Origin of the sequence: Echinicola shivajiensis (assembly GCF_018642165.1) — a bacterium.
In the GTDB taxonomy this organism is placed as follows: Bacteria; Bacteroidota; Bacteroidia; order Cytophagales; family Cyclobacteriaceae; genus Echinicola; species Echinicola shivajiensis.
The window spans coordinates 115,343-173,013 of record NZ_JAHHZM010000003.1 but is presented as its reverse complement, the minus strand read 5'-3'; the positions used below and the strand labels follow the sequence as shown (position 1 = coordinate 173,013).

31 protein-coding genes (2 of these 31 running past the window's edge) are annotated in these 57,671 nt (G+C 40.9%); 7 read left to right on the top strand and 24 right to left on the bottom strand.

The window, feature by feature from the left end; genetic code table 11:
- The 10 genes from KMW37_RS07515 to KMW37_RS07470 form a co-directional block, all read right to left on the bottom strand.
- Positions 1-1,067, bottom strand: partial view of a RagB/SusD family nutrient uptake outer membrane protein gene (locus KMW37_RS07515; RefSeq protein ID WP_215224001.1) — the 5' portion only. The gene continues 391 nt to the left of window position 1, outside the view; 1,067 of the gene's 1,458 nt are visible here — the first part of the coding sequence; the start codon lies at positions 1,065-1,067; the stop codon falls past the left edge of the window.
- 12 nt (positions 1,068-1,079) lie between these two features.
- Positions 1,080-4,466 carry a SusC/RagA family TonB-linked outer membrane protein gene (locus tag KMW37_RS07510; RefSeq protein WP_215224000.1) on the bottom strand — a complete coding sequence of 1,129 codons (3,387 nt, stop codon included), beginning with the start codon at positions 4,464-4,466 and terminating at the stop codon, positions 1,080-1,082.
- Positions 4,467-4,625: 159 nt separating this feature from the next.
- Positions 4,626-5,684: a FecR family protein gene (locus KMW37_RS07505; RefSeq protein ID WP_215223999.1), complete on the bottom strand. Its 1,059-nt coding sequence runs from the start codon at positions 5,682-5,684 to the stop codon at positions 4,626-4,628.
- Positions 5,685-5,693: 9 nt separating this feature from the next.
- Positions 5,694-6,314 (bottom strand): RNA polymerase sigma factor, encoded by a 621-nt coding sequence (locus KMW37_RS07500; RefSeq protein WP_215223998.1) that lies wholly within the window; start codon positions 6,312-6,314, stop codon positions 5,694-5,696.
- A 318-nt stretch (positions 6,315-6,632) separates the two neighbouring features.
- Entirely contained in the window at positions 6,633-7,946 is a 1,314-nt protein-coding gene (locus KMW37_RS07495; RefSeq protein WP_215223997.1) for a Gfo/Idh/MocA family protein, read from the bottom strand.
- 213 nt (positions 7,947-8,159) lie between these two features.
- Entirely contained in the window at positions 8,160-10,460 is a 2,301-nt protein-coding gene (locus tag KMW37_RS07490) for an FdhF/YdeP family oxidoreductase (RefSeq protein WP_215223996.1), read from the bottom strand.
- Positions 10,461-10,693: 233 nt separating this feature from the next.
- On the bottom strand, positions 10,694-13,096 hold the full coding sequence (locus KMW37_RS07485) for a glycoside hydrolase family 2 TIM barrel-domain containing protein (RefSeq protein ID WP_215223995.1): 2,403 nt from the start codon (positions 13,094-13,096) through the stop codon (positions 10,694-10,696).
- A 14-nt stretch (positions 13,097-13,110) separates the two neighbouring features.
- Positions 13,111-14,682, bottom strand: a complete 1,572-nt coding sequence (locus KMW37_RS07480; RefSeq protein WP_246581388.1) for a glycoside hydrolase — start codon at positions 14,680-14,682, stop codon at positions 13,111-13,113.
- A 62-nt stretch (positions 14,683-14,744) separates the two neighbouring features.
- On the bottom strand, positions 14,745-16,445 hold the full coding sequence (locus tag KMW37_RS07475; RefSeq protein WP_215223994.1) for a RagB/SusD family nutrient uptake outer membrane protein: 1,701 nt from the start codon (positions 16,443-16,445) through the stop codon (positions 14,745-14,747).
- Between the two features lie 11 nt (positions 16,446-16,456).
- On the bottom strand, positions 16,457-19,552 hold the full coding sequence (locus tag KMW37_RS07470) for a SusC/RagA family TonB-linked outer membrane protein (RefSeq protein WP_246581387.1): 3,096 nt from the start codon (positions 19,550-19,552) through the stop codon (positions 16,457-16,459).
- Positions 19,553-19,703: 151 nt separating this feature from the next.
- On the opposite strand from KMW37_RS07470, the gene KMW37_RS07465 reads away from it, so the two are divergent.
- Entirely contained in the window at positions 19,704-23,837 is a 4,134-nt protein-coding gene (locus KMW37_RS07465) for a hybrid sensor histidine kinase/response regulator transcription factor (RefSeq protein WP_215223993.1), read from the top strand.
- 29 nt (positions 23,838-23,866) lie between these two features.
- On the opposite strand, the gene KMW37_RS07460 is transcribed toward KMW37_RS07465, so the two are convergent.
- The 11 genes from KMW37_RS07460 to KMW37_RS07410 all read right to left on the bottom strand — a co-directional run bounded on the left by KMW37_RS07460 (position 23,867) and on the right by KMW37_RS07410 (position 43,011).
- Positions 23,867-25,429, bottom strand: coding sequence for a glycoside hydrolase (locus KMW37_RS07460; protein WP_246581386.1), 1,563 nt, complete (start codon positions 25,427-25,429; stop codon positions 23,867-23,869).
- A gap of 183 nt (positions 25,430-25,612) precedes the next feature.
- Positions 25,613-26,965 carry a TolC family protein gene (locus tag KMW37_RS07455; RefSeq protein ID WP_215223992.1) on the bottom strand — a complete coding sequence of 451 codons (1,353 nt, stop codon included), beginning with the start codon at positions 26,963-26,965 and terminating at the stop codon, positions 25,613-25,615.
- Positions 26,962-27,642, bottom strand: a complete 681-nt coding sequence (locus KMW37_RS07450; RefSeq protein ID WP_215224190.1) for an ABC transporter ATP-binding protein — start codon at positions 27,640-27,642, stop codon at positions 26,962-26,964. Before KMW37_RS07450 ends, KMW37_RS07455 begins: the two co-directional genes overlap by 4 nt.
- 216 nt (positions 27,643-27,858) lie before the next feature.
- The gene (locus KMW37_RS07445; protein WP_215223991.1) at positions 27,859-30,222 is read right to left on the bottom strand and encodes an ABC transporter permease; all 2,364 of its coding nucleotides are present in this window, start codon (positions 30,220-30,222) and stop codon (positions 27,859-27,861) included.
- 146 nt (positions 30,223-30,368) lie between these two features.
- Entirely contained in the window at positions 30,369-32,726 is a 2,358-nt protein-coding gene (locus KMW37_RS07440; protein ID WP_215223990.1) for an ABC transporter permease, read from the bottom strand.
- 213 nt (positions 32,727-32,939) lie between these two features.
- Positions 32,940-35,363 carry an ABC transporter permease gene (locus KMW37_RS07435; protein ID WP_215223989.1) on the bottom strand — a complete coding sequence of 808 codons (2,424 nt, stop codon included), beginning with the start codon at positions 35,361-35,363 and terminating at the stop codon, positions 32,940-32,942.
- 130 nt (positions 35,364-35,493) lie between these two features.
- The gene (locus tag KMW37_RS07430) at positions 35,494-37,842 is read right to left on the bottom strand and encodes an ABC transporter permease (protein WP_215223988.1); all 2,349 of its coding nucleotides are present in this window, start codon (positions 37,840-37,842) and stop codon (positions 35,494-35,496) included.
- Between the two features lie 180 nt (positions 37,843-38,022).
- Entirely contained in the window at positions 38,023-40,386 is a 2,364-nt protein-coding gene (locus tag KMW37_RS07425; protein WP_215223987.1) for an ABC transporter permease, read from the bottom strand.
- A gap of 104 nt (positions 40,387-40,490) precedes the next feature.
- Positions 40,491-41,189, bottom strand: coding sequence for an ABC transporter ATP-binding protein (locus KMW37_RS07420; RefSeq protein WP_215223986.1), 699 nt, complete (start codon positions 41,187-41,189; stop codon positions 40,491-40,493).
- Positions 41,190-41,253: 64 nt separating this feature from the next.
- Positions 41,254-41,610, bottom strand: coding sequence for a four helix bundle protein (locus KMW37_RS07415; protein ID WP_215223985.1), 357 nt, complete (start codon positions 41,608-41,610; stop codon positions 41,254-41,256).
- A gap of 150 nt (positions 41,611-41,760) precedes the next feature.
- Positions 41,761-43,011 (bottom strand): efflux RND transporter periplasmic adaptor subunit, encoded by a 1,251-nt coding sequence (locus KMW37_RS07410; protein ID WP_215223984.1) that lies wholly within the window; start codon positions 43,009-43,011, stop codon positions 41,761-41,763.
- A gap of 329 nt (positions 43,012-43,340) precedes the next feature.
- Here KMW37_RS07410 and KMW37_RS07405 point away from each other — a divergent pair, with 329 nt between their 5' ends.
- Positions 43,341-44,729 carry a sigma-54-dependent transcriptional regulator gene (locus tag KMW37_RS07405; protein WP_215223983.1) on the top strand — a complete coding sequence of 463 codons (1,389 nt, stop codon included), beginning with the start codon at positions 43,341-43,343 and terminating at the stop codon, positions 44,727-44,729.
- Positions 44,719-46,074: a sensor histidine kinase gene (locus KMW37_RS07400; protein ID WP_215223982.1), complete on the top strand. Its 1,356-nt coding sequence runs from the start codon at positions 44,719-44,721 to the stop codon at positions 46,072-46,074. Before KMW37_RS07405 ends, KMW37_RS07400 begins: the two co-directional genes overlap by 11 nt.
- Positions 46,075-46,157: 83 nt before the next feature.
- On the opposite strand, the gene KMW37_RS07395 is transcribed toward KMW37_RS07400, so the two are convergent.
- The 3 genes from KMW37_RS07395 to KMW37_RS07385 are packed head-to-tail and all read right to left on the bottom strand — an operon-like array spanning position 46,158 to position 50,584.
- A complete protein-coding gene (locus KMW37_RS07395; protein ID WP_215223981.1) occupies positions 46,158-47,561 on the bottom strand; it encodes a TolC family protein in 1,404 nt (467 codons plus the stop codon).
- An 8-nt stretch (positions 47,562-47,569) separates the two neighbouring features.
- A complete protein-coding gene (locus KMW37_RS07390) occupies positions 47,570-48,946 on the bottom strand; it encodes an HlyD family secretion protein (protein WP_215223980.1) in 1,377 nt (458 codons plus the stop codon).
- Between the two features lie 6 nt (positions 48,947-48,952).
- Positions 48,953-50,584, bottom strand: a complete 1,632-nt coding sequence (locus tag KMW37_RS07385) for a peptidase domain-containing ABC transporter (protein ID WP_215223979.1) — start codon at positions 50,582-50,584, stop codon at positions 48,953-48,955.
- A gap of 637 nt (positions 50,585-51,221) precedes the next feature.
- Between KMW37_RS07385 and KMW37_RS07380 the strand changes: the two genes are divergently transcribed.
- The 4 genes from KMW37_RS07380 to KMW37_RS07365 form a co-directional block, all read left to right on the top strand.
- On the top strand, positions 51,222-54,443 hold the full coding sequence (locus KMW37_RS07380) for a SusC/RagA family TonB-linked outer membrane protein (RefSeq protein ID WP_215223978.1): 3,222 nt from the start codon (positions 51,222-51,224) through the stop codon (positions 54,441-54,443).
- Positions 54,444-54,454: 11 nt separating this feature from the next.
- On the top strand, positions 54,455-56,410 hold the full coding sequence (locus tag KMW37_RS07375) for a RagB/SusD family nutrient uptake outer membrane protein (RefSeq protein WP_215223977.1): 1,956 nt from the start codon (positions 54,455-54,457) through the stop codon (positions 56,408-56,410).
- Between the two features lie 21 nt (positions 56,411-56,431).
- Complete coding sequence (locus tag KMW37_RS07370; protein ID WP_215223976.1) at positions 56,432-57,187, top strand: DUF3823 domain-containing protein; 756 nt, start codon at positions 56,432-56,434, stop codon at positions 57,185-57,187.
- Between the two features lie 212 nt (positions 57,188-57,399).
- Positions 57,400-57,671, top strand: the start of a protein-coding gene (locus tag KMW37_RS07365; protein WP_215223975.1) for a GH92 family glycosyl hydrolase. Its footprint extends 2,857 nt past the window's final position; 272 of the gene's 3,129 nt are visible here — the first part of the coding sequence; it begins with the start codon at positions 57,400-57,402; its stop codon lies beyond the right edge, outside the window.

The following is a 57,671-nucleotide window of genomic DNA, read 5'->3' as shown; positions in this document are numbered from 1 at the left end:
TTTGGATCTGGCCAATATTTAAATGAACGGGTATTATTATTCCCTAAAAGGGATACCATTTCACCCTTGGCATTAATATATTCTGATATTATTAAATTTTTCCTTTGATCTCCTTCTTCAAATGAATCATAAAACCCATCCAACAAGCGGTCTTGTCTTGCCCAGTTTCTCCAACTATTTAGGAAAGTCAAACCAGTCCTAGGATCCTGTGCAAAATTAATCGGAAAAGCCCCATTCATATGCTCATTCCCAGGCCCATTGGGTATCGCGGCATTCACGAAAATAAATTCATTATTATTCTCATTATGCACCTTGAAAAGCTCTTCAAAACTAGGGTACAAGCTATAATTCCCCATACCTATAAGTTCATCGGCTACCTCTACACATTCCTGCCACTTTTTAGTATTTAGCAAGAACTTACACAAAACCGCTCTTGCACTTCCTTTTGTGGCCCGTCCATAGCTTTCTTCCTGCCCTGGAGCTGGCAAACCATCAATACACGCCTCTAATTCTGAAATAATAAACTGCTCTAACTCATCTGAACTGGCCCTAGAAAGGGCAAGCTCATCAGTAGTACTGGTCCTCAGAGGAACGGTACCAAACCAGTTATAGAGTCGGAAATAGCTGATGGCTCTGATAAACATCGCATCAGCAGCTAAAAGGTCTTTGTCTCCCTGAGGAATCTCGGCATTACCAATATTCTCCAACACAATATTAGCATTTCGAATAGCTGTATATTGCGATGACCACATATTCATAAAGATATCTACAGATGGATCCCATGTGTAATTGATAAATAGAGAAGCTGTTCTATTTGCTCCTCCTCCGGTTTCCCATTCGATGTCCGTACTCCATTCTTCTGCGTGCAAAATAACATTTCCCCTGTTTCCAATTATCGCTTGATCTGCATAAGCTGAAAACAATACAGATTTGATTCCTTGCTCAGTTGTAAGGAAATTACCGGGTGCCATTTGAGAGAATATTTCCTCCTCCAAATGGTCAGAACATGAACCGAGGGTCATACAAACTGAAGCCAAGATAATGCTAAGTATTTTCATAGCTTTCATGTCCCTTTCTGTTTAAAACCCAAGTTTTACACCTAACAAAAACGTAGTAGCTGTAGGATAAGCATTATAATCAATCCTAATATTGGCATTGCCGTTTGGATTGACAGCAGGATCCACCCCATCATAATTGGTGATAGTCCATAGGTTCGTTCCCGTTACATACACCTGCGCAGAACGGAAAGTATTGCTCTGCAACATTGGGATGTTATAATTAAGGGTCACGGTATTCAAGCGCAAATAAGATGCATCCTGTACAGTGTAGGAATTAACTTCTTTCTGTCCCTGTGCCGTTGGATTGACAAAGGAAGGGTATACAGTGGAAGGATTTTCTGGCGTCCATCTGTTGAGATATGGTTCTGCAAACTTGTTTCTTCTAAAATTGATCGGGAAATAAGTGTCGACCAAGTTATTGTTCAACATGCTGATACCATGCACCCCTTCAAAGAAAACATATAAGCTGAAGCCTTTGTATTCAAAGGTATTAGCAATGGAATAGTTGAAATCTGGAAAAGAGTTGCCCAACACTTCTCTATCGTCTGCATTGACAGTCTGGTCTCCATTGAAATCTCTGAATTTCAAATCTCCAGGGGCTACATTATCGGTAGTTTGGTCAAAGTCATCACCTTCTTGCCAAACACCATCAACTTGGTAACCATAGAATGAATACATCGGTAAACCTTCCTTGATAATCCAAATTTGGTTAGCAAAACCCGCGCTTCCTCCAATAATCTGGTCTACACCGCCAAGGCTGGTCACCTCATTTTTCACAGTTGCCATGTTAAGGGTAGTGGTCCAAGAAAACTCTCCGTCAAAGTTCACTGAAGTAATCGCTGCTTCAATACCTGAATTTTTCACACTCCCAATATTGGTGATCCTATTGGTATATCCTGTAGAAGTAGGAATTGGTAGATAAAGGAGCATGTCAAAGGTGTTTTTCCTGAAATAATCCAAGCTACCAAAAATCCGGTCCCTAAAGAGGCCAAAGTCCAAACCAATATCCCACTGCTCGGTAGTTTCCCACTTCAAGTCAGAGTTGGGAATACGCGCTGGCTGGGTGGTGGATACTTTTTGATCATTGAAAACGGCATCTGGTCCTGGAACGAAAGTACTAATGGAAAGGTAATTGCCAATTTCCTGGTTTCCTGTCTGTCCCCAGCTGGCCCTGAATTTCAAAGTGCTCAGGGTTTCCAAATCCTGCATAAAAGCTTCTTCATTTACCTTCCAAGCAAAAGCTCCTGAGGGGAAATAACCAAATTTATTATTCTCACCAAATCTGGATGAGCCATCTATACGTAGTGTTCCTGTAAACAAATACTTATCCATCAAGGTATAATTGACCCTACCTAGATAAGAAAGCAAGCGGTTGGTTGCCCGGAAGCTATTGATATTGAACTGGGTAGGATCACCTAGGCCTATATTATCGGTTCCTGTCGCATCAGAAGGAAAACTTTTGCCATGGCTGGTGGTATTGGCACTGGCAAATTTCTGCGTGGTCACCCCTGCTACTGCGGTGAAGTGGTGATCATTGAAAGTCTTGTCATAAGTAGTCGTTAACTCCATCAAATAATTGGATTGACGCTCTTGTAAAATCGTAGCTATCCCGCCATTGGCCAAACCGTCTTTTGTCGAACGGTCTATATAAACATCTCTTCGCTGATTGGTCACATCTGTACCCAAATTCAATTTAACAGACCACTCCGGAAGGATTTTATAGTCGGCATAAGCCACCGCCATATTTCTATACCGTTCGATCATGGCATTTTTCCCATAGGCTATGGCCAGAGGATTATCAATAGAGATAAAAGGAGAGATTCTGTAGCGCCCATCATCCCCGTATATACTTAATGTAGGATCAAAGTTATAAGCCGCATACAAGGCTCCATTGTTTTCATTCACACCAAAAGATTGGGCAGGAACTTGATCGTTTTCACTGAATGAGGCATTTAAATTCATCCCCAAGGTCAAGCGGTCTGAAAATTTGGTCTCCAAGTTCAAGCGCGCACTGTAGCGTTCAAAGGCAGAACTTTTGACCACACCTTCCTGGTTAAAATAGTTCAATGCAGCAAAATAATTCGTCTTTTCATTCCCACCAGAGAAGGATAGATTTTGATTGGTTACTGGAGCATTTGAACGAAAAAGTTCATCTTGCCAGTCCGTTCCACCATCTTCTATTACATCGACCATTTGATCCGCTATTCCTCCTCCATCAGCAATGATATCATTCATGACCATTTGGTATTGTTCTGCGTTCAGTACATCCAGTCTTCTCGCCACACTTTGCACCCCTACATAGCCATCATAATTGATTCTCATTTGCCCTGACTTACCTTTCTTGGTGGTCACCATGATCACCCCATTGGCGCCACGGGCACCGTAGATGGCGGTAGCCGAAGCATCTTTCAGGATTTCAATGGACTCAATATCGTTAGGGTTGATCGCGGCCAAAGGATTGGTAGGCGTACGAACACTTGGATAATTGCTACCTCCGCCAGTTGTCATGGCGCTATTATCAATGGGCAAACCATCAATAACATAAAGCGGGCCTGTTCCTGCATTTACGGAGCTGGCACCACGTATGCTGATAGAAATCCCCCCACCAGGTTCGGAACTGTTTTGCACCACATTCACTCCCGCGGCCTTTCCTTTTAGCAATTGGTCCACTGAGGTATTGACACCTTGATTCTGTTCATCAGATCTTAAGGAGACCACAGATCCAGTCAAATCACTTTTCTTTACGGTACCATATCCTACCACCACGACTTCTTCCAAGGCTTGCGTGTCCTCTTTCATTACAACGTCTATGATGGATTGATTGCCTACTTCTCTTCTTTGGCTCACAAAACCAATGAATGAGAAAATCAGCACATCGCCTTCTTCCACCACAATTTGGTATTTGCCATCCAAATCTGTCACTGTGCCTTGCCCGGTACTTTCCACTTTTACAGTGACACCAGGCATATCGCTTCCTGTTTCATCTACTACCTTCCCCGAAACTTTGATTTCTTCTGCTTCGGCTATAGCTACAGCTGTGTTTTGGGAATTGGCATTTACATGAATATTATCATTAATCTGGGTAAAGCTCAGGCCTGTCTGACGTGATAAGGTTACCAGCAAATCATAAACTGTTCCTGAGTGGGAAATAGTCCCCAATCGGGAAGAGGTGTCGATATGATTGGCGTCGAAAGTAAATCTAAAGTCTGTTTTTTGCTCTATATCGTTGAAAACCGCCCGGAGGCTCTTGTTTTGAACCTGCAATTCCACACGGACATCTTCAATGGTTTTCCGTTGTGCATTGCTGGTGTTGGCCAACAATACCGAACAGAATATCAGCTGTATAAGAAAGCCATATAAAACTCTCATGGACATCATTATTAGTTGTCTCAGTATTTTTTTTTCCATAGTTTTAAAGTGTTTAAGTAATAACTGCTTAAGCATCCTGTCTGAACCGACCAAAGCATAGGACAGGAAGAGTAAGGACAGATGGAATTCTCCCCAGAATTCTATCTGTTTCTTTGTTAACTTGAGTTGTTTTTCATCATGGCTAAAGGTTATTTAGGGTTAATTTTTAATTAATTTCACTTTCTTTCCGCTGATTTTATAGTTGATATTCAAAGTTCGTTTTATACCTTCCAAAACATTTTCCAGGGACTCATTATGGTATTCTCCTGAATAGGCCCAGTTGTCCTTGATCCCTTCATTAACTTCGACCTCTACACCGTACCAATCACTGATCCTTTGGACGACCTCCGTTTTGTTACTGTTTTTGAAAACCAATATCTTATCCTTCCACCCTGTAATTTCCAAGGCATCAAAAGGAATGATTGAAAGCTTGCCCTCAGGATTGATCTCGAGCATTTCAGAGGGATGAAGAATCACCTGATTACCAGTCCTATCTTTCACTTTCACCTTACCAGTAAGCAAGGCCACTGATAAACTACCATCTTCATTTTTTTTAACATTAAAGGTAGTTCCCATCACTTCCACATTGGTACTTCCTAAATCCACAATAAAAGGTCTTCCATCCTTTTCAATATCAAAAAATGCTTCCCCTTCCAGTTTTACCATCCTTAGGCTGTCAGAGAATTTTTCCAAAAAACTTAGCTTACTGTTGGCATTCAGCTTGACAATGGAACCATCCCCCATTTTAATGGTGGACTTCACTCCTGCTGGGTTTTCACGAACCTCCCATTTCGCCGGAACAGGTTCAGTTTCTTCGTCCGTCCAATAAATATCAATGATCACCCAAGCACAAAAAATCAATAATATGGCTGCTGCTACTTTTTGAAAACCGAAAAGAGTTTTCCATATTGACTTAGGACTCTGTACTTTCTTTGGTACTGTATTATCTATTCTAGGTTCCGACTTCAGTATATTTTCAAATATGTCCAAGTAGGATTTATCGGATAAGTTTGGCTTATTATCATAGGTCAAAGAGCGAATAATAGTAACTGCCTGCATTACCATTTCACTTTTATCTCCATTTTCAGCGATCCACTTGTCCCAAAAATGATTATTTTCTCCAATTGGATTCTTTACCCAGGAAATAAAATATTCATCTCCTAGAAAGTCCTCCAAATCATAATCTTTATATTTCAATATATTTCTTTCCTTATCCATGGTATGACATTAAAATGGATTAATGACTTCTTTCAAGCTAGCAAGTGCCCTGTATACGAGTTTCCTTGCCGATTTCACCTCACTAAAGCCCATAACTTCAGCTATTTCACTGTAACTCATTTCCTCCTCATATAAGAGAATCAGGGCCTGTCGCTGTCTTACAGTAAGCTTATCCAATGCTAGATTGACCATCTTTTTTTTCCGCTCTTGGGATTCCGATTCAATCAGTATGGTTTCTGGTGAAAGACTAATGCTGAAGGCCTTTTTATATTGTAAATGGTCCATATCAACGAGGATCCCCCTCTCCTTGAGTCTTTTGATAATTTCACTTTGAATGCATCTGAATAAATAGGACTTAATACTCTTTACATCTGACAGACTGCTCCTTTTTCTTCTTAGGTAGATAAAAACATTTTGGATGCAATCTTCTACCAAATGGGAATCGCCACAAAACTGATATCCAAAAGCATAAAGATCAGAGGCGTAATTTTTATAGATATAATTAAAAGTAGATTCATTTCCCTTACAAAAGGACTTCCAAATAAGGTCATCTGGCATTTTTTGGAAGTCCTTTTCAGTAAACTTCCTTTGGGAAGAATCGGTTATTTCGGGTGATTTGATGGGTTCCATATCAAAATTTATTTTGGCAATCCTGCCAACATACAGCATAAAGAGATAGAAATTAAGAAAAATAACCCCATCAAATCGAAAAAAACATCACACCAATCAAAACTTTTTCATACTACACATTTTGCAAACGTTATCTTTAACAAATCCATAAAAAACCATTGCAAATTCTACCATAATAACAGCTAACAAAATCATACTTCTATAGCTCATTAGAAAAAAACATGCTATTCCTGCCTTTCCAAAAAATGCTTGGACAAAAAAACAGCCTTGACAAATGACAAGGCTGTTTACAATCCTAACGACTATCCAATAATTTTATCACCCCATTTTTCTATACTTATAACCCATCATTTTGTTAGCTTCCTTATCTCCTATAAACTTCTCTTTCTTAGGGTCCCAGTCCAGGTCTTTATTCAAACGGTAAGCGATATTCGCAATATTACCGATGGTTGCAGAGCGGTGACCAATTTCCACATCACAATGTGGTTGCTTTCTTGACTTCATTGATTCCAAGAAGTTTTTGTAATGATCTCCATCTGGATTAGCCAAACGGATATCATCGACCTTCAATTCGATATCCTTAAGAGAAACATTGGATGGATCCATATAGCTCCGACTGACATCAAGGCTTCCCTCAGTACCAATAAATCTTACTCCGAAACCACGCCCAAAATCCTGATGAATCATTTCAATACCATTTTCATAGTACATTTTGAGACCAGTCTGAGGATTGGACACTCCGGAAGGAGCAATAAACTTAACCGGTCCTGTACGATCCATGCCCAAGCCCCATTGAGCTATATCAAACATATGCGCACCCCAATCAGTCAATATCCCTCCGCCGGTCTCATCAAAAAGTCTCCAATCAGGATAAGTTTCATTAACAGCTGGAGCTATGGTATGGTGATAACCTAAAATTGGAGCAGGGCCACACCATTGGTCCCAATCTACCTCTGAAGGCAAGGCCTCCTTCGGTAAATCGTATGGTCTGGAAGGAGCTCCTACTTGTACCAAAACTTGCTTGACCTCTCCAATATATCCATTTCTCACCAACTCACAGCCCTTGACAAATCCATCCCAAGAACGCTGCATACTACCTGTCTGCACAACTCTTTTCGTTTTTCTGGAAGTGTCCACCATTTTAATACCCTCATCTATTTTTAGGGTAAGCGGCTTTTCACAATATACATCCTTCCCCGCCTTCATGGCATCAACAGCATTTAATGCATGCCAATGATCTGGGGTAGCTATAATCACACCGTCTATGTTTTTATCTTCAAGCAATTCTTTATAATTGCTGTAAGTAATTACATCCTGAGGTTTCACTTTTACATCATGCTTGGCATAGGCTTCAGCAACAAAGCCTTTGAACCATTCTCTCTTGGTACTCCATACATCAGCACCAGCAATAATTCTGGCGCCTTTCTGACCTGAAAATGCATTGCTAAGAATTCCCCCTTGCTTACCAAGGCCTATTACGCCAAGGTTGACCATATCACTGGGGGCTGTGTAGCCTGCTCCAAGTACATGGCGTGGCACTATGGCTATTCCTCCTAATGCCAGTAAGGATGATTTCAAAAAATCTCTTCTGTCGGACTTTTTTAGTCCCTTGGATGATTTATTGTCATTCATTTCAATAGGGTTATTGTTAATTATTCTACACTTTTTATCAAATTGAAAAATAATATAAGGCTAAAATTAAAATTTTAAGTACAAACCTACATAAAAGGCAAAATTTCTTGATAGAAAGGATAATATTTTCAGGAAGCACACCCTGCCTATCTCTCTTGCTATTTCTACACGCTAAAAGCAGCAAAAATGCTTGCTGAACAATAATGATAGCATCTAGCTATTCTTTACAATGTCCACCTCAATAGATTTGCTTATAGGAGTCTGACTTTTATCTGCATAATGATTATTAGGAACCAAAATATTGGTTTCTGGAAAATAAGCTGCCAGGTTTCCCTTTGGGATGTTATAAGGAGCTATCAAAAAGTTTCTGGCGATTCTTTCTACACCATCATAATTACTTACCAAATTGACCACGTCCATCTTTTTCAATCCCAATTCCTCGGCATCCATTGGATTAATAAACAAAACCCTTCTTTCATTGAAAACACCTCTGTAGCGATCATCCAATCCATAAATGGTCGTATTAAATTGATCATGTGAACGGATGGTCATCAATAAAAACCGGGCAGAAGTCAATTTGTGATTGGGAAGTTGACAAACACTAAACTGGGCCTTTCCATTTGGAAGCATGGAAAAATCACCCATTCTGGCATTGTTCGGCAAATCAAACCCAGCACCTTTTGATCGCTCGGAATATTGATCAAAGCCCTCAAACACCTGAGAAATTCTGGTCCGGATCAAATCATAATCCATTCCAAGGGCTTTCCAGTCAACTGGTGTATTTGATTTAAAATAAGCTTCAGCAATTTGGGAAACGATCTCTGGCTCACTCTTGAGCTTAGCTGAATGAGGTTCCAAATTCCCCATTGATCGATGCACCCTACCCATGCTGTTCTCTACTGTCACATATCTTTTTTGACCATTTTCCAAATCCAATTCCGTCCTTCCAAGAGTGGGCAAAATCAAGGCAGTTTTGCCAGGTACCACATGAGTCCTATTGAGTTTTGTACTTATGGAAACGGTCAGTTCACAATTTTGCAGGGCTTTTGCGGTGTATAAAGTATCCGAAGCTGCAGAGAGGAAATTTCCCCCCAAGGCTATAAAGACCTTGGCTTTGCCCTCATGCATGGCCTTGATCGACTTCACCACATCCAAACCTTCCTTTTCTGGTGGATTGAAACCAAAAACCCTTTGGAAACCATCATTAAGCTTTTTGGACACATGATGGGTTATCCCAACGGTCCTGTCTCCTTGAACATTACTATGCCCTCTTACAGGACAAGTACCAGTGCCTTTTTTACCAATGCTTCCCTTGATCAATAATAGGTTCACGCAGGCTTTGATATTATCCACTCCATTTTTGTGTTGGGTAAGTCCCATTGCCCAACATATCACCAACTTTTTCCGCTCCACCAAAAGCTGAACAGCTTTTTCTACTTCTGCCTCAGGAACCCCACACAATGCTAAAAGCTCATCTTCACTGTACTTTTCAATATCTTGCTTTAATTCTTCAAAACCAGAAGTATTTTTATGAATAAATTCATGATCAATTATCCCTCCTACCTTTTCATCCCTTTCAATCAGTTTCTTCATCAATAGATTGAGCAAGGCTACATCCTGATTAATTTTCACCTGAAGGAATAGGTTCGTAATGGCCGTTCCTCCACCCAAAACACCTGAGATTTCCTGTGGGTTTTTAAAGCGGACTAAACCAGCTTCCTCCAATGGATTTATCGCAATGATTTTTCCGCCATTCCCCTTACATTTCTCCAATGCTGAAAGCATTCTTGGGTGATTAGTCCCGGGGTTTTGCCCTATGACCATGACCAGTTCTGCCTCATAGATATCCTCCAATGTCGCAGAACCTTTGCCTATGCCTAAAGTTTCTGTCAGAGCTACTCCACTGGACTCATGGCACATATTGGAGCAATCAGGCATATTATTGGTTCCAAAAGCCCTAGCAAACAGCCCATATAAAAAAGCAGCTTCATTACTAGATCTCCCAGAGGTATAAAAAACTGCCTCATTGGGATCGTCCAAAGAATGTAAATGCTTTGCAATCAATTCAAATGCCACTTCCCAGGATATAGGTTCATAATGCTGACTACCTGCCCTAAGGACCATTGGTTCCGTAAGGCGACCACTTTTCCCTATCTCATAATCTGTCCAAGTTGAAATCTCACTGATGGAATGTGTCTTGAAAAATTCTTGGTCTACTGTATGCGTAGTAGCTTCCTCTGCGATAGCCTTTACACCGTTCTCACAAAATTCACCCAAGGAAGAACGCTCTTTAGGATCTGGCCATGCACAGCCAGGACAGTCAATACCTTCTTTTTGGTTCAGCTTGGTCAGGGTAGCAATGGATCTTTTAAGTCCCATTTCCTTCATAGCATGTTCCAAGGCTACTTTTACAGCTGGAATACCTGCTGCATATTTTTGGGGAGAAGTAATGGTACCCCCGATAATCTCTTCAGGTCCAATAAGCGAAACCTTGGCTTGATCGTCTTTATACATTTTCTTAGACAATAAGGTAGTTGATGAGCTTCTAAAATGCTCACTCCCAAGTTAAGATTATTTGAATTGAAAAAACAGCCTTGAAAGTCTGTTAATCCTCAATAACAGACCGGATGTATATTTCTTTCCATAAAATGTACTTATATGTCTATTCTATAAATATAATCTATATTGTAGAAAAAAAGCTGCCTGAAACCAGACAGCTTTTACTCAATATAAACCCATTCTTATCATTACTTCATTTTTAATCTTACAGGCTTTAATCCTTTGGTACTGATTTTTATTTTCACCTCGCCCTCAATCTGAATATAAGCCCTCAGCCTACCCTGATAGGTTTTGCGATGATCTTCCCTGTAATCTTCATGACTGCTCAAATCACCACTCTCAAGCCCTAATAATTTTGCTGTACCATCTATTTCAAATGTGATATCTCTGTCATCAGAAACGATTCTATTACCCGCTTTATCCTGAATTTCAATATCCATCAATACAATACCGCTTTCTCCCTCTTCCATATTAACCACCAGCTGGTCTGCCTTTCCGGGGCTAGTGATTCCATAAGCAGCTACTTCTTTACCATTTCTAAAGCCCACAGCCTTCAAGGTTCCCTTCTCAAATGTAACTGGCCATCCAGGCATTTCCTCTGAAGAATATTCAAGAGCTTTTCTCCCAAGGGATTCACCGTTTAGCCACAATTCAACTTCATCAACATTGGCATAGACAGCTACCCATTTTTCTTCTCCTTCCTCACCAGTCCAGCTATCCTGAATGCTTCTGCGTCTGTGTACATTTTCTTCATTATCTGTAACACCCAAATAAACCATGGGAGCTTCATTCCATAAACTCTTTCTGAAATAAAAGTCAGGTTTTGGATAACCTGCCATGTCAATGATTCCAGCCCCGCTGCTTCTTGACGGCCAAGGCCTGGCCTCTCCTAAAAAGTCAAATGCAGTCCATAAAAACTGGGAAGCAATATACTTATTCTCTGTCACGGCCCGCCAAGCCGATAATGCATCGCCATTTTCACTACCATAAATTACTCTGTCGGGATAGGCTTCATGATCTTCTTGATAGCGGTACTCTTGATAGTTATAACCAACAATATCCAATGCTTCCGGATAACTGGTATGGTTGGACATGGTCACTCCAGCCAATGCAGCGGTGACTGGTCTGGTACTGTCTACTGCCTTTACTGCTGCCACCAATCCTTCTGCCAAAGGTCCCAACTGGGAGGCAGGCGGATTATCTTTTTGATAGCCCTTACCATAAATCTGAGGATTCCTACCTTCATCCAAAACTGGGTGACTGTATGGATCATTTGGATAGTCAATTTCATTGCCAACACTCCACATGATAATAGAAGGATGGTTTCTTGATCTTAAAACCATGTCCTGCACATCTCGATGTCCCCACTCTTCAAAGGCATCATAAGATCCATCATTACCGGGAGTTCCTACATTCCAGCCTTCTATCCACTTGTTCTTGCCCCTTTCCCATTCATCAAAGGCCTCATCCTGCACCAAGAAGCCCATTTCATCACATAACTCATAAATATAATCCTGATGAGGATAATGACTCATTCTGATCGCATTACAGCCTAAATCCTTTAAAGTTTCTAAGCGCTTTGCCCAAACAGTCTTTGGCACCGCCGCACCAAATGTTCCAGCATCATGGTGTATACATACTCCTTTGATCAACATATTCTCACCATTGAGAAAAAAGCCTTCATCAGCATCAAAACGGATACTTCTAAATCCAACTTGGTCCACATATTTATCTAGTAGCTTTCCATCAGCCCAAAGGCTCACTTCCAGTTTATATAAGTTAGGTTCATCAGGTGACCAAAGCTTTGGTCGATTCACCTCCATATATAATGCTTCATGGTTTTCATCTCCCGCAGGCACAAATGAACCAAATTCTGTAGAAGCCACCTCATTGGATGCATTCAGCAAGCGGGCCTTTATTCGTACAGCAGCAGTTTTCTCATCGCTACTTTTAATATCAACCTGGACTTTTACCATGGCTTTCTCACTGCTCACCTCAGGAGTACTGAAAAACACGCCCCAAGTTTTGAAGTGAATAGGTGATTTAGTAATCAGATAAACATTCCTATAAATTCCTGAACCAGTATAATACCTTGAATCTGCATATTCCCTATGATCAACCTTGACAATTATCTCGTTATCGGCGGGATTAAGGTATTGTCCTATTTCATAGAAAAAAGAAACAAATCCATTAGGCCTTTTACCCAGATAATGACCATTGATCCACACTTCACTGTTTTTATAAATCCCATCGAAATAAAGTTGATAATCACTGTTATCATTCAACTCTTGAAAATCAAACTTCTTCCTGTACCAGCCAATACCTCCAGGCAAGAACCCAGTACCGCTGGCCCATTCACTACTGAAAGGCCCTTCTACAGACCAATCATGGGGCAAGGTTATGGGTTTCCATAAGAGTTCATCGGCAGCGGCAGCCTCCAGTGCTTCAAGGCTTCTAATATCATCGGCTTTGACAAACTCCCAATTATCATTAAATAATAGCTTAGCTTGTTCTTGGGCAAAAAGCAGCTGACAATTACAAAAAAGAAATAAGCCAAATAAAAAGAGTCTATGCTTCAGGTTATTTATCACGGTTAAAATGAGTTTTAGGGTTTAGAAACAATGGTTATGATGGACCTAGCAGGAATAAGCAATTTCCCCGATTGCTCTTCCAGTTCTACAGGGGTCAAATTCATGTCCTTATTCGTAATATAATATTTCGGATCATCCAATCTGGAACCATTAAGTGTCAGGGCAACATCAGCTTCCTTATTGGCCGAATTGATAACAACATAAACTACTTCCTCTGTGTCTGGATGTTGATAGGCTGACACCAATAAATCTGGAGATTGGTTGGGCTTTCCGGCAATGGTAGTTTCAATCCTTTGATAACCTGGACGGATAAAAAAGCTATAATTTCCGAGCGCCCAAAGCATTTTACTTTCATAATAATTGCCATCCTGCTTTTGATAATCGATATATACCAATCCATCTTTATAGTCATAAGGAGAAACACCCAACCACCAATGCCAAGCACTTGCATTGGCCACAGTAAGGTCATTATGGATCACCCTGGCCATGTACAAGGCAGGATCAATGCCCAAATCCCTACCAGAACCATTAATTTCCCCTGCATTATCACCTAAAATGCAGTATTCGCTCATCCAAAAGTTCCGACCCTCCATTCCTTCTAATGCAGTCTTCACCTTACTTCTGAGCTGTACAGCCACTTCATAAGGAGAAGTAGTAAAATAACTATGCCCAGAAATAGCATTGCCCATATGGCTCAAACCTCCAATATAGTTCTTGGAAGAAGCATCAAAAAAGTCAGCGACTTGTTGCCCTCTGCTTTCTTTATCTGCTTGTTCATACAAATAATTGATTTTTCCTGCTTCGGCTATATCTATCTTGGTTTCCAAATTCACAGCCGCCAATGCATCATTTAAGGCCCTGGCAATTCCTGCAATTTCATTATTCCAAAACGGTGTCCCTTCCTGTCCACCATCTGACCAGTCCCATTGTGGTTCATTGACCGGACTGATATAATCTACCTTCAGCCCCTTTTCATGCAGGCCTTTGATCACATTGGCCAGGTATTCTCCAAAGTCATCATAATGTTCAAAATCCAAATTGGATTGGCCATTTTCTGCATATGCCTTTCCTGTTCGTGTCATATGGACCGGTGGACTATTGGGAAATACCAACAGGTGCTCAACACCAAACTCTTGGGCAGCTTGGGCAAACCAAACCTGCCCTGCCTGCTTGTCCCAATCATAAGTCCCATCACTGCTGAGAAAGGATTCTGCTCTCCGCCATTCATCTCCAATTCCACTATCCTCCCCTTGTTCAGCACTTCCTGCACCTATATTAAAACGCCATAAGGACAGTCCAATACCATTTGGTTGTCCTGTTTCATCACTTTGCTGGCTAAATAACAATTCAGCAATCTTCCTTTTTTTCTCCTCTGGCCATAAACCTACAAACTGACAGGACCAAGCATCTGAAGCACCAAAATGCTCCATGCTCTGATAAACAACCGTCGTATTTGCATCAATACCGAGGACTTCCGAAGACTCAGGGTCTACTTGTTTTTCTTTTCCCTCTGAACTGCAAGAAAAGATCATCATGCCTAAGGCCAGAAGGCAAGCATAAATACTCCAATTCTCTTTTTTCATCATAAATTCTTCTCCCATGAAAATAGGAAAAAGAGAAACCGTATTGGTTTCTCTTTCCTAATAAATTAATTATAGCCAGGGTTTTGATCTAGCTGGTTATCAGAAGCCAGTATCTCTGATCGAGGGATTGGCAACCAATAATGTCTATCCATAAAGCTTTTGCCTTCCAAGGCTATCTTACGCTCATAGGTAAGTGTACCATCCGCTGCTTTGGTGATATTTATACCATAAGCAGGCTCATTCTCTTCTTCATCAGCGATCATCCATCTTCTCACATCATAAAATCGGTGCTCTTCAAAAGCCAACTCAATTCTTCGCTCATGACGAATCCTTTCCCTCATTTCATCTTGGCTCAGACCAACTGGCAATGCTGGCATTTCTACACCTGAACGGCTCCTGATGGCATTGACAGCATCATAAACACTGGCATCTGGCCCCACTGCTTCATTTTGTGCTTCAGCATAATTCAATAGCATTTCAGCATAGCGGAAATAAATCCAGTTTTGTGTCCCTGCCACTTCCCAAGGATTTCTAATTGGCAATTCCTCATTGATAAATTTCCTCAAATAGTACCCACTCTTCGTGGTATTCCAGTTGGAAGGTCCATCCTGACTATCTCTTCCTCCAGGAAGGAAGGTTTCCACTTGTCGATCGCGATAATCTGCACCATTGAATAAGATGGTTTCATAAAACCTAGGGTCTCTATTTTCATAAGGAGCACTCGCTTGCGCTTCATTGTCCCAACTAAAAGAGGTGCCATCCATCATCTCATAATCATCCACCAAGTTCTGCAAAGGCACATTACCACCCCAGCCATCATAGCCATTTGGACCATTGGCGATTTCAAGTGCCGTATGACGTGCATTGATATTATAATAACGGGCAAAAATGATTTCTTCATTACTATTTGGAGTAAGGAATAGCTGACTGTACCCTCCTTGGTATAAGCTATACTGCTGCAAATCCATCACTGCTTTTGCCGCATTTGCAGCCGCCTGCCACTTTTGGATATCATTACTTCCATCAGTATACAATGGGCTGGCAGCATACAATAGCAACCTCGCCTTCAAGGCCAAAGCAGCTCCTCTAGTGGCCCTTCCTTCTTGCCAAGTTCCATCATTTACTAATGGCAAACCTGCTGCTGCAGCGTCCAGTTCTGCCACTACATAATCAATCGCCGCTTGTTTTTCCACCCTGTCATAAAAAGATGGGTCGGTAAAATCTTCCCCTAATTCGGGAACGCGATCACCCATCATCACTACATCTCCGTAGTTACGGATAAGGTCATGGTATCTGAAAGCACGGATAAACTTCAATTCTGCAATCAATCGATCTTTACCCGTTTGGCTCATATCCAATTCACCGATATTGCTCAATGCATAGTTACATTCCCTAATGCTGCGATAAGAACGTCCCCAAAATGTACCAGCAATCCCCGTGTTTTCAGGAGAGAGCTGCCCTTGCTGAATAAACCAGGTATTATCGTCATTATTATAAATGGACTCGTCAGTCAATGAACTCCAAAGTGCATATTCAAAGCCACGACCAAATCCTGGCTGATAGGCATCTCCTTCTTTATTGGTCAACCTAGTGCCCAAATAACGATTAATGACATAGGCTTCAAATAAAGTAGAATCGGAAAGAATAGAAGCGTCGGAGACCCTGTCTGTAGGAACAATGTCCAGAAAATCTTCTTTACAACCGACCAGTAATGAACCGATCAGTGCAATGACCATAAATGGTTTGATGATATAGTTACTTTTCATGTCGATCGGAATTAAAATTGAATATTTACACCCAGGTTAATGATCTTTTGTTGCGGGTAGAATTGTCCACTTTCGCTGGATCCTTCTGGATCATAATCTTTTACACCTGTAACAGTTAATAAGTTAAATGCATTGGCATACACCCTTAGGCTACCAATAGAATACTTATCCAAGAAACTTTGAGGAAGATTATAGCCGATCTGAATGTTTTTCAATCTGGCGAAAGTGGCATCATTCAACCAGAAATTATTTCGGTAAAGTCCTCCACTTACAGCAGAAGAAGCCCTTTCACTTACTCTTGGAAAGCTCCCTTCTGTATTGTTTGGGCTCCAACGGTTATCTGCCCAGCTGCTATAGAAATTACCTACAGTACCTGACTCTGGCAGTACATACTGGTTAACCTGACTTTGTCCTGAGATCACTGCAGAGAAATCAAAATTCTTATACTCCGCATGCAAGGTCATACCAAAAGTAATTTGAGGAATATTCCCGTATTTAGAACGGGTCATATCATCTGCAGTAATTTCCCCATCACCATCGAAATCTTCATAGATCAAGTCCCCAAGTTGTGCGCCAGGCACATGAGGATAGTTGTCCAGATCCTCTTGGCTTCTAAAAATACCAATGGCATTGTATAATAAATAAGTATTCATAGGACGACCTGTCTGGCGCTGGTAATCCAATACTCCGGCTGCTTCATCGATGAACAACAATTCATTTTTGGCATAAGTAAAGTTTCCAGACACCCCATAGGTAAATTCACCTTTATTGTTGTTATAACCTAAAGTGGTTTCGATACCTTGGCTTTTCACCTCTCCTATGTTTTCAGCAGGGACTAAGGTTTCTCCATCATAAGGATTTACTATCCCTGAAGTACCTGGAATAGAAGCATTTCTGGTAGTCAAGATTTTACTTCTATCTTGTCGGAAATAAATAAACTCAGTGGTAAAGTTCTGTAACCAAACTGCATTGAATCCAATATCTGTCTTAGTAGCGACCTCCCAAGTAATATTAGGATTTCCCAATCTTGTTAAATCAATTCCTGTTACCACTTCATCACCGATCACATAACGATTGTTGAAGGAGTAGTTATCATAATATTGGAATTGTCCCACATTATCATTCCCTAGCTTACCATAGGATGCCCTGATTTTAAGGTCATCAAAGAAACCTACATTATTACGGAACCAGTTTTCTTCTGAAATCCGGTAACCTGCAGACACAGAAGGGAAAAAACCATATCGTTCACCAGAAGGAAAATTAGACGAACCATCTACCCTCATTTGTACTTCTGCAAGGTACTTTTCCTGAAAATTATAAGCTAAACGGCCAATATAACTTTTACGGGTATAGTTATAGCTGCTACCCCAGTTATCATAATCAGACGCTGCAGCACCTCCTTGAGACAGTTCTGGTGTTTCTGTTGTTGGGAAGTGCAACCTAGAAGCCCCCATGGTATGTGTTCTGTTTTCACTTTGCTCATAGCCCACAAATGCATCCACAAAGTGATCCCCAAAATAGTGTTTGAAGTTCAGCTTGATATTGGATACCATCATGGATTGGGTATAATGCTCTTCAGATAGGGTTGCCTGTTGATCAGGACCTCCTCCCACTACTACTGGATTGTATGCATCAGAACCTGCATCATAGTTATAGAGCGTATAAGGTGTACTGAATGTCCTGTTTCTATTGGAGCTTTCATCCACAGAAAAGAAGCCATCCACAGATAGGCCCTCAAGGAAAGGCAAATCATAACTAGCCCTTAAAATCCCATTAAATACATATTTCGGATTTTGCGTTAAACCACCTGCTTCCGTTGCCATCATCACAGGATTACTGTTCTCTATACCTGAGGAAGGCAATCCATTTGGATAAACAGCAGACACAGTAGGGTAAGCTCGGTAAATAGATCTAAAAATCGATCCAGCACTTGAAGTGGGGAATTGACGATTTTCTTTTCTACCCGCTAAAGAAAGACCTACCGTAAGCCTGTCTGTAATGTCTGCGTCCAAGTTGGTCCTAAAGCTATATTGATCGTATCGAGTTGCACCATCTTTATATAAACCATCCTGGCCGGTTTTTCCCAATGACACAAAATAATTCACGGATTCAGATCCGCCACGAACACTTAAATTATGCTGGTTTTGTAATGCTACATTGTTAAGCGCCGCTGCTGCCCAATCAGTATTTGGATAGTTCAATGGGTCTGAGCCATTGCCAAAAAGTCCCAATTCCTCCTCGGAATAAATTTGGTTGAGTCCCCCATCTGGGTTATTATAATAGGCAATTTCATTCCTAATCTGTCCATAAGTCACGGCATCCGCCATCTTTGGGAGCCTTGTTGGAGATGAAAAGCCTTGGTTAAAGCTATAGGAAATAACAGGTTTGCCTTCTTGGCCTCTTTTAGTAGTTACCAAGATCACTCCATTGGCAGCTCTGGATCCATAAATCGCAGCAGAGGCATCTTTCAATACTGACACACTCTCTATATCATTTGGGTTCAAACGCTCCAATCCTCCTATCTGTCCTGGAACACCATCGATCACTACCAATACATCATTATTGCCTGTAGTAGCCAAACCACGGATATTAAAGCTGGACCCATCATATCCTGGCTCTCCACCCCGGTTATTAGCAATAATTCCTGAAAATCTACCTGCCAATGAATTGGAGACATTTGGCTGGGGACTGTTCTGCAAATCCTTGCCTTCCACTTGGGATACAGAACCTGTCAAGGTAGCTTTCTTCTGCTCACCATACCCCACTACCACTACTTCATTGAGTGATTGCATGTCTGGCTGAAGGTTTACTTCAATGGTACTTCTTCCATCCAAAGTAATTTCCTGAGAATCATATCCGATAAAGGATACTTTTAATACTGGATTTTCTGATGAAATAACTAATTTAAAATTACCGTCCAAATCGGTGACGGTTCCATTGGAAGTTCCCAGTACAAGTACTGACGCACCTGGGAGTCCAACTCCATTTTCATCGAAAACTTGGCCATTTACTTGTTGCTGACCAAAAACATTAGGCACTGTGCACAGCATTAGAAAAACTAATGACATGCAAAACAGCCATAATCTGGCTTGTAATTTTGTTGGCATGTTCGTTTAGGTTAATTGTTAATAATTCCTGATTTAAGTTTCGATGCCCAACAGGCTTTCCCTATTGCATCGAATACTTAAGCAATTTTCGGAATTGTGCTAGAATGAGAGGGGATATAAATCAGCAAACTAAGGGGTACAAAATGGCCAAATGATGTTTATTTTCGATTTTATTGGCATTTTTGAGTTCAAATGTCGTGATTGTACACAGATGAAGATTTCCCTAATAGCCCTATTTACCATCAGTTTGATTACTGCCAGTTTTGCCCAAGAAGCCCAAAAAAGATCTATTTTTGAGAATCAAAGCAAACTCACTTTTTACCTCTTGGATGTGGAGTCTGGACTCTCCCATAATTATATTAATAGTATAGAACAGGATTCCCTGGGCTTTATTTGGATTGCCACCTTGGAAGGATTGAATCGATATGACGGCCAAAAATTCACTGTATACCGCAAACGGAATAGCATCCCCAATAAAGGACCCGCAAATAATTATATTCAGCAAATCCAGCTGAACGGAGCTAATCAACTGTTACTTTCTACAGGGGCTGGACTCAACATATATGACCCCAAAACTGATCTTTTTGAATTGAAAGGGAAAAGTTTTGGACTTATTGAGGACAACGTTAATTGCACTATCAATACACCTGATGGACATACAGCCCTTGGAATCTATCGGGGAGGTTTGCAGATCATTGACGAAGAAAAGGTACGCTACTCTTTTTCGCATCAAGCTGAAGACAAGCAGTCTCTTTCCTCCAACCAGGTAAACGCTTTGGCCTTTCAGGGCGATTCCATTTTATGGGTGGGTACATTTGACAAAGGTCTGAATAAGATAAACTATAAAACAAAGACCCTTTATCGGCTTAATTCAAGTCAAATTGCTTCTACTATCAACAGTCTTTTCACAGATGATTTGGGAAATCTATGGATTGGTGGAAACAAAGGAATTCAAGTTATTACCAATAAAGGCGATACCGTCAACGTGCAAGCAGCCTCCTCCCCCAAAGATGGTCTTTCTGATGAAAACGTCCTTTGTTTTGAAAAAGACGAAAAAGGACAAATGTGGATAGGTACTCGAAATGGCGGTCTGAACATCATTGATCCAAATAAATTATTGAATAAAAATCAACTGGCCATTCAATGGTTTCTTCCTAGAAATGATGGCGCGAGTGTTTATAATAGGACGGTCGCTTCACTGAAACTCGCCAGAGATGGCAATATGTGGATCGGCACCAGTACAGGAGTAAATGTAGTCAACCCAAATGGCGATCCTATCCAACTGATCCAACGCAATTTATCAGTAAGTGAAACGATCTCTCATAACAGAATTGGTTCCCTAGCATCCGGAAAAGACAATGGCATCTGGATAGGAACAGATGGCGGTGGACTAGATCATTATATTCCCCAAACAGGCCAAATCACCCATTATGAGCATCAGCCAAATATAGCAAAAAGCCTTTCCATTCTGGAAGATAGCCAAGGAAGAGTTTGGGCAGGAACCTACCAAGGAGGTCTTAATAGATTGGTTGATCCCAAAGGGGAGTTCAAAAAATATTTGCAGGGCGGACAAGAAAAGGGCAATGATGTACGGATTATCTTCGAGGGACAAAAGGGGCAAATTTGGGTTGGCACCAACCGTGGCGGACTTTATCGCTACCATCCTCCTATTGACGATTTTGACTATGTGAAACAGCTTGGAAAAATCGATATCCGTGATATCACAGAAGATGATCTAGGGAATCTTTGGCTGGCGACTTTTAGTAATGGGATCATTCGATATAACTACCTTACAGGAGAGCAAGAACAATTCGATGAATCTACCGTATATGGGTTTCCGAGTAATATTATCTTTAGCATAGAACGATTACAAAATGGTGATATACTGGCAGGCAGCCGCTATGAAGGCCTGATTCGTTTAAATCCTAGCAACAAAACCGTGGCCGTATTTACAGAGAACCAAGGGTTAAGCAATAATACCATCAACAGCATCACCAAAGGTCACGACGGTAAAATTTGGTTAGGAACTTTTAGGGGAATCAGCTTTTTTGACCCAAACACCAATGAAGTAGGTAACCTAAACGCTTTCAATAATATCCAACAAAGTGAATTTAACATAGGAGCTGCCTTAACCAGTAATGCTGGATCGATCTATTTTGGAGGAAACAAGGGCATCAACGTGTTCTCTCCAAGCGCACTAAAACAACAAACCAATAAATACCCTTTAATCTTCACTGGGTTACGGCTGATGAACAAGGAAGTAAATATTGGCAATAAGGAAGAAGAACTTAGCATATCGCAAAATATCCCCTATTTACAGCAACTAAAACTTGACCATGACCAATCCTTGGTCTCCTTAGATTTTGTGGCCCTAAAATACCCCAATGGAAATAATATCAGTTATGCTTATAAACTAGTACCTTTTCATGACCAATGGATAGAAACCAGTCATATCGGCACGGCTAACCTGAGTAATATTCCTCCAGGAGATTATGTTTTGAAAGTCCGTGCCCATAGCAATTCCAGTCACTTTGCAGAAAATCAAATAGCAATAATTATTGCTCCTCCCTTTTGGAAAACCTGGCCGGCCTATTTGATATACCTCATCGTATTGGTAGGACTGATTACAGGAGGAATGAAATATTATGCCGATCGATTGAAATTAAAAAACTCCCTGCTTTTTGAGAAGAAACAGCGGACCTTGGAACACGAGCTCAATGAAGAACGTGCACGCTTTTTTACTGGCTTCTCACATGAACTCAAAACACCACTGACCTTGATCATGGCCCCTATCGAAGACATGCTCCTGGAAACCAAGAATGCCCCACAAAAAAAGGGTTTGTTACTTGTCCAGAAAAATGCCCAGTATCTATTGGAGATGATCAATAAGTTATTGGAATTTAGAAAGTCAGAACTGGACATCAATCAACTGCAATTAAAAAATCATTATATCCTAAGTCCTATACAGCAATGGGTGGAAGAATACCAACCACTTGCGCAACATAGAAAAATAACTTTGGAGTCAAAGTTTCCGAATGAAGATTTTGTAACTGCTATTGACTTAGAAAAGTTACATATCATCGTAAACAACTTGCTTTCCAATGCCCTGAAATACTGTCGTCCTGGGGATAAGGTAAGCATCAGCCTTCAAACAAATACTGAACAATATAAAATCAAGGTCAGCGATAATGGCCCCGGCATCCCCATAGAAAATCAAACCCGGATCTTCAACTGGTATTACCAAAGCGGCTCCACCAATACTTCACAAGGAACAGGTATCGGGCTAGCACTTACCAAGCGATTGGTAGAAGAACATCAAGGACATATCTCTCTCGACAGCAAGCCAGGAAAGGGCTGCACTTTTTCAGTGACCTTGCCCTTACAAAAATTGGAATCTGATACAGAGATTATTGAAAACAGCCAACTTTCTAACACAACCATTTGGTCTCCTCAGCTGGACAATCAAGTACTGCCCATTCCCAAATCGACCTTGGATCTTAAAGAAGAAAAACAAGTAGTGCTCCTAATAGATGACAATCCTCAGATATTATCCTATTTAGATCAATTGCTTGGTGAACGCTATGACCTTATCCATGCGGGAGATGGACAAGAAGGATTAGAGAAGGCCCTCCAGTATGTTCCTGATATCATTATTTCCGATATTATGATGCCTGTCAAAAACGGAATCGATCTATGTGGAGAGCTAAAAAGCAAAAAGGCCACAACCCATATTCCCATAATTTTACTTTCTGCGAAAGACAATGTAGAAAGCATTACCAGTGGATTTGGCGAGGGAGCAGATGACTACCTTACCAAACCATTTAATGGTCAAATTCTTCAATCGAGAATAAAAAATCTGCTTGAAGCAAAAATCAGATTGAGAGACTATTATCTAGGAGAACTAGCCGATGATCATAAGCTAAATGAGGGGCAGAAAACAGCTATTTCAAAAGAGAAGGCATTCCTTCAGAACTTGGAAAATCATATTTTGGAACAGCTTGCTGAACAGCAAACTGACGTGGATACGCTTTCCCAATTGATGGGAATGAGCCGAACCTCTCTCTTCCGTAAATTAAAGGCTTTGACAGGTAAAAACATCAATCAATATGTACGCAGTGTCAAGATCAAGCGAGCAGCCTATTTGATCAAAGAGGAAAACCTTGGCGTTGCCCAAGCAGCATATGAAATAGGTTTTAGTAATCCCAAATATTTCAGGAAACTGTTCAAAGAACAATATGGATATTTACCATCTGAAATTCCATCAGATAAAAAACTAAGCACTTAAGGCTGAATTCGTTTAAAAACTAACCTATCTTATTCACCTGAAACTATGGTAAGGACAGACCTGGCTGGAATTATAATATCATTTCCACCCTTGCCTAGTTCTACAGGTGACAAATTATGTTCTTCAGATGTGATATAGGATTTAAAATTGGCAACTTCCTTTCCTTCATTACTTATTTGGGCATTTACCGGCACCGAGGCTGAATTTATAATTACGTAAACCAACTTTTTATCATCTGTACTTTGATAAGCAGAAACCAATAGATCAGCAGATTCCACTTCCATGCCCTCAAGATTAACCCCTACTCTTTCATATCCAGGACGGATAAACCTGCTATAATTCCCCAATGTCCAAAGCATTTTACTTTCATAAAATGCACCATTCTCCTTATTTTTATCTATATAAACCAAGCCATCTTTATAATCATAAGGAGAAACTGCCAACCACCAATGCCAAGCAGTAGCATTGGCAATGGTCAAGTCACTATGGATCACCTTCGCCATATATAAAGCGGATTCCATTCCCAGATCTCGGCCATTTCCATCTATTTCCCCTGCATTTCCACCAAGAATACAATATTCACTCATCCAATACTCAAGCCCATCAATAGACTGAATTTTTGAGTTAAGCGTATCTCTCATTTGAGCTGCAGCACTATCTGGAGAAGTGGTAAAGTAACTATGAGCTGAAATTACCTTTCCTACGTGGGAAAGGTTGCCAATATAATTGTCTGATTCAGGGTCGAAAAAAAATGCGACTTGCTGTCCCCTACCGGGTTTATCTGCAGCTTCATAGAGATAATTGATTTTTCCTGCCTCGGCAATATCAATCTTAGTATTCAAGGTTTTAGCAGACAATGTCCTATCCAGTTCCCTTACAATCCCAGCTATCTCACTATTCCAAAATGGGCTTCCTTCCTGTCCTCCATCTGACCAATCCCACTGCGGTTCATTTACCGGACTGATATAATCTACCTTTAGCCCCTTTTCTTGCAGTCCATGAATGACCTCTCCTAGGTAATTTGCATAATCATCAAAATTTTGGGCTGAAAGGTTAGACCGACCATTTTCAGCATATGCCCTTCCATTCCGTGTCATTTTTACTGGTGGGCTGTTCGGGAAAGCCAATAGATACTCCACCCCAAATTCTTGGGCAACTTGGGCAAACCAAACCTGGCCCGCCTGCTTTTCCCAATTATAGCTTCCATCAGGATTTAAAAAAGATTCGGCTCTTCGCCACTCATCTTTGATACCACTTTGATCTCCTTGCTCTGCACTTCCCGCACCAATATTAAAACGCCAAATCGACAAACCAATACCTTTAGGATTTCCTTCTTCATCAAAATCCTTGCTGAATAATAAAGAAGCAATGGCTCGCCTTTTCTGTTCGGGCCAAAGTCCAACAAACTGGCATGACCAGGCATCAGAGGCTCCAAAATGAGCAATTGTTTGGAATTTATCCTTTTTTGAGATGTTGATCTTTATGGCCGTAGTGTCCTCAGTTTCAATATGGCTTACACCAGCTGCTGTTTGATAGCAAAAAATCATCCCCAAGGACAAGCTGAGCCATATAATTTTACAAAAAACATTCATGACAATGACTATTTCATTCTATCCTAAAGATAATCAAAAAGGGAAGTCTTTTTAGACTTCCCTCCACTTAAATAGTATGTGCACTTTTAACAATATGGATTTCTCTTTGAGCTAAATTTTATTGTTGGACTTTACTTTTCCAGAGGTATTTAAAATTAATATCATAAATTATACATCCACGAATTACATATGCCTTACGTTCTCTGTCTCCAATATCCCCACGGCATACATCAGCAATATATCCTGAAAATACTGAGTATACTTGGCTTGGGCCATATCAGATTGGGCCTGCACCAATTGCCGGTTAGCTGTGGCCAGATCCACAAAATTATTCAATCCCAATCTGTACCGCTCTCCAATAACGGTTGCGGCTTCCTCTGCAGCCTTGAGCTGAACCTTGGTGGTTTCCGTTTTTTTAAGGGCTGCCTGATAATTGGCATGGGCTAGCCTCACCTGCTGGTACACTTTTTTCCTGAAAGCCTCCTGGGCAATCTGCTGATTTTTGAGTGCCATTTTCCCTCGGGTATAACTGGCTTTATTATTTAAGTTAGAAAATATGGGTATGTTCAGGCTTATGCCAATCACACTGCTGGGATTGAACTCAAAGAATTGATCCTTAAAAGTCCTGTCCACAATAGAAGTACTGAACGAACTATATCCATAATAAGCATTTAAACTTGGATAAAAACCAGCCTTTGCAGCTTTGGCTTCCCTACCAAAGGCACTATGAAGCAGTTCTTCCCGCTTAATCCCAGGGTGCTGGCTCATCGCCATATCCACAAGTTGGTCTAATCGTCTGTCTCCATAACTCACCTTTGAAAGGCTTTCCTTGATGGGTTGGATGCTGGGCACCTCTCCTTCTTTCAATTGTAAGGTTTCTGCCAAAACAAGTACATCATTCATCAATTGGATCTCGGCGTCATAGGTTACCGCCTCCAGTCTGGCGACCTCCGATTGCTGATTATACTGATCAGAAAGTGTGCTTAATCCTACCTCAACATAGCCCTCTATCTGTCTAAGGAGCTCCTGCTGGTTTTCAAGATTCTCCTCTGCAATCTTTAAAAGCTCTTGGCTTAAAAGCACTTGGAGGTATTGGTTTGCCACTTGAAAAACCACCTCCTGCTCAGAACGAACCAAATCCATTACTCCTGCCTCCTCTCTAAACTTCTCTGCCTTATAGGTATTGATCCTCCTAAACATATTGAATATAGGCATGCTCGCATCCACACTTGCTGAGTTGGAATAATTAGTAAAATTATCCACCACAAATCCGTCATCCACCTGCTGCGTCTGCTGCCCGGTTACTCTTCTGGAGTTCAGCCCTACCCCCACTGTAGGAAAGTTATTGTAAAAAGCCTGTTTTCTAATGACCTCTTGCGTCTCTTGGTTATTGAGTTTGGTATTGTACTGTGCATTGTTTTCCAAAGCCAACTTTACTGCCTCTCCAAAATTCAGCTGTAAGGTATCCTGGGCCTTCAGGGTATTTCCCAAAAACAGCAATCCCACCATTAAACATATTCCCGTTCCAAACTTCATTTTACCAGAATCTTATCTTCCTCGATTTTCCCATCTACTATCTCCAATAATCGATTACCGTAAGCTGCATTTTCTTCCGAATGCGTGGCTTGGATTATGGTAGTCCCCTCCCTATTTAGTTCAGAGAACACTTCCATAATCTGCTTTGCCTGATTGCTGTGAAGGTTTCCTGTTGGTTCATCCGCCAGAAGCACCCGAGGTTTCCCGGCAATTGCCCGCGCAATCCCCACTAATTGCTGCTGACCACCACTGAGCTGGGCAGGAAACAAATCCTTCTTGGCCACCATATTAAACCTGTCCAGCAATTCTGCAACTATACTTTTTCTTTCTTGACTGCTGACATTCCTATACAATAAAGGAGTCTCAATATTTTCATACACAGTCAATTCATCAATCAAATGATACGCTTGGAAAATATTACCAAATTCCTTTTTGTGCAGGGCATGACGTTGTTTTTCCTTCATTTTATTGACCATTTTCCCTCCAAACTCATAGTCTCCCTCGTAATCGTCATCCAATAGGCCAATGATATTCAGGAGGGTTGATTTTCCGGCCCCACTGGGCCCCATCAAGGTTACAAATTCCCCTTGCTCAATTTCCAGATCTATTCCTTTTAAAATAAATACCCTTTGGAACTTCGAGTCGACATACTTGTCGATATTGCTTAATTTGATCATCATCTATTTTTGATATTTTTTTTCAAATTTTAAAACCTCTAAAGGCGTTAATTTTCTATTGCATTAGTATTAAGTCATGGGTATTGCGAATTTCTCCTTCACACCTATCTGCCACCAGTCAGGCTTCATCCTTCCCTCTTCGTACTTCCCACTTCATTGTTCTTTATTCTATTATCTCAAGTCTAGCATCTAAATTCTTGACACCAGATACTTACCTTACTCATCCTTCAATGAGTTTACCGGATTCATCAATGCCGTTTTGATGGCTTGTGAGCTGACCGTCAACAGCGCAATCAGTACTGCTCCTATTCCTGCCAAGGCAAAAAGCCACCAGTCCAAGTTGATCCTATAAGTAAATGATTTCAGGAATTGGCTCATCGCCCACCATGCAACTGGAAAAGCGATCACACAGGAAATCAAAACCAACAAGACAAAATCCTTAGAAAGTAGCGAGGTCAATGAAGCTACTGAGGCACCCAACACTTTACGTATCCCGATTTCCTTGGTGCGCGTCTCAGCCATATAAGCCGACAATCCAAATAAACCCAAACAGGAAATGAATATGGTCAGAAAGGCAAAACTTGCCGCCAGCTGTGCGGACCGCTGTGATTCCTCGAATTTCTTGGCATAGGCTTCGTCTACAAAGGTGTATTCAAAAGGAAAATCAGGATTGTACTTGGCCAACACTTCCTTGGTGCTTTCCAAAGCTTCAGCTGTCGATAAGTTGGGGTTAAATTTGAGGTGAACTACATTCGTCCAATTGCCACTCCGGATCCCCGCTAAAAGCAGCGGCTCTATCTGCTCAAAAGGATCAATCATTATAAAATCTTTCACCACTCCCACCACATGATAATCCGTATTGCTGTCGGTGACAATTTGCCCCAAAGGTTCCTCAAAGTCCATCGCTTTTACCGCACTTTCATTTAATAGCATAGCCAAAGAATCACTTGGAAACATTTCCAAATCCAAGTCTCGTCCGCTTATTAAGGTCAATCCAGCCGTCTTGACAATGCCTTCATCTACATGGAAACGATTAAACACTGTCTTATCATTCGGGTCTTTTCCTTCCCAACCAATTCCCCAAGTGTTGCTCCAAATTTCTGTCAATGGGGAAAGTGTACGGGTCATGGATTTCACTGTTCCTGCATTCACCAGTTCCTGTTTGATCACCCCATAATGTTGTTTGATATCATCGGTGAGGGGAATATAAATCAGGTTATTTCTGTCATATCCATTTTCACGATCTTTACCATGGCTAATTTGCTTCTGAATGACCAAGGTGCTTACCATCAAAATAATGGCAATGCTAAACTGTAATACAACCAGAATTTTACGAGGATTGACCTTAGCATGTACTTTTCTAAAAGTACCTTTTAGTACTTTACTCGGCATAAAAGATGACAAAAAGAAAGCCGGATAACTACCTGCCAATACTCCAGTCAGTAAAACAAAGCCCAACACTCCAAGCCAAAACCATAAACTTGCATAATCAATGGCCAAGCTCCTTTCCATCATCAGATTGAAATAAGGCAATATCAATTGAACGATTCCCAACGCAATCACCCCGGCCACGGCAGAAATAATAACGGACTCAATCAAAAACTGGTAAACCAAAGCCATTTTGCCTGCTCCTACCACTTTCCGTATGCCAACTTCCTTGGCGCGTTTTTCACTTCTCGCAGTAGTCAGGTTCATAAAATTGATACAAGCAATCAATAGTATAAAGCCTGCAATAATCCCATATAGCCTGATCATCTCTATCCTTCCTCCAGCTATCTCCCCATTTTCAAACTTGGAATATAGCCACCAGTTGGGCATAGCATGAAGGATCACTTCTGTGTCCTCGTCCTCACTATGTCTCTGGGTAATTCCCTTGATTTTTTCTCCTACTAGCAGTGGATCTGCCTGATCATGTAGGGCCACATAGGTTTCTACAGAATTATTTCCCCAATAATCATCCGACCAACCTAACTTTTCCATGTAAGACCAAGGGACCAAGTAATCAAATTCGAATTGGGTATTTGAAGGAAGGTCCTTTAATAAGCCTGTGACTGTAAAAGTTTCCTCATTATTGACCAAAACAGTTTTGCCCAGGGCATCGACTGAACCAAACAGCCGTTTAGCAAAATCTTGGGTAATCACAATATCTGTTGGATTTTTAAAAAGGGACTGTTTGTCCCCTTCTACCAAGGAAAAATCAAAAATTCTTAAAAAATCCGTATCCACAAAAAAACCTTGCGCCATGATTTTCAGATTATCCACGGTAAATAGAATATCCCCCATATCAGAAACCCTGGACATGGATTCTATCTCTGGATATTCCTCTATCAATGCAGGACCAAGAGGTTTGGGAGTATGACCCCAAACATGAATTTCTCCATTGAACTCTGCCTTGTTCATGGCACGGAATACCCTATCCTTTTTGCTATGGAACCTATCCATGCTCCATTCATGCTGCACCAAAAGCAGGATTAGGAGGGCACTGGCCATACCGATAGCCAATCCTCCAATATTGATGAATGCAAATCCCTTTTTGTTCAAAAGGTTTCTCCAGGCAATTTTTATATAGTTCTTCCACATGGCTTTTTTATAGTATTGAGTATTGGGTATCTAGTATTGAGTCTTGAGACTTCTCCTTTCGTGCTTTATCCTTCAAACTTCCTTCTTTGTTCTATAATCTAATATCTAAAGTCTAGCATCTAGTATCTAGCTACTTGCTACTCCCATCACTCGCTTCGCAATGAGTTTACCGGATTCATCAGTGCTGCCTTGATTGCCTGGGAACTTACCGTCAGCAAGGCAATAATTATAGCGGCTAGACCAGCACCTAAAAACATCCACCATTTCAGCTCTATCTGGTAGGCGTAATCTTGAAGCCATCTGTTCATGACATACCATGCAATCGGGGTGGCAATAAGTATCGCGAGCAAAATCAATCGCATAAATTCTTTGGACAATAAAGTGACAATACTACTTACAGAAGCTCCAAGGACCTTACGAACACCTATTTCCTTGGTCCGCTGTTCGGCTGTATGAGCTGATAGCCCTAGCAAGCCTAAGCAGGAAATAAGAATAGCCAAGCCTGCAAAATATTTGGACAATACTGCTACTCTTTGTTCGGATTCATATTGGGCTTGGAAATCACTATCCAAAAACCTGTATTCAAAAGGATAACCTGGGTTAAACTGCTTATAAATTTCTTGAAGTCCCTTTAATGCCTCCTTCTCCTGTCCACCATCAATACTCACCATAATATATTTGACGCCCTCCGGCATCAGCACCATAAATATGGGATCGACCTTATCATGCAGCGATTTGAAATGGAAATCCTTAACTACACCTATAATGGTTGCCCGCCCATTTTCTACCGTTTTACCTATAGGGTCTTCCATTCCCATGGTTTTAATGGCCGTTTCGTTAAAAATGATCCCTAAGCTATCCATTCCATAATCTCGATTGAAACTACGGCCTTTCAACACCTCCATGCCCATGGTCTCTATAAAATCATAATCAACACCAAAAATGATAAATTGAGTAGCATTGTTTTCTTCCTTTCCCTCCCAGTCTATTGTGGTACTCCAATTTTTCCCTATCATACTATGCGTCGTACTGGACACATTTTTTACACCTGGTAACTTTTTCGCTTCGGATACAAAAGGTTGCAGCTGCCGTTTGATACTGCCTTCAACTTGCATGGTTATGATATGGTCCTGGTCATAGCCCATATTTTGGTTTTGTACAAACTCAATCTGCTTATAGACCACCCACACAGATACAATCAATATGATAGAAAGCGCAAATTGTAACACAACCAATCCCTTTCTGGTCATAAATTCCCCAAATGAACTATTCAGCTTGCCTTTAAGCACTTTAATGGCACTGAACCTGGACAAATAGAGGGCAGGATAACTTCCTGCTATCAACCCGGCAAAAATGGCAATACCTAAAGCTGATAGAACAAGAGAAATATCAAAACTCAATCTCAGCTGTTTACCCACAATGACATTGAACTGAGGGAGAAAAAGCATCACCAATCCCACCGCAAGTATCAAAGCCAAAAGTGACATGGCTACAGACTCAGTAAGGAACTGAAAAATAAAGCTCTCTCGGTCCGCTCCTACTGCTTTCTTTATTCCGATCTCTTTTAACCTTTTAGAAGCGCGGGCCGTGGACAGGTTCATAAAATTGATACAAGCAATAATTAAAATAATTAAAGCAATAAGAGAGAATAGCTTTACATATTCAATTCGGCCACCCACCTGCTTTCCATTTTCGTAATTTCCATGTAGGTAATGATCCGAAAAAGACACCAATGTTGCAGTTTGAATAGTCTGCTCGTTCCTGCTTTTCCGAATTTTTTCCACTTTGCTATTTAGCAGCTGTATATCTGCTCCTTCCCTCACCAAAACATATACCTTAGGGCCAGTATGGTTCCAAGTATGAAGAGAGGTCCAAGGGGGGATTTCCTTTGAAGCCTCAGTAGATAAGGCAAAATCAAACTGGACAGTAGAGTTGGAAGGTACATTCTCAAAGATCCCAGAAACCTGAAAAGTCCTGTCATGCTCAAATTCCACCGCTTCACCAACTATATTTTCTGTAGTACCAAATAGATTCGTGGCCAATTCTCTGGAGATAACTATGGAGTTTGGATCTGTCATGACCTGATCCTTGTTCCCTTTAATCAATGGATAAGAAAAAATATTGAAGTAATCCTTGCTAACCAGCTGTCCAACTGCTTTAAGGTTTTTCTCGCCTACAGTAAGCAGGTGTTTTCCAAACCAGCTCGGAGGAATAGATGAAGCCGCGTATTCCACTTCAGGCATTTCATCAGCCAACAACTCAGCCATGGGACTAGATGTTTCGATGAAAGTCTGCACCCCATCAGAAAACTCCACATGCTCAATAACCTGATATATGCGACCATAATTCTCATGGAACTTGTCCATTTTCATTTCATCGTTCACCCACAGGTAAATTAGCAGGACACAGGCCAAACCAGTGGAAAGACCAATCAGGTTGATCAAAAAAGTACTCCTGTCTTTTCTGATATTCCGAATAAATATGATTAAGTGATGTTTTAACATGGCATTATTAGTATTGAGCCTGCCTTGTCGGCAGACAGGTAGAGAGTAGAGAGTATTGAGTCCTCAGTTTTATACAGTTCCCTCTTCGTACTCCATTCTTCTGTCTTCCCTCTTCAAACTTCCGACTTCAATTCATTCTTTACTCTTTGTTCTTTAATCTTATATCTAAAGTCTAGCGTCTAAAATCTAGATGCTAGCTACTTTCTACTCCATTTATTCACTCCGCAATGAGTTAACTGGATTAACCAATGCGGATTTTATGGACTGGAAACTAATGGTCAAAATCGCGATCGTTACAGCCATCAATCCTGCAATCGCAAAGATCCACCAGTGAATTTCTATCTGATAAGCAAAGCCCATCAACCATTTATTCATCACATACCATGATACCGGAGTGGCGATCGCGATGGCTACCAGCACCAACTTGACAAAGTCCTTTGACAGTAGGGTGACAATGCTGAACACCTCTGCACCCAAGACTTTCCTAATTCCAATTTCCTTGGTTCGCATCTCTGCTGTATAGGTGGCCAGCCCCAGTAATCCCAAACAGGCAATCAAAATCGCTATCACCGAAAAGCTGGTAAACAATTGCTTGAACCTAAAATCGGATTGGTACTGACTGTTAAAATCATCATCCAGAAAACTGTAGACAAATGGACGATGTGGAGCTAGTTCTTTCCAAACTTTTTCAACTTGGGCAAGCGTATTTCCTACATCTTCAGGTTTTACCTTGACGCTCATATAACGGCCGGCATATGCTTCAAAAGGCAGGGTAAGCGGTTCAATATCCCTATGAAGAGAGATATAGTTAAAATCCTTCACTACACCAATTACCTCACCTTCATGTCCCCACTGCTCGAACTTTCTCCCTACAATATCTGCAGGGTTAGCGTAACCAAATGATTTGGCTGCCGCTTCATTAATAATCAATGCAGAAGTGGAGTCAGAAGGAAAATCTCTGGAATAGGATCGTCCGGCAATCAATTCTAAGTCAAAATGATTCACAAAGTCTATCCCTACCTGGAAAATAGGAGGTGAATAATGTTTCATTTCACCTTCTGGAGATTCAATATTAGTACCCGCATGAGGATAATAACTTCCTGGCACACTTCTAGAGAAGGCGACAGAAAGTATGGAGGGATAATTCTCAAGTTCCTGCTTCAAAGCAGAAGAAACCTTATTGACTTGTCCATCATAATTATAATCCACTACCAACATTTGCTCCTTATCAAAGCCCATATCCTTATCCAAAAGATGGTTCATCTGGAAATACACGATCAAGGTTCCTGCGATCAGGGCCACTGAAAGGCTGAATTGAAAGATCACCAAAGCTTTTCTCAAATTCACACCGCTGGCATTCGTCCTATTGATGCCTTTCAATACCATAACCGGCTTAAAGCTCGAAAGCACCAAAGCGGGATAGGAGCCTGCCAAAAGGCCTATTAATACCATTAGTCCAAGAAACAACAATATATTTTGCCAGCTGATAATTTGGTTGAGTTCCAAAACCTTACCGGTCAAGCTCTCCACCATTGGGAAACCCAAAAGAAGCAAAAGCCAACCCACAACCGACGCTATACAAACTATGATCAGTGACTCTCCCATAAATTGAAGAATTAGGCTCATTTTATTGGCTCCCACAGATTTTCTTATCCCTACTTCCTTTGCTCTTTCCATGGAACGCGCCGTGGATAGGTTCATAAAATTGATGATGGCTATTACCAAAATAAAAATCCCTATTACGGAGAATATATAAATATTGGACATGCTCCCTGTTTCTCCGGGCTGCCTAAGCGCTATTGATTTCAGGTATGCATCATCCAAAGGTTCAAGGGCTATTGTATAACGATCTCCTAAATCCCCCCTTCTTCTTTTCAAAAACTCAGGCACTCGTTGTTGGAAGTCCTCAGGGTTAAAGTGCTCATTCACTAAAAAATAAGTATAGAAATCCACATAGCCCCACTGATCAAAAACCGTTGGTCGGGATAGCCTAAAAGTGCTTAAAGAAAGTAGCGCATTAAACTTAAAATGCGAATTTTTTGGAGGGTCTTCCATCACTCCAGTAACAGTATAGTCTCCAGCATTTGAACGTCCAGCAGATTCACTTCCCTTCAGGGTCTTGCCTATTGGATCTTCATTCCCAAAATACTTTTTGGCCAAACTTTCTGTCAAAACAATACTATATGGCGCAACCAATGCTTTTTTGGGCTCACCTTCTATCATTTCCCAACTGAATACATCAAAAGCCGTGGAATCCATAAAGAATACTCCCTCTTCCTGATAGGCGTCTTCCTCATAGCTCAAAAGAAGATCTGACCTCCCAGAAAACTGCACCACTTTATCTATATCCGGAAATTCTTCCATCAATGCAGGCCCAACAGGGGCATTTCCCCATACCCAATAGGATTCTGCCTTTCCATCCTCGGAAATATATCCTTCAGAACTATTTCCATGAATCACCCTATAAATCCTGTCCTTCTTTTCATGATACTGATCATAGGACAGTTCATCCATGATATACATGGAGATCACCAAACAACAGGCCATGCCTACTGCCAATCCCAAAATATTGATAGAAGCATATACCTTCTTTTTCAAAAGGTTTCTCCAAGCGATTTTAATATAGTTCTTCCACATGGCTTTTTATAGTATTTAGTATTGGGTCATAAGTATTGAACTTCCTTCATCTTACCTCTTCCACCTTTACATCCTTACTCTTTGATCTTTAATATTTTATCTAAAGTCTATTATCTAGAATCTAGCTAGCCTATTCATCTCTCAATGAATCCACCGGATTCACATTGGCAGATCGGAATGCCTGCGTACTTACGGTGAGGATCGCTATCAGCAAAGTCATTGCACCTGCAGCGATAAATACCCACCAATCCAATGAAGTACGGTAAGCAAAACCTGCCAACCACTGCCTACTTGCCCACCAAGAAATAGGGACAGCTATTGCAAACGCTACTAAAACCAGTTTAAAAAACTCAGCTGTCATCAATTTAACAATGGTACCTATCGATGCCCCCAGCACCTTTCGCACACCGATTTCCTTTTTTCGTTTCTCAGCACTGAATACCGCCAAGCCAAAGAGTCCCAAGCAGGAAATCAAAATGGCCAAACCCGTAAAGTATTTCGATAAGGTGGAGACGCGCTGCTCTGATATATATTGTTCCTGATAAGCTTGATCCATAAATCTGTAGTCAAGGACATATCCTGGATTAAACGCTTTGTAAAATTCTTTCAGAGATGTTATTGTATTTTGTTGGTTTCCAGCTGCTAGTTTTAAGGCTACATAATTGGTCCTCTCCGGGTTGATGAAAAGAAAGAGAGGCTTCACTTTTTCATGCAATGACTTGAAATGAAAGTCTTTGACAACCCCTATGATCTCGCGTTCATTTCCCCAGAGTCTCACCTTTTGTCCAATAGGGTCTTCCAATCCCATGGCATTTACCGCAGATTCATTGAAAATTATCGCATTGGTATCTAATCTATTCTTGTCAAAACTTCTTCCTTTAAGCACCTCCAAATCCAGCAATTCTGTCAATCCATAATTGACACGACGATATTCCATATCTACTCTTTCACCTTCTTCTTTGCTGGACCAAGACAAATCATTTGTACCATTGATATTTCCTAAAAAGGTCATAAACATACTGGAAGCACTTTTAACCCCGGACACTTCTTTCACTTCTTCAAGAAATGACCCCAAATGATTCGCTACCTCCCCTTCAATGGGAAAATACATTACGTTTTCCTTGCTGTAGCCAAGTTGCTTTGATTGAATCAAAGCGATTTGTCTATGTACTACCAGCACCGCTACTGCCAAAACCACAGATAAGGTGAACTGAAAAACTATAAGCCCCTTTCTAACCCACAATTCAGTTGGTACGCCTCTCTTACTTAAGGTCGATTTGATCGGGTTTATTCCAGATAGGTAAAGTGCCGGGTAGCCTCCTGCCATCAACCCAGCCAATAAGGTAATCCCCAAAAAACTACCGGCCATGGACCAGCTCAAAGTTATACTAAGTGTTTTGCCTGTAAGTTCATTAAATTGAGGCAGAAGTAGTATGACAACAATCAGGGCCAAAATCATAGCTGAAAATGACAGAAAAACCGATTCAGTCAGGTACTGCATTACCAAGGTTTTTCTTTCTGCTCCCATGGCCTTCTTGACGCGGATTTCTTTCAACCTTTGAGAAGCTTTGGCTGTAGAAAGGTTCATAAAATTGATACAGGCCAATACCAGGATAAATAAGGCAATCAGGGCGAACAGCTTAACATAGCTAATTCTTCCTCCTACTTGCAACCCATTTTCATAGTTACCATAGAGATAGGCATCCGAAAATTTCCTCAAAAACAAGGATTCACTTTGGACTCCTGTATATTTGGTAACAATTCCTTTTATTTTTTCATCGATAGCTGAACGATCAGTCCCTTTTTGCGCCAGAACAAAAGTGTTTACCCAAACGCTGGACCAGTCCTCCTTGAGGTTGGGGTAGTGATCAAAAGCAGTGGCCAGAGGAATTAAAAAATCAAAATTTCTAGTAGAATTAGTGGGGATTTCAAAAACACCGGAAACTTGATATTCTCCTTTTCCATCAATTGAGACCATTTCTCCCAATACATTTTTTCCTTCTCCGAAAATCCTATAGGCCAGCTCCTTGGAAATTACTATTCCCGACTTATCCTCCAAAAAGTGTGTGCCATTCCCAGCCAGCACAGGATAAGAGAATACCTGGAAATACTCCGGACTAACATATGCACCAATACTTTTGTATACATCTCCTTTTGCTATTAAGGGGTATTCCATCGGAATTATCCCTTCAGAAACAGCCAATTCTATTTCGGGCACTTCGTCCATTAAGATGCCTGCCAAGCCTGTAGGGTTATTTGTTCCCACCTCCACTCCATTGGCAGAAACCGATCTCATCATTACCTGAAAAATCTGATCGTCATTTTGATGGAACTTATCCATCGAAAGCTCATCACTTACCCATAAGTAAATCATCAAAGTACAGGCAAGCCCAGCAGCAAGTCCCAAAAGATTCACTAAAAAGGTATCTTTATGCCTCTTGAAATTGCGAAAGAATAATATGAGGTGATGTTTTAGCATGGCAATAATAGCTTTGAGTATTTAGTATTGAGCCTGCCTTGTCGGCAGACAGGTAATGAGTAAATGCCTTCGTTCTTCAAGCTTCCCACCTGTCTGCTGCCAGATAGGCTTCGTTCTTTACTCCTTGTTCTTTAATCTTATATCTAAAGTCTAGTATCTTGAATCTAGCTACTTGATACCCTATTCATCTCTCAATGAATTCACTGGATTCACATTGGCGGCTCGGAAAGCTTGTGTGCCCACCGTGAGCATGGCGATCAGCATCAGAATCAATCCTCCTGAAGCAAACACCCACCATTCCAGTGATGTTTTATAGGCAAACTCGGCCAACCACCTATCACTGGCCCACCAAGCCAATGGACAGGCCACCAAAATGGCCCAAAGGATCAACAAGGAAAACTCTCCGGTCATCAGCTTTACAATTGTTCCAATAGAGGCTCCGAGGACCTTGCGAACTCCTATTTCTTTTCTACGCCTTTCTGCGCTAAACACAGCCAGTCCAAAGAGCCCCAAACAGGAAATCAATATGGCCAGACCTCCAAAATAGCGAACCAATGTTTCCACCTTTTGCTCTGCCTCATATTGAGTTTGGAAGGTTTCATCCAAAAATTTATACTCAAATGCATCCCCATCATTCAATGAATGATAAAGCTTGCCAAGATCTTCCAAAGTGGACTTGATATTTTCTCCCTTAATCCTCACTAAAATATTCTGAGCAGTTTCATTACCAAATTTCAAGAAGGCCGGCTTGATATTTTCCTTCAAGGATTCAAAATTAAAATCCTGAACCACACCAATAACTTCCATATCATTTCCCCAAAGGTTGACGGTTTGCCCAACAGGCTCATCAAATCCTATCACCTTTACCGCTGCTTCGTTTAAAATGATTTTGGTATCCTCTGTGCCAAATTCCTTTGAAAATGACCTCCCATCCAAAACAGGTATTTTCAATGTTTCGATCAGGTCATAATTGACTGTGATATTTTCAAACTTGATATCGGTATCGGGATTCTTGCCCGGCCATTCCAATCCCACTGTAGTACTCCAACTCCCTACCAGATTATGGAAAATACTGGAAGCCTGCTCCACACCCTCAATTCGTTTGGCCTGGTCCAAAAAAGTATTCAATTTTTGGTCAGAGAGACTGTAGGGAGTGACCATCAAAATATTATCTTTCTGATAACCCAAATTGTGCCCCTGCATATAGGACAATTGTTTGCTCACGACGATGGTGGCAATGATCATCACCAAGGAAACTGAAAACTGAATGATCACCAAACCTTTTCTGGCCAGCAGCTCTCCAAAAGATCCTTTCTGAATCCCCTTTAAAACAGTAGTCGGCTGAAAACCTGAAAGATAAACTGCTGGATAAACACCTGATATTAATGCTGTCAATAGTCCCATCCCTAGAAAAATCATCCATTGCTGAACGGTAAATCCAAAACTCAACTCCTTGTCGGTAATTTGGTTAAAGGCGGGCAAAAGCAAAAATACCAGAACTAGGGCAACGAAAAGCCCCAATAAGGTCAAGGAAAATATTTCTACCATAAATTGATAGGCCAGCTGTTTTCTTTCAGCTCCAATGGCTTTTTTGATCCCCACTTCCTTACTCCGGCTTAGGGCTCTGGCAGTAGTGAGATTTATAAAATTGATGCAGGCCACCAGTAAAACTAAAATCCCAATGATGGTAAATATGTATATATAACTGATCCTTCCTCCAGCAACTACCCCATTTTCATAGACACCATGGAGATATCTAACTTCATATTTTTGGGCAAAAAGGCTTACTTTGGAATAGGACAGTTTCGATTTGACAAAGTCTTTGATTTTCTGGTTAAAAGCATTGACATCCGTACCCTCTTTCAGTAGCACATAATTCAAGGTATTATGGTTATCCCAATGGATTCCATCGCCTAGCATTTTCCTGAAATAATCAAAGCTTAACAGAAAATCAGGCTGCATACTGGCATTGGTGGGAAAATCTTTATAAATGCCAGTGATCATCACCTGATCGCTAAAATTAAAAATCTTCCATTCCATACTTTTACCTAATGCTTCTTCAGGATTTCCAAAAATCTTTTTAGCGGTACTTTCAGAGATTGCCACATTATTGATTCCAGTGATCACTTCATTGGAGTTCCCATAAAGCAATGGAATAGTAAAAAGATCAAAGAAATCCTGCTCAGCAAACAGGCCTTCTGCCCCTATTTTATTATTTTCAAAGGAAAAGGAAACATCTTCTACATAAGAAGAAGTGGCTGCTGCTTTTACCACTTCTGGCATTTCCTCTTCCATGGCATCTGCCAATAAACCTGGACCAGCACTCACTGTCATGATTCCGCCCTCATTATCATGATTGGTCATAATCTGGTAAAGTTGATCGCTTTTCCCACTATAATGATCCACTGTTCTCTCATCCTGTATCCACAAATAAATTAAGATGACACTGGCCAGCCCAAAAGATAGCCCAATCAAATTGATCAAGAAGGTGGTCGAATGTCTTCTGAAATTTCGAATGACCAATGTTAGATAATGTTTAAGCATAGCTGTATGGTATGATTGCTAGTTATAGTATTGTAGTAGTAAGTAGCTTGTATTTAGAAGCTGTCTTCAATCTTCATACTTCCCACTTCGTACTTCCTTCTTACTTAAATATGGAATTGCTCACGGATATTCTCCGTCACCACCTTACCATCAAATAGATTGATCACACGGTGGGCATAATTGGCATCATGTGGGGAGTGGGTAACCATCACAATGGTGGTTCCTTCATTGTTCAATTCTTCCAAAAGCCTCATTACTTCTTCACCATTGGCGGAATCCAAATTACCGGTAGGTTCATCGGCAAGGATAATGGCTGGCTTGGTGATAATGGCCCTGGCAATGGCCACCCGCTGTTGCTGACCTCCAGAAAGCTGCTGTGGAAAGTGGTTCCTCCTGTGCATGATATTCATCCTTTCGAGTACCTGTTCCACTTTTTGTTTTCGCTCATTGGCAGGCACCTTTAAATAAAGCAGTGCGAGTTCCACATTTTCGAAAACCGTCAATTCATCGATCAGGTTAAAGCTCTGGAAGACAAATCCGATATTGCCCTTTCTCAACTGAGAACGTTTTCCTTCCGAGAACTTGGCCACTTCATGGTCCAGGAAATGGTATTCTCCTTCATCTGGATTATCTAAAAGTCCCAGGATATTCAGCAAGGTGGATTTCCCACATCCAGAAGGCCCCATTATGGCCACAAACTCCCCTTGCTTGATTTCGATATCAATGCTTTCCAAAGCAGTGGTCTCTATCTCTTCTGTAGCATAGAGCTTTTTTAGGGCGGTTGTTTTAATGACGTTTTGCATAATGTTCTTTAGTTCGAAGTTTGAAGTTGGAAGATGGAAGCAACGCCTCCTTGTCCAAAGTCGCTTACTGTTTAATGCTTTTTCTGTATGCAATCATCATGTTCATTAAGTCAAATGATTGCTGATAGTATTGGTTAAATTTTAATTCATCAATGTAATTTCTTCGTTTTACCTTGTGAAGGCAGGTTACTACTTCAGCAAGCGATCTAATAGCATAGCCCAAAAACCGCTTTTGTTCTAGAGAAGATTGCAAAATCGCTCCCTCGGCTATATTCAAGGCAATTGAATCAGCAGCTCGCATAATCTGCGAGGTGATATTATACATCTCGCTTTTGGGAAAATGCTCACTTGTTTTGATAATCGCCTCACTCAGGTTCATGGCTTTTTGCCAAATAATCAGGTTTTCAAACTTAAATTTCATAATGGATACGGGTTAAAAATTTTCAACTGAAATCTATCAATTTACAATTTTCAGCTTTCAAATTCTAGCCTTAATCCTCAGAACTACCCTCTTCAACCTCTCCACTTCGTCCTTCCTACTTCCGACTTCGTACTTCCCTCTTCGTACTTCCTATTTCAACAGCAGCACCTCATTGTCTCCAAAATTTTCGTAGCCTGACACCACCACTTTATCCCCCTCATTAAGGCCTTCCAGCACTTCGAAATGATCCGGGTTTTTTCTTCCAAGTCTTATGTTTCTCTTTTGAGCTTTGTCCCCGGAATTGTTCAAAACAAAAACCCAGTTCCCGCCTGTATCCTTGTAGAAGCCTCCAGTAGGCAATAGCAACAACCTTTCACTGTCACCCAGCTCCAGCTTGATCCTAACTGATTGTCCCCTTCTCACCCCCTTTGGTGTCCCTTCCAGAAACAACATATCCACTTCAAACCTGCCCTCGGAAATACTTGGATAGATTTTTGCAATTTCGACAGCATAATTATCTCCGGAAAAAGAGAAGCTTCCCCTAAGTTCTTTTCTCACCCTCGGCAAATACAGTTCATCTATCTGTACCCTAACCTTAAATTCATTAAGAATATCTATCTGCCCATATCGCTCACCAGACTGAATGGACTGGCCTATTTCTATCTTTTCCGTAGCCAACTGCCCATTAATAGGTGCAGTGATGATCAGGTTATCCAAGATATGGCCTACACCTTCCAGGGACTTTTGCATTCTGGCCTCAGAAGCTTTCAACTGTTGCAGCTGGATGGACCGGGCGATGGAGTCATTCTTGTAAGACTCATAGGTCAGGGCCCTTCGCTTGATATTATATTCGTATTCCTCTTTCACTTCCTCCAGCTCACGATCTGAAACCAATTTTTTATCATGCAATTCCTTAAACCTTCCATACTGGGGCTTCAGCAAACTGATTTGATAATCAATCTCAGCTAACTGGCCTTGCTGGTTAAGGTCATTCTGATCGAGCAATAACCTGGTCTGACGCAGATTATTGATCTGTTCGTACAACATGGTTTCCCTTTGCATCACATCCAATTGCAAATTGGAATTGGTCAGTGTCAAAATGGTATCCCCTATTTCCACAAAGGCTCCAGATTCCCTTACCACTTCTTGTATAATCCCTCCTTCTATCGCATCCAAGTAAAAGGTCTCTGCTGGTTGCATGGTGCCTGATACGGTGATATAATCCTTGTATTCCCCTTCACTCACTGTCGCAATGGAAAGTCTTTCCCTCTCCACATATAGCGAGCTTCTGTTATCTGCAAATAACAATTGGTACACGATTAAAGACAGCACTGCCAGACCAATGATGATCATTGCAATGAACTTTGGTGTCCAGGTTTTCTTTTCAATTTTTCTATCCATGTCCAAAAACTAGTTCCTATTTAAGGCATTAGCTATTTGCCAATTTATATGCCAGTAAAAAATGCCCTCTAATGGACTGAATACCACTTTTTAATAATTCCTTATGTTTCGCATCGAACATTTTCGTTCGCTGGCGGACGAAAAAATCCAAAGCATTAAATTACATTCCCGTAACTTTCGTGAAATCAAAAAAATAAAAACTGCTTATATTGTCCGGAAACGGATATTATCAAAGTATTTTCCGGAGCAAAAGTTCTTCGGTACACTGTTTGGCATACCAGGTCGACAGCACTACTGTCAACATATCCGAAAAACTATTGAAATAAGAAATGCGAAAACCAAAAACAGGGAACCTGCTCATCATAGATGACAATGAGGATTTGCTCAAAGCAGCCAAGATTTTTTTAAAGCGGCACTTCGTGAAGGTGGACACAGAGACCAATCCTGATTTGATTCCTATACTGCTCCATAATGAGCAATATGATGTGATCATGCTGGACATGAACTTTACCAAGGATGTCAGCAGCGGACAGGAAGGTTTTCAACATTTGGACAGGATTTTATCTATCGATCCTTCTGCGGTAGTAGTACTGATCACGGCATATGGAGATATTAACTTGGCAGTGAAAGCCATCAAGGAAGGTGCAACGGATTTTGTTCTGAAACCTTGGGATAATGATAAACTGTTGGCCACCCTAAATGCCGCCTTGAAGCTTCGCCAATCCAAGTTGGAGGTAGCTGACCTTAAAAACCAACAACAGTTGATCTATGCGGATATGGATCGAAAATTCAAGGATATTATCGGTCAAAGCCCCGCCATGCAAAAGGTTTTTGACACCATAGAAAAAGTGGCTGCAACAGATGCCAATGTGATGATCTTGGGCGAAAATGGCACTGGAAAGGAATTGATCGCCAGGGCTATTCACCGACACTCCAAAAGATCAAGAGAAGCATTTGTGGGAGTGGATTTAGGTGCTATTACTCCCTCACTTTTTGAAAGTGAATTATTTGGTCATAAAAAAGGGGCATTTACGGACGCAAGGGAAGATAGGATCGGGCGTTTTGAGCAAGCGGATAAAGGAACCTTGTTCTTGGATGAAATCGGCAATATCCCGATGGCCTCCCAATCTAAGCTTTTGGCAGTTTTACAAAATAGGACAGTCACCAAGGTAGGCAGCAACCAGCAAAAAGAAATCAATATCCGACTTATTTCGGCCACCAATATGCCCCTTGCGGACATGATCAGGGAGAACACATTCAGGCAGGATTTGCTTTACAGGCTCAACACTATTGAAATCAATTTACCTCCTCTTAGGGAACGTATCGAGGATATTCCACTACTTACAGACCACTTTATCGCTTTTTACTCAAAAAAATACAATAAAGACATCCGCAAGGCCAGTGATTCCTTGATCAAACGCATGCAAAAATACCAGTGGCCAGGAAATATTCGGGAACTGCAGCATGGCATTGAAAGGGCGGTCATCATGAGTAGCAAGCATGTATTGCAACCGGAAGATCTCTTTTTTCAAAGTTCTGGAGATATTGAAAGATCTGGAGAAACTGTCAGTCTCGACCATTTGAATATTGAGGATGTCGAAAGGATTTTAATTAGAAAGGCCCTTCAAAAGCACAATGGACATATTACCAAAGCAGCTCAGGAATTGGGGCTTACTCGCTCCTCTTTGTACAGAAGACTAGAAAAATATGGTTTATAAATCGGCCTCCTTAAATATTTCCCTTCGGGTATTATTTCTTGTCCTTAACATTATGGCAGGGGCTTACCTTTACTTTGCGCTCAATATCATTTTGGGACCAGTGCTACTTTTAGGCCTGCTCAGCCTGCAAGTGATCGAACTGATAAAATATAATCAAAGGACCAATGAGAAAATAACCCGTTTTTTGGAATCTATACAATATGCTGATTTCACCTCTTCATTTACACATGACAGCCAAATGGGCAATTCCTATAGACACCTGAACCAAGCCTTTAGCAAGGTAATGGAGGCTTTCAGAAAGACCCGGGCAGAAAAAGAGGAACAGGTGCTATTCATGCGTATCATCATCCAGCACATCAATATTGGTATAATATCCTATAACTCTGAAGGAAAGATTGGATTGGTCAACAACGCTGCCAAGCATCTCTTACAAATCACACAGTTTAAGGATATTCATGACCTGAACAGGATTTCCCCGCAATTCTTAAAGCAAATACTAAGTCTCAAAACCGGTGAAGACCTTTCAGTCAAAATCAATGACTCTTTGCACCTCAACATCCGCTGTACCGAACTAAAAATGGGCGGAAAACAATGGTTTTTGCTCTCCTTTCAGGATATCAGCGCTGCATTAAAACAACAAGAGCTGGACGCTTGGCAGAACTTGACAAAGGTGCTCAGGCACGAAATCATGAACTCCATTACACCTATTGCCACATTGGTCAATTCGCTTCAAACCATTTTGGAGGAGGATGTTTATATAGAAAATGGAAAACACCTAATTTTGGAAGAAGGTTTTGAAGACTTACAGGAAGGGCTGAAGACCATTTCTGGCCGTAGCAGAGGCTTAGTAGGCTTTGTCAATGCTTATAGGGATTATACCAGTATCCCAGAACCTCAAAAATCTCCTTTGGATGTTAGAGCACTTTTTGAAGACATTTGTACCCTGCTACGGGACGACTTGGAACTAAACCAGATTAGCTTGACAATAGAAATTGTACCAGAAGATTTGAATATTATGGCGGACAAAGAACAAATTCAAATGATCCTGATCAATCTGGTTAAAAATGCCCGTGAAGCCATAGAAAAATCAGATATTAAGACGATCCAGCTCACAGCCGGAAGAACACTTTCAAATCACCCATATATACAAGTCATTGACCAAGGCCCTGGCATTCAAGCTGCCTCATTGGAGAATATTTTTGTACCATTTTTCACCACCAAAAACAATGGCAGTGGCATAGGTTTGGCCATCTCAAGGCAAATCATGAATATGCACCGTGGAAGCCTGCAGGTACATTCAGTTCCGGACAAAGAAACGATCTTCACCTTATTGTTTGAATCCTAGGACGATTATTAATGTGATGCTTTTCCAAGTAAAACAGTAAATCTTAAACCAAAAGATTTGTTATTTACCCCTTTCGGTAATATTTATTCTTCACCCACCAAAGTATTGGTATAATACCTGAATTTCAATTGCTCCAGCTGTCTCTTGGTGATCAAGTCAATAAGCTTCAATTGCCCCTCAAGGTACTTTTCCTGCCTTTTATTCAGAAGGAATACTGAACTCTCCCCCATCTTAAACTTTTCATTTTCTGCCCAAAGCAGCTGTTTATAACCTTGGACATTTTCCATTTGTATCGATTCCTGCGCCATCAAGTAATCGATTTGCTCCAAGCTGTTTAATACTTTATTTTGCAGCCCAATGGTTTTGTTTTCCAATTCCAACTGCTTTTCCAGTACTTTCACTTTGCCCAATTGGAGATTGCCTCTTTCAGCTCTAAGGAGCAATGGCAAACTGAATGAGAAGCCCCATTTATAGTCATTGCTATTATAACCGGGCAATCCCTCCCCATCCGGAGTCAGCAGCGGCATATATTTCACCTTTAATTTGGGCAGCAGCTTTTCCTGCTTCATCCTTCTCTCGGCTTCCATCAAGTTCACTTTGGATCTTGCTTCCTGCAGCATGGGGTGTGTATCCAAGGTATCCAAAGAAAAACTACTGCTAAGATCTTGATAGGAAATAACTATCAGACTATCAGGAATCATCTGCTCAACAGCATACCAACCATCTTCATTCCAAAGATAATTTTCAAGATTCTTTTGTGTAGAGGTATTGCTTGACTTAACAGATTGAAGGAGGTTTTTTCGGTCTTGCCACATGATATACGCCTCCACCGTATCAATGGCCGTTTTCTCTCCATTAATAAATGAGGTCTTGGTATTCTGAAAGTAATTCTCCGCCAAGCGGATACTTTCATTCACTATTTTAAGGGCTTCATGGCTATTGGCCCAATAAAGATAGGCCTCAGTGGCACTAAAATACAGATCATTGGTCTGGAGGGTCTTTTGCTGCTCCGCAATGGCAGCATAGGCCTTTGCCTGCCTCAAGGCGGTCCTTCCTTCATCCATTAACAGGCCTTGAAGCACATTAAGCTCGATCCCTGCATTCCATAGGCCATTTGAGCCAGTTTGGCTCTCAGGATTCAAATACCTACCAGCATTCTTTTCATATCCTGCTATCAAATCAAGTCCTGCTACAGTTGGGATCCTCAAACTGGAAGCAGATCTCCTGTAATACATTTTATCTGTATAAAGCTTCTGGTCAAAATCCGACTCCAATACTGGATCAAAATTCCCCCTAGCCGCCCTAATACTCGCTTCAGCCTTCATCTCATTCAAGCGCGCCTTTTGAGAAAGAGGATGGTGATTGATCACATTCTGTATAAAAAGCTCATAATTCAACTTGTCCAGTGGTAATGACTGGGCATCACTGAAAATAGGCCAAGCAAGCAAAATGAATAATAGGTAATATTTGGATGCTCTTTTACTCATTCAAGAAATTATTTTACCGATTTCAAAGGTGCCTTCAATTTCAATGGCTTAGGATTGGTTTTTTCCTTTGTATAATAATCCGCTGGGAACCCGTTCAGCTGTCTCCACAACTCATACCAAATTGGCACATTGTTCAACAATAAAAAAGTCCTAACTCCGGTGCCCATGCTCAATTTTTCAGGCCATGGTCTATCCTCTGGATCAGGGCTAACCAGCAACCTGTAGTAACCATTTGTACTTATAAAACGGTCAATGGCAACCACCTTGCCCCTAAAGACGCCCGTCGAGGCTTCTGGCCAACCGCTAATTACAATGGCAGGCCAACCGTCAAATCTCAAGCTAACCCTATTGTCCTGCTGAATAAGCGGCAAGTCTTGAGGCTTGACATAAACTTCCACTGCCAAATCATATTCTTGGGGCATGATGGATACAATATCTGCACCTTCTTTGATCAGCTCCCCAATCCCCTTTTTTACTGCCTTGGTGATATATCCTGACTGGGGTGCAGTGACATAATACATACTCGCCCTTTGACCGTAATTGCTCAATTGATTGCGCAGCTTTGATACCTCTGCTATGGTCCCCAATTTAGCGGACAGAGCAGACTGGGTATCCGATTGTGCCTTGGCCAATTTATCTTGGTACTCTCTTTCAATAGAGGACATTTCAAGGTCAAGGTTCATCAGCTCATTCCGCTGGTTCACCAGTTTATTTCTTTGAACAGTCACCTTGGCATTGGCCTCCTGTACCTTCATTTCCTTTTCCTGAAGATCTGTAAGCGATTTTAGCCCCTTTTCATATAGTTCTTGGGTTCGTTCCAATTGGTTTTCAGCAATGCGGAGATTGGTTCTGAATGCTACCAAGTCAATACTGTCCATCTGAACCTTATTATTGGCCTGAAGGATCTTGTTTTCCATTTGTTGAAGCTTTAATTGCATAGCTTCCTCCAAAGCTTTAGACTGTGTATTAATGGCCGCTATTTTTGCTTCATAAGAGGATGAACTCTCTATCTTGGCATCCAATTGCTCCTGTGTCCTTTCAATCAGCTGAGGGTCGAAATATTCACTTTTAGCATCAGAAATAAACACCACGGTATCTCCTTTGGACACAAAATCACCTTCTCGCACATACCACTTTTCAAGCCTACCTGAAATCACCGATTGAATCGCCTGCGGTCGCTGCTCAGGTGACAAAGTGGTGACATATCCGTCCGTTTGAATATTTTGGGTCCATGGCAAAAAGAGGCAAAATAGCAGCACCACTAATATGATAGAAACCACTTTCCTAGAAAATTTAAAGTAACTGAATTCCTTTAGCACCCTAAATGCCCTAAAGTCGTTTTGCTTGACGTATTTACTAATACTATTTTCAGATATATTCAACATAGCTGATTACAACTTAATAGTTTGGGTACTGTTTTCTATCCAATCCTCTTCGTCGGAGATGACGACCAAAGTCCAATTCTGCCGCTTATCTGTAAGGAATTTGATCAGTTCATGACGTTCATTTTTTGGGATATTGACCAATGGGTCCTCCATCAAAACCAAGCCTGGGTTATGGCAAATCGCCCTGGCGAGATGGATTTTTTGGATAATACAGCGAGGTGTTCTTCGCCCTCCACTATCCAAAATAGTATCTAGGCCTTTGGGCAATTCTTTCAAGTAGGAGCTTAGTCCTACTCCCTCTAAAAGCCCAAGCAAGATCTCATCAGATATATTTCTTCCCACAAGGATATTTTCTCTAAAACTCCCCTCAAAGATTTGGTTTGAAGCCAGTACTACTCCCAGATTTTGGTGGAAACTCTTCTTGTCCAACTTATCATAAGCGATATCGTTAATCAAAATTTCTCCAGCATCGATATGTTGGATGCCTGCCAAAATCTGCAATAAAGTGGATTTACCTGAGCCTGTCTTCCCTGTAAGGACCGTGCGGGATCCACCTGGTATTTCAAAGCTTAATTTTCTGATTACAGGAGAATTGTCATTAGGGTACTTAAAAGAAACATTTTTTAGGACAATAGAACAAGCTGTATCCTTTTTGATCTTTTCGTTTCCTGATTCATTCTGAAGGCTCATATCCGTAACAAAACCTATCTTTTCGAATGCTGTGAGCACATCATACACATTATCCCAAACACTAAGTAGCTTCTCCACGGAGTTCATGACCAGGATAATAACAATCTCTGCAGCTACAAACTGGCCGATATTCATTTGGTTATTGAAAACAAGCACACCTCCCACTACCAATATACCAGCAGCAATAAAGACCTTAAAACCAACAATCGCCTTGAATTGATCCAATAACACCCTAAAATGTGACTCCCTAGAATTGATATAATCCACGGTGATATCATCACTTTTTGTCAGGTGAAACGATGGGTTTTGGGAAAGGTGAAAGGTACGCCTTACCCTGCCGATTTCTCCAAGCCAAAAAGCAAGATTGTATTTGTACTTACTTTCCTTAATGCTGGTTTCTAAACCAATTTTACCCGTCACCTTCACCAAAATAAAAAGGGCACCTCCCAAACTAAGGCCTAATAAAATAAAGTAAAGACTGTAAATAGAAAGCAATATCATACCAAATAATATCTGAAAGGCAGATACAGATATATCTATCAACATTTTTGGTAGGCCTTTCTGAATGGTCATTGTGTCAAAAAATCTATTGGCCAATTCAGGGGCATGCTGGTTATCCAACTCCTTTGGCTTAATCTGGGGCAACCTATAGGCAAATTCAAAAGCGGAACGCGCAAATATATCCTGCTGAATATTTTCAACAATTCTCAACTGAAGAACCTGTAGCAGACCTGCTACTGTAATGCCGACCAAAACCACTGTGACCAGAATAACCCAAGAGAAAGACAATTCTCCAGTTTGTAGATAATTGATAATAGCCTGGATCCCTAAAGGAAGAGACAGGTTCACTATACCTATAAAAAGGGCATAAATGTATATTTGTCTAATTTCTGGTTTATATATTTTCAACAGCCTCCAAAGCCGTTCAATGGGTCTAAGTTTTGTCATTTTATTGATCGAGTAATGATTAAACCTTGAGGTTTATTTATTCCTACAACTAAAAACAAGGTTATTGGGTTTGGCCTCCAATTAGGAAATTGGACGTTTTTTGTTCTTATGGGATAGTAAATATATGCCAATGAGCTAAAAAAAGTTTCATTCAAAATTGATTCTAATCAAATTCTAATGTCTCATTTTTTTTCTAATAACTCATTGAATCAACGTATTTGGTGACTTTCTTTTTTTTTGGAGACTATATTTTGAAAGCTAATCCTGAGTAGGTTTTCAAGAAAATCCAAAAAACAGTCTCTTCCCACATTCACGATTCATGAGTTTCTAAGGTCTTAGAAAAAATAAAAACAAAAAAAACTTTGAACAAATGTATTTTTTTGTACCTTCACATATGTATATACATATGAACATTAATAAAATCTAAATATCGCAATCTCTGCAAAGCAGCTATAACACCTTAAATATAAAGGAACTGTAGCCACATTTAAGATTCCATATTTCCTATACTTTAAAAATCATTGATATGAAAAAGCCAAACAGCTCATGACCAAGAGGTCTACCGCAAGGGGACATATAGTCCAAAAGACATAATAACTATCAGTCAATTATTTACAATACCCAAGCATATACATATATGAAATGTAAACCATTACCCTATCAATGGCGGGGAGTGATTCGTGGCTTCTGTGGCATAATGCTATTTCTAATGGTATCATCCACATTGATGGCCAATGACAAGACTTCAAAAACTTCTTCGAACAAGGACAGCAATTCCATTTCCGCCAAACCATTTGAAATCAATATTACAGGTACTGTCATCGATGAGACAGGCGCAGGTCTTCCCGGAGCTACAGTAATAGAAAAAGGAACCAACAATGTCGCCATTACAGATGTGGAAGGAAATTATGCCATATCTGTAGAAAACAAAGAAAGTATCCTTGTATTTTCTTATATCGGCTATGAAAACCAAGAATTTGTAGTCGGTAACAATACCTCCATCAATATCAATTTAAAACTAGCTACCGACCAGTTAGATGAAGTCGTGGTGGTAGGATATGGTATCCAGAAAAAAGCTGATGTAACAGGAGCCGTTGCATCAATCAAAAGCGATGAAATCGTAACGACCAAAAACGAGAACTTACAAAACATGCTGACCGGTAAGGTCGCCGGCCTCCGCATCCTCCAAAATTCCAGTGAACCCGGTACATTTAATAGTTCTATGGATATTAGGGGCTTTGGTGCTCCTCTAGTAGTAATAGACGGTGTACCGAGAAACAATATGGCACGCCTTGATCCAGAGGATATCGAAAGCATTTCTGTAGTTAAAGACGCTTCTGGAGCTGTTTACGGTTCGAGAGCAGCCAATGGTGTAATCATCATCACCACCAAAAAGGGCTCAAAAACAGGCAAGCCAAACTTGAGTTATTCTGGTAATATGACTTGGCAGAGCCCCTCCAATTATCCTGATTTGGTAAGTGCTGCAGATTGGATGACACTCTATAATGAAAGAGACAAACACAATGTTGATAACAGCGGAGTGGTTCCTAGATATTCTGAAGAGGAAATTGAATCTTATAGAAATGGCAGTATGCCTTCCACGGACTGGAAGGACATGGTGATGAGAAATAGCGCTCCTGCTACCCAACATACTATCAGTGCAACAGGCGGAAATGAAGGTATTACTTATTATACAAGTGTCGGTTATCAACAGCAAGGCAGTTTTCTTAAAACTGATGCAATCAACTATGAAAAATACACCATCAGGAACAATATATCTGCAAAAATCACTGACAATATCCAGTTAGACATGAACCTGTCTGGATTAATAGATGAAAGGGAAACTTCTCCATTTAGTTCTAATGACATCGTAAGGGCCATGTGGCTACACCGTCCAATGGATAATGTATACTATGATGAAGAAGCGGGAAAATATGCCATGATGGATTGGAATGTGATATTAAATCCAGTTGCCATGATGGACAAGGACTTGGTAGGCGAAAACAGCTATAAAAGCAAATGGTTCCAGTCCAATATGAGCCTGACCTATCAGGTTCCGTTTGTAGAGGGTTTATCGCTAAAATCCATGTTCAGTTATGATTATACACAAAACGATAACAAGGAATACTCCAAGAGTTTCACCCTGTACTTACCCAATGGTAATGAATACAAAGCCAATAACCAAACCAGTGGGAACTCCAAAATTTCCCGCTATTTCTATGGCAAAAATTCCACTTTATGGCAGTTGAGAGTAGCTTATGAAAGAAAGTTTGGTCACCACGCTATTTCTGCTCTTAATCTGTTAGAGAATTCCCATTTCCAAGGAGACAACTTTTACGGGTACAGGTACCTTGTTCTTCCTTTGCCCCAAATATTTGCCGGTATCACCGATAATCAGGAAATCAGACAAAGCACATCAAGTGGTGCGCTCTACGATTATGCTAACCGCGCATCTGTGGGACGTTTCACCTATGGATTTAAGAGCAAGTACATGGCAGAATTTTCATACAGATATGAAGGCTCATCCAAATTCCCAAAAGATAGTCGATGGGGCTTTTTCCCTTCTTTCTCTGCAGGTTGGAGAATTTCTGAAGAAGGCTTTTGGATGAATTCACCTTTACGTGTGATTGAAGACCTAAAATTCAGAGGATCTTATGGTATTACTGGGGATGATAGTTCCCTAGCCTACCAATTTGTGAGTGGATATCAGTATCCTGCTTCAGGCAGCAGCAGAGGCCTTCCTGGGGGGTATATTTTCGGAGATCAATTTGTTTCCTCTTCCAGCAATACAGGCCTTGCCAATACTGCTATAACCTGGTATGAGGCCAAAACATTGAACATCGGAATGGATGCTTCTTTATGGAGTGGAAGATTAGGTGTAACAGTAGAATATTTCAATAGGGACCGTTCTGGTTTGCTGGCGACAAGGGTAGGTAGCTTACCGGGAATCGTCGGAGCCTCTCTTCCTCAAGAAAACCTCAACAGTGACCAAAACCGTGGATTTGAAATTGAACTGAGTCATCTGAATAAAATAGGTGATTTCAATTATCAAATACGTGGTAATGTTTCCTACACCAGAACCAAAACCCAGTATTATGAAATGGCCGAACTGGGCAATTCCTTCCTGAACTGGAGAAACGGTGTCAATGATCGCTATAACAATATTTGGTGGGGCTATGCAGGCAATGGCCGTATGACCAGCTGGGATGAAGTTTATTACAATCCAGTTTATGTCGGCAGAGGTTCTGTTTTGGGAGACTATGAATACCAAGATTGGAACGAAGACGGCTGGATCAATGACTTGGATGTCCATCCATTGGCTTACAGCGGTCAAGTCCCATTGGTCAACTTTGGTCTTAACCTAAGTGCTCAATGGAAAGGATTTGATATGTCCATGCTATGGCAAGGTGCTGGCAAAAAGTATGTGTTGGCGAGAGAATTCTTGTATGAACCTTTATGGTCCAACTCAAACGCCATCAGTGACTTTATGAACAGATGGCACCCTACTGATCCCACTGCAAATCCATATGATCCCAGTACAGAATGGACAGGTGGTAATTATGGCTATACAGGATCGCTGCCAAATGCCTCTTCAGATTTCAACATACAAAATGCAGCCTATGTAAGGTTAAAAAGTTTGGAAATCGGATATTCCTTGCCTTCCAATGTGCTTGATTTCATCAAATTGAAAAACATAAGAGTATACGGAAACGCATATAACCTACTGACATTTAGCAAGCTGAAATACGCTGACCCTGAGTTTTATACCAGCAACACGAGTGGATCTGGTCTTACTAACCTTGGATACAACTATCCTATCAATAAGACTTATACAATTGGTATAAACGTGAAATTTTAACTTGACAAAATATGAAACTTAAAAAAACATTAATGTCAATAGGATTGGGTGTTCTACTTACAGCCTGTACTGATTTGGATATTCCCCCTATAAACCTCTTGAATGAAAATGATATATATGGCAGCAATGAAGGCATCATGACCAATGTGGCCCGAATATACAGCAGACTGCCTATCGAAGATTTTAAATATTATTATGCCTCGGGCTTCAACTTTAATGGCACCCAATACAAACAGTTCAGCTGCTTGACGGGTGAAGCCATTGGCCGGGATACTCCTGGAGCCGAAAGTGAGGGATTTTCTTATTGGGATGAGGCCTATTCCCAAATCCGTGATATCAATATGCTCATTGAAAAGCTTCCTGAATACGCTTCTTCTTTGAGTACTTCAGATGTGGACACCTATTTAGGAGAAGCACATTTTGCGAGGGCTTATACTTATTTTGCTTTGGTGAAACGATATGGAGGAGTTCCTTTAATCGATGCTATTATCGACTACCCTGCTTCGGTCAGTATGGAAGGAACGCATTTATACAGAGCTTCAGAAGAAGCTATTTGGGATTTTATTGCCGCAGATCTGGATTATGCCATCGAACATTTACCTGAAAATTCCCCGGCTAAAGGCCGTGTAAATAGGTATGTCGCAGCAGCATTTAAGTCCCGCGCCATGCTCCATGCCGGTAGTATTGCCAAATACAATTCGGTAAACGAGACCCAGGATCAAGAAGGAGCTTCAGTAAGGATTTGTGGTATTCCTGCCAATAGAGCCAATGAGTATTTCAAGGCTTCCTATGAGGCAGCAAAACTGGTAGTGGACTCCCAGAAATATGCACTGTATATGGGCCAGTGGCAAGAGGGCAATGCAGAAGCGCAATATCAAAACTTCAAGTACCTATTCTTAAATGAAACCTCTGAAAATATTTTTGTAAAATATTTCGATGAGCTAAACAGCAAACATGACTACGATCATTCCACCCAACCTAATCAAACAAAATCTGGTGGTAATGATTCTGAAGTGAACCCTACCATGGATTTCGTGGAAATGTTTGATGGAATAGCCAAAGATGAGGATGGGAATTTCAAAAACATTGATGACAATGGACATTATAAGCTTTATGATTCTCCGATGGATGCATTTGCCAATGCTGAACCGAGACTGAGAGGAACAGTCATCTTTCCCATGGATACTTACAGAAATCAAGTGATCGAAATAAGAAGAGGGATCTGGACTGGAGATGCCAGCCAAGGAATCCTTCCACTTGACAATGAAGGCGATGTAGGCAACTGTAATCAACTAACTGACCCTAATCTGTATTTAGCCCCGGGCTTGGGTGCCAACCCGATGATCGACCTAAATCCAGGAGACCCAAACGGAAGTGCTATGCGTGCAGCGGGAGCTAATGGGCCTGTGTCAAATTGGGACTTTGGCAATGTAGGAGGAATGTACGTCCGCAAATACATGAGGGAAACTGGTGTAACCAATGATTTTAATTCTGCCCAGAGTTGGATAGAAATCCGTTTTGCAGAAGTACTGCTGAATCAAGCTGAAGCAGCATATGAGCTGATGCTTGGAGGTGATTCAGGAGATAATTATCTCACAGTAGCCTATAATAACATCAATGATATCAGACTTCGCGCTGGTGCCGAATTGCTTGGCAGTGAATCCGAATTGGACAATATCGACATCATCCGCATAGAACGCCGTAAGGAGCTTGCTTTTGAAAACAAAACCTATTGGGACTTGAAACGTTGGCGAACGCTTTATGAAGAGCAAAACAATAGACGTTATAAAATCCTTAATCCGTTTTATTCTACTGATGCCCAAAAATATTTCCTTTCAGTGAAATTCCAGGAACCTAGGGCAGGCCGTCAGTATATCTATACCTACGATACAAGATACTACTATCAGCCCATTCCAAATTCGGAGATAAACAAGAATCCTAATTGTAAACAAAATCCAGGTTTCTAGTCACTTTCAAAATTAAGACCTATGAAAAATAATCTTATAAAATATTTGTTAATGGCATGTATTATCTCGACAGGATTGAGTTCCTGTGTTGAGGACAACTACGCCCCTCCTGCCGAGACATTTACAGGAGCCTTTGTTGACATGCAAACCAAGGAGCCTTTTCAAACAGCAATAGGCAATACCGGAGCACGGATAACGCTGATGGAGTACAGTTGGAGTGAAAACCCTACCCCCTACTATATGTATTGTAAAATGAATGGGGAGTTCAATAATTCCAAAATATTTGAAGGAGAATATGGGGTAAGAGCTGAAGGCGCTTTTGTCCCAGTGGAAGAAGAAATCATCGACCTCAAAGGCGTAGTAGAAAGAACTTATGAAGTTGACCCGTTTCTTCGTGTAGAATGGATTGGGGAACCTGTGCTCAATGCAGACGGCACAGCCACCATCCAAGTAAAGATCACCCGAGGAACTTCAGACCCGGACTACCAACATCCATTAAGTGAGGTCTGGTTGTTTGTAAGTGAAAACCAATATGTGGGAGATTTTAGCTTTAGTCCCAACTTTTCCACGCACTTGTTAGGCGCTACTTTACCTGTTTTGGGTGAGACGATTACCATCACGACAGGATGGCCAGGAGGGATTGGTACAGGCGCTCAGAAAACTTTCCCAGACTATGAGAGAAAGTATTTCTTGAGAGTAGGCGCCAGGACCAATACTCAAGTTAATGGCACCAATGTTTATAATTACTCCAAGATTAAGGAAATAACTACCAAATAAAAAAGAAAAATGTCCCTGATTGGATCCTATTCCTCAGGGACATTTACTATTCTTCTAGTTAAGTGGTTTGTGGGCAGGATAGAATAACGCAATAAATACCTCGGGATTTCATCTTCCTCCTTGCCAGGAAAAAGTTCCTACTTAAATTGGATGAGGAAGGAAAGCATTAAAGATGCAAAGCATAACCAAAAAGTATAAAATATAAAGTCAGTATGTTCAATTTGATTAAAAGCATTGTTGTCATCATAATGCTGTCAAGTTTCAGTGTCCAAGCCAAAAGTATTTGGCAAATCGGTAAAAGTGATAATTCATCCGCTGATTTAGCCCTGGGACCTGCAGATTACAAAAAGTTCTTAAGCAGGGACTTTGGATATGAAGATCGCTACTTCCTAATAGGAACTTCAAATCCGAAAAACGATTTTCCTTATGTACTTCCTGGCCCAGCTGATACTTGGGGTGGAACCTGGGGCACATCAGGTTGGAG

What these genes read in the sequence shown, in the direction of transcription:
- KMW37_RS07435 (WP_215223989.1), bottom strand. Translation starts at nt 35,363, where the DNA reads ATGTGGAAGAACTATATTAAAATCGCTTGGAGAAACCTTTTGAAAAAG.
- KMW37_RS07460 (WP_246581386.1), bottom strand. Translation starts at nt 25,429, where the DNA reads ATGAATGTTTTTTGTAAAATTATATGGCTCAGCTTGTCCTTGGGGATG.
- KMW37_RS07490 (WP_215223996.1), bottom strand. Translation starts at nt 10,460, where the DNA reads ATGTATAAAGACGATCAAGCCAAGGTTTCGCTTATTGGACCTGAAGAG.
- KMW37_RS07480 (WP_246581388.1), bottom strand. Translation starts at nt 14,682, where the DNA reads ATGATGAAAAAAGAGAATTGGAGTATTTATGCTTGCCTTCTGGCCTTA.
- KMW37_RS07470 (WP_246581387.1), bottom strand. Translation starts at nt 19,552, where the DNA reads ATGCCAACAAAATTACAAGCCAGATTATGGCTGTTTTGCATGTCATTA.
- KMW37_RS07400 (WP_215223982.1), top strand. Translation starts at nt 44,719, where the DNA reads ATGGTTTATAAATCGGCCTCCTTAAATATTTCCCTTCGGGTATTATTT.
- KMW37_RS07495 (WP_215223997.1), bottom strand. Translation starts at nt 7,946, where the DNA reads ATGAATGACAATAAATCATCCAAGGGACTAAAAAAGTCCGACAGAAGA.
- KMW37_RS07505 (WP_215223999.1), bottom strand. Translation starts at nt 5,684, where the DNA reads ATGGATAAGGAAAGAAATATATTGAAATATAAAGATTATGATTTGGAG.
- KMW37_RS07465 (WP_215223993.1), top strand. Translation starts at nt 19,704, where the DNA reads ATGATGTTTATTTTCGATTTTATTGGCATTTTTGAGTTCAAATGTCGT.
- KMW37_RS07375 (WP_215223977.1), top strand. Translation starts at nt 54,455, where the DNA reads ATGAAACTTAAAAAAACATTAATGTCAATAGGATTGGGTGTTCTACTT.
- KMW37_RS07390 (WP_215223980.1), bottom strand. Translation starts at nt 48,946, where the DNA reads ATGTTGAATATATCTGAAAATAGTATTAGTAAATACGTCAAGCAAAAC.
- KMW37_RS07405 (WP_215223983.1), top strand. Translation starts at nt 43,341, where the DNA reads ATGCGAAAACCAAAAACAGGGAACCTGCTCATCATAGATGACAATGAG.
- KMW37_RS07475 (WP_215223994.1), bottom strand. Translation starts at nt 16,445, where the DNA reads ATGAAAAGTAACTATATCATCAAACCATTTATGGTCATTGCACTGATC.
- KMW37_RS07425 (WP_215223987.1), bottom strand. Translation starts at nt 40,386, where the DNA reads ATGCTTAAACATTATCTAACATTGGTCATTCGAAATTTCAGAAGACAT.
- KMW37_RS07370 (WP_215223976.1), top strand. Translation starts at nt 56,432, where the DNA reads ATGAAAAATAATCTTATAAAATATTTGTTAATGGCATGTATTATCTCG.
- KMW37_RS07450 (WP_215224190.1), bottom strand. Translation starts at nt 27,642, where the DNA reads ATGATCAAATTAAGCAATATCGACAAGTATGTCGACTCGAAGTTCCAA.
- KMW37_RS07415 (WP_215223985.1), bottom strand. Translation starts at nt 41,610, where the DNA reads ATGAAATTTAAGTTTGAAAACCTGATTATTTGGCAAAAAGCCATGAAC.
- KMW37_RS07455 (WP_215223992.1), bottom strand. Translation starts at nt 26,965, where the DNA reads ATGAAGTTTGGAACGGGAATATGTTTAATGGTGGGATTGCTGTTTTTG.
- KMW37_RS07410 (WP_215223984.1), bottom strand. Translation starts at nt 43,011, where the DNA reads ATGGATAGAAAAATTGAAAAGAAAACCTGGACACCAAAGTTCATTGCA.
- KMW37_RS07420 (WP_215223986.1), bottom strand. Translation starts at nt 41,189, where the DNA reads ATGCAAAACGTCATTAAAACAACCGCCCTAAAAAAGCTCTATGCTACA.
- KMW37_RS07430 (WP_215223988.1), bottom strand. Translation starts at nt 37,842, where the DNA reads ATGCTAAAACATCACCTCATATTATTCTTTCGCAATTTCAAGAGGCAT.
- KMW37_RS07510 (WP_215224000.1), bottom strand. Translation starts at nt 4,466, where the DNA reads ATGGAAAAAAAAATACTGAGACAACTAATAATGATGTCCATGAGAGTT.
- KMW37_RS07395 (WP_215223981.1), bottom strand. Translation starts at nt 47,561, where the DNA reads ATGAGTAAAAGAGCATCCAAATATTACCTATTATTCATTTTGCTTGCT.
- KMW37_RS07385 (WP_215223979.1), bottom strand. Translation starts at nt 50,584, where the DNA reads ATGACAAAACTTAGACCCATTGAACGGCTTTGGAGGCTGTTGAAAATA.
- KMW37_RS07440 (WP_215223990.1), bottom strand. Translation starts at nt 32,726, where the DNA reads ATGTTAAAACATCACTTAATCATATTTATTCGGAATATCAGAAAAGAC.
- KMW37_RS07445 (WP_215223991.1), bottom strand. Translation starts at nt 30,222, where the DNA reads ATGTGGAAGAACTATATAAAAATTGCCTGGAGAAACCTTTTGAACAAA.
- KMW37_RS07380 (WP_215223978.1), top strand. Translation starts at nt 51,222, where the DNA reads ATGAAATGTAAACCATTACCCTATCAATGGCGGGGAGTGATTCGTGGC.
- KMW37_RS07500 (WP_215223998.1), bottom strand. Translation starts at nt 6,314, where the DNA reads ATGGAACCCATCAAATCACCCGAAATAACCGATTCTTCCCAAAGGAAG.